The organism is Achromobacter piechaudii NBRC 102461 (assembly GCF_001571245.1).
Classification (GTDB): Bacteria; Pseudomonadota; Gammaproteobacteria; order Burkholderiales; family Burkholderiaceae_B; genus Achromobacter; species Achromobacter piechaudii.
Genome location: NZ_BCTK01000008.1, coordinates 283373 through 340683 on the forward strand (window position 1 = coordinate 283373; position 57311 = coordinate 340683).

Here is a 57311-nt window from a genome sequence, read left to right on the forward strand (position 1 = left end):
AGCCAAAAAGGCGGGTTACGGGGAGTTTTCCAGGGCTTTTGATGTATTTGGACGCGCGCCTGGCGCGTCCGGGTCAGGGACGGGCAGCGCCGAGCACGGGTGCAGGACGGGTGCCAGCGCGCGCCTTGGCCGCCGCGCGCGTCTTGCCGGCGCGAGGAGGCGGACGGCAGATCGCGCAGACGAAGTCCGAGTGCGGATCGTGCGCATGCGCAATGAAATGGCCGCCGCATTGACGGCAGGCGGACAGCTGGAGCATGCCGCTGTCAAAGAAACGCACAAGCATCCAGGCGCGGGTGAAACTCAACACCGGCTCTGAGCTTTCGGCCGTATCAAGGCCGGCGTTTTCAAGATAAAGGCGATAGGCGTCGATGATGGCGCGTATGCCCTTGCTGCTGGTGCGCGCATTCAGGAACGAATAAACGTTGTAGAACAGCGACGAGTGGATGTTCGGCAACCAGGTCATGAACCAGTCAACCGAGAACGGCAGCATGCCCTTGGGTGGCGAGCAGCCGCGGATTTCGCGGTACAAGCGTGCCAGGCGGTCGTGGCTGAGGCTGGTTTCAGCTTCCAGAACTTGCAGCCGCGCTCCCAGGGTAATCATGGAGCTGGCAAGCAGGATGTCGTCCGCTTCCTGAGATACGCTTTTGGAGGCCATTACACGGGTCCGAGTGGGATGTTGGAGTGGCCGTCAGGCCAATTCTTCTACAGGTTGCTTGGCCAGCAAGATTGTTGCGTGTGCTTGTTGCAGCGCACCACCCAGGACGTCGTGGGTCAGCGCGGACAGCAGACTGTAATCATCAAAACGGAAACGGCACAGCAGCGAGCTGGAGCTGGCCAGCTTGACCAGCTGGGCCGGCGACAGACGCATCAGGATGTCGGCAACTTCATTGCTGAACCCCAGGCGGAACATTGACGCTGCATAGTCATCACGCAACATACGTTGCGCAAGTAACAGGTATGACAGATTCACTTCACGGATATCTGCCAGCAATGAATTTTCGACTTGTTGCACGCCCTACTCCCTATCCCAATCCCACCCACGGGGGCTTTATGACCAAAAGCACCGACGCCTTGAGTGGCGCCTGATTGCTGCTGCATCCTGTTTTAATGCGAAATGTATCATTTGTTCGCAATTTAAGTAAAATTTACCACAGGTGATGTCATTTTCTATGACTTATATGACAAATCTTTGTTGATATTGCGCAACCTGTGAGTTTAGATACACATTGACATAGAAACTCGTGACGAATTTACGTCAATTTGGCAAATAAGCATTCAAAACATTGCGTACTTCCGCGAATGAAATGTTGTGCAGTGCCGACAATGACACCTTGCCGATCACTAAATCCTGGTCGCTTTAGCGCAGCCGCGCGTTTGTCGACAATGTCGCAAATTGACAACGTCTGACGATGCGTCACGATGGACACCGCCTGACATTCCCGCAATGCCCCACGCAGATGACAGCTTGGTCGAATATGCCCCGCTAGTGCGGAAGCTGGCCCTGCAATTGCTCGCCCGGCTACCCGCCAGCGTTGAGCTTGACGACCTGATACAGGCCGGCATGATCGGTCTGCTCGACGCCGTACGGCGTTATCAGGAAACGGCAGACGCCCAATTCGAGACCTACGCCACGACACGGATTCGTGGCGCGATGCTGGACGAGCTTCGCGGCCAGGACTGGCTGCCCCGCAGCGTCCGGACGAAAGCGCGCAAGATCGAGCAGGCCATCCAGCAGCTTGAACAGCGCCTGATGCGCGCGCCCACCGAAGCCGAGATCGCTGCCCAGCTTGAAATGCCGATCGGCGAGTACCAATCGTTGTTGCACGACGCCCAGGGCGTGCAGATCGTGCACTACGAAGACTTCACCACCGAACCCGATTCCGCCTCCGGCCAATCCGACTGGACCGCCACGCTGAACCACGGCTCGGCCGGCGGCAATCCGCTGGACGCGCTGCTTGCCGGCGATTTCCGCCAGGCGCTGGTGCACGCGATCGACGCCCTGCCCGACCGCGAAAAGCTGCTGCTGTCGCTGTGTTACGAGCAGGGACTGAATCTGAAGGAAATCGGCGCGATCATGAATGTGACCGAGGCGCGTGTGTGCCAGCTCAGGTCGCAGGCGACGGCGCGCATCCGCGCCAAGCTCAAGGAGCTGGCCTGGCAGGAGCTGCCGCAGGAAGGGCAGATCGCGCAGATTATTTAGACCTATATATAGGAAGCCTCCAGAAGAGGTATCGAACACATGAAGATCGGGCGCCTGCGGGCGCCCGATCTCTTTTTGCAAAGGCCACCTCCATCAAAGGATGCTCGACCTCGCATCCTTCTTTCGGCGGATACAACAATAAATTCGACTTTCGAGAATTAGGGCTAAAGATTGATTTGCGACTGCCGTAATCCTGACAACGGAGAAATTCGAAGACGCAAGAACGCGAATTCTCCCGTTAACACGATGGGCGGCCCAGCTGCCCGGTTTGAAGAAGCCTTTCTCTCTTGGGAGCCTAAACATGGCTGCAGTTATCAACACCAACTACTTGTCCCTCGTTGCTCAGAACAACCTGAACAAGTCGCAATCTTCCCTGGGTACCGCCATCGAACGCCTGTCGTCGGGCCTGCGCATCAACAGCGCCAAGGACGACGCCGCCGGTATGGCCATTGCCAACCGTTTCACCGCGAACGTCAAGGGCCTGACCCAAGCTGCTCGTAACGCCAACGACGGCATCTCGCTGGCTCAAACGACGGAAGGCGCCGCCTCCGAAGTCAACACCCACCTGCAACGCGTTCGCGAACTGTCGGTGCAAGCTTCGAACGGCAGCTACTCGCAAGAACAGCTGAACTCGATGCAAGACGAAATCAACCAACGTCTGTCGGACATCGACCGCATCTCGCAACAAACCGACTTCAACGGCGTGAAGGTTCTGTCGGATTCGGCCAAGCCCCTGACGCTGCAAGTTGGCGCCAACGACGGCGAAACGATCACCCTGAACCTGTCGGAAATCAGCGTCAAGACGCTGGGTCTGGACGGCTTCAACGTCAACGGCTCGGGCGTGACCCAGAACCGTTCGGCTACCGTGTCGGATCTGCAAGCTGCCAGCGGCACTACCACCGCCGCCAACGAATGGAAGGTCACCACGACGCACGAAGCCGTGACCGCTGAACAAGCATTCGGCAAGCTGGAAAACGGCAACAAGGTCACCATCAGCAACGGTTCCGCCGCTGACGTCACCTACACCTACGACGCCACCAACAAGAACTTCACGTTCACGAACTCGGCTGTTGGCACCGCTGCCGTCGGCACGCTGGCCTCCTCGCTGCAACCGGCTACCGGCACCGTGTCCGGCACCTACAACAACGTTGGCTCCAACTCGACCAAGTTCGACGTTGACGCCACCGGCAAGGTCACCATCGGCGGCCAAGACGCATACCTGGATTCGTCGGGCAACCTGACGACCAACAGCGCTGGTTCGGGCACGACCGCCGCCACGCTGGATGGCGTGATGAAGGCTGCTGCTTCCGTTTCGACCGCCGGCGCCGCCAGCGTTTCGATCGGTGGCAAGACCTACACCAGCACCGCGACCGCCAACAACCTGGAATTCACCGACACCATCAGCAGCGATGCTCTGCTGGCCAACGTGAAGGCCAACGCTACGGCAAACGACGTTACCGTCACCCTGGGCCAAGGCATCACCACCGCCACCCTGAGCTTCACCTCGGGCAAGTCGACCGACACGTACGTCGACGAAAAGGGCACGTTCAACACGACCGCCAACTACGACACCACCTACCTGGTTGACCCCAACACGGGCAAGGTCACGGTCAAGAGCGGCACGGGCACGGGCGACTACGCTGCCAAGGTCGGCGCTGAAGCCAAGGTCAACAGCGCAGGCAACCTGACGACTGAAGACACCAGCAAGGGCACGAAGACGTCCGATCCGATGAAGACGCTGGACGCCGCCTTCACCAAGCTGGACAAGCTGACCGGCGAACTGGGTGCTGTGCAGAACCGTCTGGAATCGACGATCGCCAACCTGAACAACGTGGTCAACAACCTGTCCAACGCCCGTTCGCGTATTCAAGACGCCGACTACGCCACGGAAGTGTCGAACATGTCCAAGGCTCAGATCCTGCAACAAGCTGGTACCTCGGTTCTGGCGCAAGCCAACCAAGTGCCGCAAACCGTTCTGTCCCTGCTGCGTTAATTCAAAGCAAGGGCTACGGTCGGCAGGGGGAAGCTTCGGTTTCCCCCGGCAGGCAGCCAGGAACGGCCCTTCGCGCCAGACCTGGCAACCCTCAAAACCCGCCTCACGGCGGGTTTTTTCATTTTGCGGCGTCGGCCTCGCCTTTTTCCAAACTGGCGGCGAATTCAGACGCTGATTCCCCGAATGGAGTGCGCTCGCGCTTTCTAGAATTCCAGCATCCCCTCCCAGGCTCACGCAAACCGCTTTCACTCATGTCAAATCCGGCCTATATCCAGCAACAGTCACTCGCCGACCCGGGTTGCCTGTCGCCAAGCCATTCACCGCTGCATCTGCGAGCCACCGCCCACCTCTACGGCGTGGCCTCTGCGGCGCTGAACAGCGCAAAGGTCCTGATGTTGGGATGCGGAGCGGCACAGGGGCTGCTACCGTTTGCCATGGCCAATCCGCACGCGCATGTCGTTGGTGTGGACGTTTCCGAAGCGCTTGTGCAGCGCGGTCAAGAGCACGCACGCCGGCTCAAACTGCACAACGTACAACTGCATTGCAGGGATTACGCGACCCTGGACGATGACCTGGGCGAGTTCGATTACATCATCGCCAGCGGCCTGTTCAGTTACCTGCCGGCGCCGGCCGCCCAAGCCGTGCTGGAACGTTGCGCCCGCCGCCTGTCGCCCCTGGGCCTGCTGTACGTTGACTACCATGTCTACCCGGGGGCCAAGGCCCAGGAAGTCATACGCGACGCTATTGTTCTGCACGCGCACGCCGCGCAGACCGAAGCGCAAGTCATCGCAAGCGCGCAAGCGGCCATGACCCTGTTCAAGGAAGGGCTCGCACCCGTGAACCCCATGGGTGTCGCCTTGTCCGCCACGCTACGACAGTTCGAGTCGCAGTTTTCAGCCACCCAAGACCAGGGCGCGGGCAATCTGCTCGCCGCCAGCGCCTGCTATTTCATCGAATTCGCGGGCCGCGCCGCCGAAGCGGGCTTGAACTATGTCGGCGACAGTCTCGCAATCTCCGAGCTGCCGCTGAACTTCGGCCAAGGCGTATCGCTGTCCAACAGCCTGCTGACCATGGGCCAGCCGGCCACCGTCAAACAGCAGTACCTGGACTTTGCAACTGGCCGTGCCTTTCGCCAGAGCCTCTGGATATCGGCCGCGCACCCCGCCGACCAGCCGCCCCGGCTGGACCTGGCGCGGATGAAGGACCTGCGCTGGGCGTGCGGATTGCAACGCCTGGCAGGCCTGTCCGCCGAAAATAGCGTCACCTATGTCAACCATCTGGGCCAGGGCCTGACCACCAGGGACACGGCGGTTGAAGCCATCGTCGACACCCTTGCCCATGTCTGGCCCGCCTCCCTGCCCTATACGACGCTGCTTGCCAGCATCATGCATCGCTTGGGCCTGGACGATCCTGCCGCCAGAAAGCAGCTTGATAACGCGCTGAAGACGCTGCTTGAAAGCAAGGTTGCCCATTACTGCCTCGACGACGGCCCCTACGATACTGCCCATGACGTCGCTGGCGCCGGGGCGGTTCGAATCATTTCTGGCGATGCAACCGACACCTCCCCGCGCTTCAATCTCTGGCACGAGCCCGTCAAGCTACGTTTGACGCCGACCCAGCAGGAACTATGCATGGCGTTGGCCGAGGGCATGAGCCTGGCCGCATTGACCGACATCGCGGCACAGGCTGCCGCCCCGCAAGCGCGAGGGCTGCAAACCGGCTCGTCAGAGGTCTCGGAACTGCTTTACCTGTTGCGTCGCTATGCCTTGGTCCGTACCTGCCCGGACACCTGGTGCAAGCTGTTCGAGTCCGGCCTGAAAGCCAGCGCAGGCATGGCCCCCTTCTGCGGGCTGTACGCCAGCGCGCTGGCACGGATCAGCCTGGAAGCCGGCATCCTGAGCAGCAACGACAGCGACGCCAAACTTGCGCCCGCTCTGCTTGCGCAGGCCAACAAGATGCAGGACCTGATTCGTCAGAACGCCTATCAACAGGCCGAGCCGATTGCGCGCAAGCTGGCGAACATTGCACCTGGATTCGCCGACGCCTGGGAAGTGCTCACGGCCTGCCTGTTCAATACCAACCAGCTGGATCAAGCACTGCTGGCCGCTTTGAAGATGGTGCAGGCCGCGCCCGCAGACTTCCGTTCCTACGTCCTGCTCGGAATCAGCCTGGCCCGCCTGGACCGATCGTCGGAGGCCATCAACGTCTGCCGCCGCTCGGTCGAGCTTGCGCCGCGCAATGCGCACACCTATTCCGGATTGGGCGATGCGCTGAATGTCGAGCGGCGCTATGCCGAAGCGCGCTCCGCCTACGAACAGGCCTTGCAGTGGGATCCCAAACATCGCAAATCGCTATTGAATCTTTGCAAGGTCCTCATCGATGGCGGCGATATCGTCGCAGCCGAGCAAGCTGCCCAAGTCGCTGTCAACGCCTACCCCGATGCCGGCAGCGCGCACAGCAACCTCTTGTTCGCCATCAACTATTCGCCGGACAAGTCTGCAAGCGACGTTTACCTTGCATACCAGAATAGCAACCGCCTGCTGTTTGCTCCCCTTCGCAGCAAGTGGCGCCCGCACGCCAACTCGCGGCAGGCCAATCGTCGATTGAAGATCGGCTACGTGTCGCCCGACTTCAAGAAGCACTCTGGCAATAACTTTGTCGAGCCGCTTTTCGCGCATCACGACAGGCAGGCGTTCGACATCACGGCCTACGCCGAGTTGGCCAGTGAAGACGAAGTCACCGCGCGGTTCAAGGGCTACTTCGATCATTGGGTACCGACGTCGCGGCTGACGGACGCCGATCTGGCCGAGAAGATCCGCGCTGACGGCATCGATATCCTGATTGACCTGGCGGGACACACCCAGGGCAATCGGCTTGCCGTCTTTGCACGCAAACCGGCTCCCGTGTCGATTACGTGGATGGGGTATGGGTATACGACCGGCCTGTCTGCGATCGACTATATCGTCCTGGATGGCGCCATGGCGCCTGCGGGCAGCGAAGCGCTGTTCTCGGAAAAAATCCTGCGCCTGAGCACGGCCTGCGCTTACCGCCCCGGTACGTCCATGGGCGAGGTAAGCGAACTACCCGCCCTCACCAACGAGGGCATCACATTCGGCACGCTGTCGCGCGCCATCCGCATCAACCACCGCACCATCCGTACCTGGGCGGCCATCCTGCGCCGCCTGCCAAATTCCCGTTTGGTCATCAACAGCGGCAGCTATCGGGATGCGGCCATGTGCGACGGGCTGGCGGCGCGCTTTGAAGCCCTGGGCGTCAGCCGCAACCGATTGAGCATCGGATTCAACAGCCCTCCGTGGGACCTGCTGCGCGGCATCGATATCGGCCTGGACTGCTTCCCCCATAACTCCGGCACGACCCTGATGGAATTCATTCACATGGGCGTCCCGTATATCACCCTTGCGGACCGTCCCAGCGTCGGCCGATTGGGCAGTTCGATTCTGAAGTCTGTGGGCCACGCAGATCTCATCTGCGCCGATGAAGCTGAATACATCGAAAAGGCCGTCGCACTGGCCAGCGATGTGCCAGCGCTTGCCAAGCTGCGCAAGCGTCTGCGCCAGGATCTGCAAAACAGCGTGCTCATGGACGAAGCAGGCTTCGCCCGCGAGTTCGAAACTGAAATCAAGAAAATCTTCGTTCAATGGTGTGAGAGTCAAGCATGAAAGCCATCATCCTCGCCGGCGGTCTCGGTACCCGGATTTCGGAAGAAACCCAAGCGCGTCCCAAGCCCATGATCGAAATCGGCGGCCGGCCGATCCTTTGGCACATCATGAAGACGTACTCGGCGCATGGCGTGAACGACTTCGTCATTTGCTGCGGCTACAAGGGCTACATGATCAAGGAGTACTTCGCCAACTACTTCCTGCATATGTCGGACGTGACTTTCGACATGGCGGACAATCGGATGGAAGTGCACCAGCGCAAAGCCGAACCTTGGCGCGTGACCCTGGTTGATACCGGCGAAACCACCATGACCGGCGGCCGCTTGAAGCGCGTTGAAGATTATGTGAAGGACGAGGAAGCGTTTTGCTTCACCTATGGTGACGGCGTTTCCGATGTGAATATCAGTGCGCTGATCTCCTTTCACCGCGAGCACGGAAAGGCCGCTACCGTGACCGCGGTGCAGCCCCCTGGGCGCTACGGCGCCCTGCGCCGTGAAGGTAACCAGGTCACCGGCTTCACGGAAAAGCCGCGCGGCGATGGCGGCCTGATCAATGGCGGCTTCTTTGTGCTGTCGCCCAGCGTCCTCTCGCTGATCGAAAGCGATGACATGCCGTGGGAAGGCGTTCCGCTGGAGACACTCAGCCGGCAAGGCCAGCTTCAGGCCTTCGAACACCTGGGCTTCTGGCAGCCGATGGACACCTTGCGCGACAAGAATCAACTCGAACACCTGTGGGCCCAAGGAAATCCGCCGTGGAAAACGTGGGCATAAGGCAATTCGAGGGCGCTTACGCTGGCGTGCGCGCCGTCGTTACCGGCCACACCGGATTCAAAGGCAGCTGGTTGGCAGCCTGGTTGGGCTCGTTGGGCGCACGCGTCACCGGCCTGTCCCTGCCGCCGTCCATGGAGCCGAATCATTGGGACCTGCTGGCCCAGGACATCGATGACGTGCGCGGCGACGTGCGCGATGCGGGCCAGGTGGCGGCGGCATTCGCCCGGACGCAGCCGGAAATCGTCTTTCATCTGGCAGCGCAGACGTTGGTGCGCGAGTCCTATTCCGATCCGCTCAACAGCTGGTCCACCAACGTCATGGGGACGGCGAACGTGCTGCAAGCCTGCCGGCTCACGCCCAGCGTACGCGCGGTCGTCGTTGTGACCACGGACAAGGTGTATGCCAATCGCGAATGGCATTGGGGCTATCGCGAGAATGACGCGTTGGGCGGACATGATCCTTACAGCGCATCCAAGGCCGCCTGCGAAATACTGGTCGACAGCTATCGGAAATCGTTTTGGGGTCGCGACAAGCCAGTACTCGTCGCATCGGCGCGCGCCGGTAATGTCATCGGCGGCGGCGATTGGGCTGCGGACCGTCTGGTGCCGGATCTGGTCAGGGCGGTGTATGAACATCGCACGCTCGAAATCCGGTCGCCGGCGGCCACGCGCCCCTGGCAACACGTACTGGACTGCCTGTCCGGCTACCTGATGCTGGGCCAGAAATTGCTGGCGGGCGATTCCACGTACGCCGACAGCTGGAACTTTGGTCCGGTCGCCGAAGACAATCGCACCGTGGCGCAATTGCTGGGCTTGCTGAACCAGCACTGGTCGGATCTGGCCTGGACCGCGACGCCATCCGCCGGCCCGCACGAGGCGGGCCTGTTGCTGCTGGACTGCGCCAAGGCGCGCCAGGTCCTGGGATGGCGCCCCGTTCTGCAACTGGACGACGCGCTGGCGATGACCGCGAACTGGTATCGCCATCATCATCGGACAGGGCAGACCCTCTCCCTGGCGCAATTGCGGCAGTACGTCGAAAAGGCGGCGCAAACGGGCTCGCGGTGGGCGTCGGCATGAACGTGGCCGGCACCCCCATCGCTGGCGCGTACGTCGTTCACACGCACGCCGTGGCGGACTCGCGCGGCGCCTTCGCTCGCCTGTTTTGCGCAAAATCCCTGGCCGAGGTCGTCGGACCACGGCAAATCCTGCAGATCAACCAGTCGCGCACAACGCGCGCCGGCGCCGTGCGCGGCATGCATTTTCAATACGCTCCTCATGCAGAAATGAAGCTCGTGCGCTGCATTCGAGGCCGTGTCTGGGATGTGATGGTCGATCTGCGCGCCGGATCCTCCTCATTCCTGCGCTGGCACGCGGAGGAGCTCGATCCGACCTCGGCGAAGATGCTGGTGATCCCGGAAGGTTGTGCCCATGGCTTTCAGGCATTGGAACCTGATAGCGAACTGCTCTATCTGCATACCGAGTTCTACACGCCCGCATCGGAAGCCGGCCTGCGCCACGACGATCCAAAACTGGCGATTGCCTGGCCCATGCCGCCCGTCGAACTTTCCCCTCGGGACAGGGCTCATCCCCTGATTCCCGATGATTTCGCAGGAATTCACCTATGAAGTGCCGCCATTGCGCCACGCCTTTATTGCAATCACTGGTCAGCTTGGGCGCCGCCCCCCCGTCCAACGCCTACCTCACGGAGCAGGAACTCCAGCAACCGGAAGCCTACTATCCGTTGAACGTGCGCGTATGCCACACCTGCTGGCTGGTGCAGACCGAAGACTACACCCAGGCCGACGCCTTGTTCACAAAGGACTACGCCTACTTCTCATCCACTTCGGCAAGCTGGCTGGCGCACGCCGCCCGCTACAGCGAGATGGTGATCGAGCGCTATGGGCTCGGTGCGGACAGTCTGGTCATCGAGGTGGCGTCCAATGACGGCTATCTGTTGAAAAACTTCGTCGCGGCGGGCATTGCATGCCTTGGCATCGAACCGACCGCCAGCACGGCGCAAGCCGCGCAGGCCGCCGGCATTCCGGTGCTGCGCGAGTTCTTCGGCGAGACCCTGGGCAAGCAGCTCAGAGACAAGGGACAACAGGCAGATCTGATTGCGGGCAATAACGTCTATGCGCATGTCCCCGACATCAACGACTTCACCCTTGGCCTGAAGGCGGCCTTGAAGCCGCGCGGAACGATCACGCTGGAATTTCCGCACCTGCTGCGCCTGCTGGCCCATACGCAGTTCGACACGATCTACCACGAGCATTACTCGTACCTGTCGCTGTACACGGTGGCCCGTATCTTCGCCGCGTGCGGACTGCGTGTAACGGACGTCCAGGAACTGCCCACCCACGGTGGCAGCCTGCGTGTTTTTGGATGCCACGCGGATGATCCGCGCGGCGATCTCCCCTCCGTCGCAAGTGTTCTTCAAGCCGAAAAGCAGGCTGGCATGCAGGACCCCGAGGCGTACGAGAGCTTTCAGCAGCGCGTCGATGGCATAAAGGATAATTTTGTCGAGTTCCTGATCCAGCAGAAGCGGATGGGAAAATCCGTGGCCGCCTACGGTGCTGCCGCCAAGGGCAATACGTTGCTGAACTACGCGGGTATCAAGCCCGATCTGCTGCCGCTGGTCTGCGATGCCGCCGCCTACAAGCAGGGAAAATTCCTGCCGGGCAGCAGGATTCCGATCTATTCCCCGGAAAAGCTCAAGGAAGTCCGCCCGGACTACGTCGTGGTGTTCCCTTGGAACATTGTCGAAGAAGTCATGAGCCAGAACCAACACATCCGCGATTGGGGCGGAAAATTCGTCACGGCCGTTCCTACATTGGAAATCCGATGAGCGCGCGCATTCACTACACAAAGCCCTCGATCACCGATCTCGAAGTGGAGTACGCGACCGACGCGGCTCGCCATGGCTGGGGGGAGCGCTGCTACGAATACCTGGGCCGCTTCGAACGGCAATTCAAAGCCCACATCGGTACGCAATTCGCCATCGCGACTTCCAGCTGCACCGGCGCACTGCATATCGGCATGGCGGCATTGGGTATCGGCCCGGGTGATGAAGTCATCATGGCTGACACGAATTGGATCGCCAGCGCCGCGCCGATCGTCCACCTTGGCGCCAAGCCTGTTTTCGTGGACATTCTTCCCGGCTCCTGGTGCCTGGATCCGGCCCAGGTGCAAGCGGCGATCACCCCCCGCACCAAAGCCATCCTGGCCGTGCACCTCTACGGCAATCTCTGCGATATGGACGCGCTGCTGGCCATCGGCGCACGCCATGGCATACCGGTGATCGAAGACGCCGCAGAAGCCATCGGCTCGTCCTGCCACGGCAGGCGGGCTGGCAGCATGGGCATCTTCGGGGCGTTTTCATTCCATGGAACGAAGACCATGACGACGGGCGAAGGCGGCATGTTCGTCACCAATGACCCAGCGCTTTATGAAAGGGCCATCACCTTGTCCAACCACGGCCGCCATGCCGCGCAGGCCAAGCAATTCTGGCCCGACCTGCTCGGCTTCAAATACAAGATGTCGAACATACAGGCTGCAATCGGCTGCGCCCAGCTGGAACGGATCGACGAACTTATCGACGGCAAGCGCCGGGTATTCGAAGCGTATCAGGCCGGCCTGGAAGATCTGCCCGGCATATCGTTGAATCCGGAACCCGCGGGCATGCAGAACGGCTATTGGATGCCAACCATCGTCTTTGATCGCGCGCTGGGCATTCGGCGGGAAGACCTGCAAGCCGCTTTGAATCCGGAAGGCATAGACGCCCGCGTCTTCTTCCATCCGCTGTCCAGCCTGCCCATGTTCGAGGCCCAGGCAAAGAATGTCCATGCGTATGACATTCCTGACCGCGCCATCAATCTGCCCAGCTATCACGACATGACGAATGCGGATCTGGACCGCGTCATCACGGCAGTTCGCCAGTTGTATGGGTCCCGTGGCTCATGATTGGCGCTCAGACCCATCGACGTCTGTGCATCGTCGTGTCCCAGCCCATGTTTTTTCCCTGGGTGGGATTGCTAGAGCAGATCAAGCAAGCAGACGTTTTCGTCCACTACGACGACGTGCAGTTCGCACGCGGCTTTTTCAATCGCGTACAGATCAAGACGCGCTCGGGAATCAGCTGGCTGACCGCTCCATTGGCGGGCCAGCGGCGCGGCCAGTTGATCAACGAAGTCGAGATCGACTATCGCTCCGACTGGAGACGCAGCCATATCAGCCAATTGAACCAGGCTTATATGGACGCGCCATTCAGGGCGGACATGCTTGCCGTGGTCGACTCCGTCTATGCAGTCCAGCATCACACATTGGCGCATCTGGCCCAGGCCTCGATTGACGCGCTGGTGGCGTACTTTCCTGCCATCGGCAGCGGCACGACCTTTTTGACGGCATCGGCGCTGAATGTCCCCGGTGCCAGTACGCAACGGCTCATCGACCTATGCCGTGCTTTGCAAGGCGCCACCTACCTGACGGGCCACGGCGCACGCCACTACCTGGATCACGCCGCCTTTGAAGCCAATGGCATCGACGTGAGCTACATGGGCTACGGCTGCACCGAGTACCCACAATTGCACGGCGAATTCACGCCCTATGTCAGCACATTGGACCTGATTGCCAACCGCGGCCCCCAAGGCATTGCCGATATCGGCGGGCAGCCCGTGCCCTGGCGCACCTTTCTTGCCCAATCTGCCGCAGCAGAGACGAATCCATGAGAAAAGATCTGAACGCCGTTTCGTCGGAGTATCGTCCCAACGGGGCGACCGAGATAGAAAACAATTTGATGTTGAACTGGTATCCGCATCGGATCATCAAGCGGTTCAACCATGCCGGTTCCTTGCTGGAACTGGGTTTGGGCCACGGATACACGTCCCGCATCTTTGCACAGGCCTGCGAGCGGCACGTGATCGTCGATGGCGCCAGTGACGTCATCGATCAATTCCTTCAGAACACCCCGGGCTTCGCAGGCGAGATCGTCCAGGCCTATTTTGAAGACTACACGCCCGCCGAGCCGTTCGACATCATCGTGATGGGCTTCATTCTGGAGCACGTGGACGAACCCGATTTGATCCTGGCTCGGTATCGTCAATACCTCAAGCCGGGCGGAAAGCTATATATAGCCGTGCCCAACGGCAAGTCGATGAATCGTCGGCTAGGGCTTGAGCTGGGTTTGATCGACGACATATACAGCCTGAACGCCAATGACATTGCGCTCGGCCATCAGCGCCAGTATTGCCGCGACACGCTGACTGCCGCCGTCATGCGGGCCGGCTACCGCATCACCCATGAAGAAGGCATCTACCTGAAGCCCTTGCCCCTGGCCGTGCTCAAGACACTGGACGATTTCGACGCGAATCTCCAGGCCATGTTGCAGGTAGGCATCGACTTCCCCGATCTTTGCGTGGCCCTGCTGATGGAACTGGAACTGCAATGACGCGTACAGCTCGTTCCGATGAAACCGAACGCCAGGAGATCGTGATTGCGGTCACGGGCGTGGGCGCGATCATTGGCCAGGGAATCATCAAAAGCCTGCGTCAGAGCAAATATCGGGTACGAATCATCGGCGTTGACCGCAACGACAATTCGCCAGGGCCACATCTATGCGATGCCTTTGAAAAAAAGCCCGATGCGCCTGAAGGCAGCCAGCAATACCTGGACTACTGGGCGCGCATCGTCCGTGCCCACAACATCCATCTGATCTTGCCTGGCCTGGAAATCGACATGGCGTTTTTCAGCCGCCACCGCGATTTCTTTTCCGGGCTGAACGTCCGGCTGGCCGTGAATTCAGCTTCGCTGGTCGATGTCACCGCAGACAAGTGGAATTTCGGATTGGCGCTGAACGCGATGGGATACCCGGCGATCCCGTCGGCGCGTCCGGCTTCGTGGACAGAGGCCGTCAACACGCTGGGCGCCGCGCCACTGCTGCTCAAGCCGCTGCACGGAAACGGCTCGCGCGGCATCGTCCTGCTTGAAGATGAAACGGATTTCAACTACTGGCGAGGCAAGTCCGGCAGCCCGTGGATGCTGCAACGAATCGTTGGCACGGCGGACGAAGAGTACACGGTCGGCGTATTTGGACTGGGCGAAGGCCGTCACGTGGGGCCGCTGACGTTCCGACGCCGGCTGTCTGCGGCCGGCAACACGCTGGTCGCTGAAGTGGTGCGCGATCACGCAGTCATCGACAAGGCGACCGATCTTCTTTGCCGTCATTTCTGCCCGCTGGGGCCCACGAACTTTCAATTCAGGGTGGAAGGCGAGCGCGCCTATCTCCTTGAAATCAATCCGCGCTTCTCTAGCAGCAACTCGCTACGAACCGCCTTCGGCTTTAACGAAGCCGAAATGGCGATCGACTATTTCTTACTTGGCGTCGAACCCGCCGAGCCCTGCATCCGGGCCGGCAAAGCCTGGCGCTACACCGAAGATTTCGTGACTCATGCTGGCCATACTTTCTGACATCCACGGAAATTTTCCCGCGCTCCAAGCGGTGGTCGCTGACGCCAAGGCGCGCGGGTGCACGGGCTTCCTGTCGCTGGGAGACGTGGCGGGTTACTACGCGCAGCCGGGCGAATGCATCGATCTGCTGCAAGAATTGCAAGCCCCAAATGTGCTGGGCAATCATGACAGCTACATCACGCTGGATCAGAACTGTCCGCGTTCGCGGGTCGTCACCGAGATCATCAATTACCAGAAGCGCATTTTGAGCGCGAAGCAGGTGGGGTGGTTGAGAGCGTCGCACGATTTCATCCGCCAGCCCGGGCGGCTGTTTGTGCATGGCGGTCCCGAAGATCCGCGTGACCAGTATCTCTACAAGATCTCCCGCGACAAGATTCCCGCAGACGTGCAGCTACTGTTTTCGGGCCATACCCACGTGCAGGTGCTGGCCGACTTCGGGTCTCAACGCTATTGCAATCCCGGTTCGGTCGGTCAGCCACGCGATGGCGACTGCCGCGCTGCTTACGCGACGCTGGACGGCGACAAGGTTCAACTGCATCGGGTCACCTATGACATTGATCGCACGGCCAGCGCAATGAAAGCCGCGGGCTTCGAGCCATTTTGTTATGAAAATCTCTACAAAGGGGCGCAGATCGGCGGACGGGTCGACAGCGTCACTCTCATCGAAACTTCCGAGAATCAAGACCATGGATGCAATTGCTCAATTCCAAAATGAAGTGCAGGAAAACATCAAACGCCTGGGCGAAGACCAGGCGTTGGCCGCCGATGCGCTCGCCTGGATGATACGTGCGGGCACAACGGGTGCTTACACCTACAACTTCCAATGGCTGGGACGCCCGATCATCCAGTACCCGCAAGACATTCATGCCATGCAGGAACTGATCTGGAAGACGCGCCCCGACGTCATCGTCGAGACCGGCATTGCCCATGGCGGCTCGCTGGTGATGAGCGCCTCGATGCTTGCCATGCTGGATTACTGCGACGCTCAGGCGAGCCAGATGCCGTTGATGCCCGGGGTGTCGAACCGCCGCGTCATTGGCGTGGATATCGATATCCGCGCCCACAACCGTCAAGCCATCGAAGCGCATCCGATGAGCCCGCTGATCAAGATGGTCCAGGGATCGAGTATCGATCCCGACATCGTTCAGCAAGTGCACGATCTGGTGGGTGATGCCAAACGCGTGCTGGTGTGCCTGGACTCCAACCACACCCATGACCACGTGCTGGCCGAGTTGGAGGCCTATGCGCCGATGGTGACGCCGGGAAGCTATTGCGTGGTGTTCGATACGGTGATCGAAGACATGCCGCCCGAGCTTTGCGCACATCGTCCCTGGGGTCAGGGCAACAGCCCGAAATCGGCGGTCCGCGCCTGGTTGCCGCAGCATCCCGAGTTCGAGCAGGATCTGAGCATCCAGCACAAACTACAGATCACCGTGGCGCAAGATGGCTTCCTGAAGCGTGTCGGCTGATCGGGCAACGCCCTGAGCAGCACGAGCTGCGCAGGGGCGGCGAAGCCGGGGTGGACCGCGTAGGCGCCCCGGCCTTCTCATCCGCCGGCGGGACGGCGAACGAGAGATGCGCGTGCCGGCCTGACGCTCGCGAAGCCTCGCCAAGCCCCCCTTTTCCCGTTCTATTCGCGTTTTGAGGCGCTCCCGGCTTACGTCATAATTGCGGTCGCACGTCTTTGTATCCATATTTTTCAGCCCCATGACCGCCACGCCCCCCGATCCCCACGCTAGGCAGCAAGACAGCACGACGGATCACGACGATCAGGCCTCGGTCGACGCGCAGACCTTGCGGCTGCGCGAAGAAAACCGCGCCCTGCGCGAATTGCTGGCGGCCCAGGTGCATCTATCGCCTCGGCCCGAGCCCGGCTGCGTGAAGCGCATCGGCTGGTGGCTGATCTCGGCGCCCGGCGCGGCGCTGGTGGGCTGGCGCCATTTGCTGGGCCGCGACGACGCGCCACGCATCACCGGACGGCGCGTCGGTTCCGCCACGTTGACGGTGCTGTACACACTGGCGATCTATGGAGCGTTGGTGCTGCTGGTGGTGTCGTGGAACGCACCGAACAACGGCATCGCCGGCCCCACGGCGGCAAGTCCCGTGCGCGTGCCGCTGCTGCCGCCCAACACACCGCCGTTGGACGAAGAACCCAGCGATTGGGACGTGGATCCGACTGCGCCGGCTGCGCAAAGTGCGGCGACGAATCCCGCGACGGGGTCTATGGAAGATCCTGCGTCGCAATCGACGCCCGAGTCCGAGGACACATCCGGAACAAGCACATCGCCTGCCCCCGCGCCTGCCCCCACTTCAGCCGTTGACGCGACCAGGCAGCAAGCCGCGCCAGCGGCCAGTGAATCGCCCGCCGTGCTTTCCGATTCGACGGTCGCCGCACGCCCCGCTACCGGCCCACACTCCACGCTGCGCATCACCGAGATCCCCGCGCATGATCCCTTGGCCTGGGTTCAGTCCTTGCAGACCGAATTGGACCGCTGCGCGGCATTGGGTTTCTTCGACCGCCCCGACTGCGCATGGGCGGCGCGTGATCAGTTCTGCGAACCGAACAACGGCTGGGGCGTCGTGAAGGAATGCCCGGCGCGGCCTTGACGTCATCAACGATGTCATACCGCCGCCACACGTAGCCTCGACAATCCTTTGCATCAAACTGAAAATGTACGCAATAATGCGAACACTTTGGGCTCACGCCCGGCCTACGCCGACAAGGACACAAGAACCATGGATTCCATCAATAACACCGTCAACACCGCACTGGCTTTGAAGGACGCGAACGTGGTTCAGGAAGTGCAGGCCACCGTGCTGAAGAAGGCATTGAACGCGCAAGCCGACACCGTCGCCACTCTGATGCAGTCCGTGGCCCCGATGGCGATAGACAGCACGCTGGGTTCGCGCATCAATACCCAAGCCTGACGCTGGACACGCCGCTGCCGCGCGGCGCAGAACAAAAAAAGCGCCGGTCCCTTAACAGGGCCGGCGCTTTTTGCATGGCGGGTCTGCCCGCCGCAGTCAGCGTGTGCGTGGCTGCGGCGGCACGGTGAAGGCGGCAGCGCCGCCCTCTGCCATCACTTCTTCTTCATCGGCGGCAAGTCGGTGCAGACGCCTTCGGCAACTTCCGCTGCCATCCCCACCGATTCACCCAGCGTCGGGTGCGGGTGGATGGTCTTGGCGATGTCGACGACGTCGGCGCCCATTTCCACGGCCAGGGCCAGTTCGCTGATCAGGTCGCCAGCGTGGGTGCCCACGATGCTGCCGCCCAGGATGCGATGCGTTTCGGCATCGAAAATCAGCTTGGTGAAGCCTTCGTCGCGGCCGTTGGCGATGGCGCGGCCGGAAGCCGCCCACGGGAACACGCCCTTCTCGATCTTGATGCCTTGCTTCTTGGCTTCGTCTTCGGTCAGGCCCACCCATGCCACTTCCGGATCGGTGTAGGCCACCGACGGAATGACGCGCGCGTCAAAGAACGACTTCTGGCCGGCAGCGGCTTCCGCTGCAACGTGGCCTTCGTGCACCGCCTTGTGCGCCAGCATCGGCTGGCCGACGATGTCGCCGATGGCGTAGATGTGCGGCACGTTGGTGCGCATCTGGCGATCGACCTCGATGAAGCCACGGTCGGTCACGGCGATGCCTGCCTTGTCGGCGCCGATCTTCTTGCCATTGGGGCTGCGGCCCACGGCTTGCAGAACCAGGTCGTAGCGCTGCGGTTCCTTGGGCGCGCCCTCGCCTTCGAAGGTGACGTAGATGCCGTCCTTCTTGGCTTCGGCGCCCACGGTCTTGGTCTTCAACATGATGTTGTCGAAGCGGTAGGCATTTTTCTTTTGCCAGACCTTGACCAGATCGCGGTCTGCGCCTTGCATCAGGCCATCCAGCATTTCCACGACGTCCAGGCGCGCGCCCAGCGTCGAGTACACCGTGCCCATTTCCAGGCCGATGATGCCGCCGCCGATGATGAGCATCTTCTTGGGCACTTCACGCAGCAGCAACGCGCCGGTGGAGTCCACAACGCGTTCGTCGGCGGGCATGAACGGCAGCTTCACCGACTGGCTGCCGGCGGCGATGATGGCTTGCTTGAAACGCAGCGTCTGCGTCTTGCCATCGGCCGCCTTGACGGTCAGGTGGTTCGCGTCGGCGAATTCGCCTACACCGTGCACCACCGTGACCTTGCGAGCCTTTGCCATGCCGGCCAGGCCACCGGTCAGCTTGGCGACCACGCTGTCCTTGTAGCCGCGCAGCTTGTCCAGATCGATCTTGGGCTCGCCGAAGCTGATGCCATGGGCAGCCAGCGCGCGCGCCTCGTCGATGACGGCGGCGTTGTGCAAGAGCGCCTTGGACGGAATGCAGCCCACGTTCAGGCAGACGCCGCCCAGGGTTTCATAGCGTTCGACGAGGACCACGGACAGGCCCAGGTCGGCTGCGCGGAAGGCGGCGGAATAGCCGCCAGGGCCCGCGCCCAGCACCAGCATGTCGTATTCGCCATCGGCCGAGCCCTTGAAGCTGGCGGCAGCAGGAGCCGGTGCGGCGGCCTTGGCGGCCGGCGCAGCGGCTTCCGCCTGCTTGGGAGCTTCAGCAGCCTTGGGCGCGTCCTTGGCGGCGGGCGCGGCGTCGGTCGACGCCGCTTCCACTTCCAGCACGACCGCGCCTTCCGCGACCTTGTCACCGACCTTCACGGCGATCGACTTGACCACGCCGCCTTGCGAGGCGGGGATTTCCATCGAGGCCTTGTCGGATTCCACGGTGATCAGGCTTTGTTCGGCCTTGATCGTGTCGCCCACGGCGACCAGCACTTCGATGACTTCCACTTCCTTGAAGTCGCCGATGTCCGGCACTTTGATTTGAACGGTATTGCTCATAGGGCTCCCCGTTTACAGCGCGATGCGGCGGAAGTCGGCCAGCAAGGCGCCCAGATAGGCGTTGAAGCGGGCAGCCGAGGCGCCGTCGATGACGCGGTGGTCGTAGGACAGCGACAGCGGCACGATCAGGCGCGGCACGAACTGCTTGCCGTCCCAGACGGGCTTGTGCGCGGAACGCGACACGCCCAGGATGGCCACTTCGGGCGCGTTGATGATCGGCGTGAACGAGGTGCCACCGATGCCGCCCAGCGACGAGATCGAGAAGCAGCCGCCCTGCATGTCGGCGGGCGAGATCTTGCCTTCGCGCGCCTTCTTGGACAGCTCGGTCATTTCCTGCGCGATTTGCAGGATGCCCTTCTTGTCGGCGTCGCGGATCACCGGCACCACCAGCCCGTTGGGCGTGTCGGCGGCGAAACCGATGTGGTAGTACTGCTTGAGCACCAGGTTGTCGCCGTCCAGCGAGGCGTTGAACTCGGGGAACTTCTTCAGGGCCGCAACCACGGCCTTGATCAAGAAGGCCAGCATCGTGACCTTCACGCCCGACTTCTCGTTTTCCTTGTTCAGCGTGACGCGCAGCGCTTCCAGGTCGGTGATGTCCGCTTCGTCGTTGTTGGTGACGTGCGGGATCATGACCCAGTTGCGGTGCAGGTTCGCGCCGGAAATCTTCTTGATGCGCGACAGCGGCTTGGCTTCGATCGGGCCGAACTTGGTGAAGTCGACCTTGGGCCACGGCAACAGGCCCAGCGCGGCGCCATCGGCCGAACCGCCGGCGGCAGCCGTGGCGGGACCGGCAGCCAGCGCCTGCTTGACGAAACCACGCACGTCGTCGGCGGTGATGCGTTCCTTGGGACCCGAACCCTTGACCTTGCTCAGGTTCACGCCCAGCTCGCGCGCGAACTTGCGCACCGACGGCGAGGCGTGCGGCAGTTGGCCGGGTTTGAGGTTGGGATCTTCCAGCGCGGCGGCCGGCGCGGGGCGCGAAGCAGAGGCCGGGGCTTCGGCCTTGCTTTCAGCCTTGGCTTCGGGTTTGGCTTCGGCCTGGGCCTGCGGCTTGGCGTCGGCCTGCGCAGCGGTGGGCGCGGCGCCAGCGCCGCCTTCCACCACCACCACGACCGAGCCCTTGGTGACCTTGTCGCCAACCTTGACCTTCACTTCCTTGACCACGCCGCCTTGCGAGGCCGGGATTTCCATCGAGGCCTTGTCGGACTCGACGGTGATCAGGCTTTGCTCGGCCTTGATGGTGTCGCCCACGGCAACCATGACTTCGATGACTTCCACTTCCTTGAAGTCGCCGATGTCCGGCACTTCGATCTCGACCGGGCCGCTGGCGGCAGCGGGCGCGGGCGCGGCGGCCTCAGCCTTGGCGGCGGGTGCGGCAGCAGCAGCCTGCTTGGGCGCTTCCTTGGCGGCGGCCTTGGGTTCTTCCTTGGCGGGCGCGGCGGCATCGCTGCCGGCCTCTTCCACTTCCAGAACCACGGCGCCTTCGGCGACCTTGTCGCCGACCTTCACGCTGATGGACTTCACCACGCCGCCTTGCGAGGCGGGGATTTCCATCGAGGCCTTGTCGGACTCAACCGTGATCAGGCTTTGTTCGGCCTTGATGGTGTCACCCACCGCAACCAACACCTCGATGACTTCCACTTCCTTGAAGTCGCCAATGTCGGGAACCTTGATTTGCACGATGTTGCTCATGTCTCTTTACCCTCAGGCGTATTGCGGGTTGGCTTTGTTCGGATTGATGCCGTACTTCTTGATGGCCTCGGCCACCTTCGCAACCGGCACCTTGCCTTCGTCGGCCAACGCGCGCAGCGCGGCGACCACGACGAAGTGGCGATCCACTTCGAAGTGCTCGCGCAGCTTGGAGCGGAAATCCGAGCGGCCGAAACCGTCGGTGCCCAGCACCTTGTATTCGCGGCCCTTGGGCACGAACGGGCGGATCTGGTCGGCGAACAGCTTCATGTAGTCGGTCGATGCGATGATCGGGCCTTCCGTCTTGGCCAACTGCTCGGTGACGTAAGCCACCTGCGGCTTCTTTTCGTCGGGGTGCAGCATGTTGTGGCGTTCGACGTCCAGGCCGTTGCGGCGCAGTTCGGTGAAGCTGGTGACGCTCCACAGATCCGAGGCCACGCCCCAATCGGCTTCCAGCAGTTCCTGCGCCGCCATGACTTCGCGCAGGATCGTGCCCGAGCCCATCAGCTGCACGCGGTTCTTGCCCTTGCCGTGCGACTTGAGCTTGTACATGCCCTTGATGATGCCTTCCTCGTCGCCCTGGGTCAGACCGGGCTGCGGGTAGTTTTCATTCATCACCGTCAGGTAGTAATAGACGTTTTCCTGGTCTTCCACCATGCGCTTCAAGCCATGCTGGATGATCACGGCCAGCTCATGGCCGAACGTCGGGTCATAGGACACGCAGTTCGGGATGGTCGAGGCCAGGATGTGGCTGTGGCCGTCTTCGTGCTGCAAGCCTTCGCCGTTCAGCGTCGTGCGTCCGGCGGTGCCGCCGAGCAGGAAGCCACGGGCCTGCATGTCGCCCGCTGCCCAGGCCAGATCGCCAATGCGCTGGAACCCGAACATCGAGTAGTAGATGAAGAACGGGATCATGATGCGGTTGTTCGAGGAGTACGACGTGGCCGCCGCGATCCACGAGCTCATTGCGCCCGCTTCGTTGATGCCTTCCTGCAGCAGTTGGCCGTCGGCCGACTCCTTGTAGTACATCACCTGGTCCTTATCGACCGGGGTGTACTTCTGGCCTTCCGGCGCATAGATGCCGATCTGGCGGAACAGGCCTTCCATACCGAAGGTACGCGATTCGTCGGCCAGGATCGGCACGACGCGCGGGCCCAGATCCTTGTCGCGCAGCACCTGGTTCAGGATGCGCACGAAGGCTTGGGTGGTGGAAATTTCACGGCCTTCGGCGGTGGGTTCCAGCACGGCCTTGAAGGCGTCCAGCGCGGGGGCCTTCAGCTTCTCGTCGGCCTTGGCGCGACGGCGCGGCAGATAGCCGCCCAGCGCGGCGCGGCGCTCGTGCAGGTACTTCATTTCCGGCGAATCTTCGGCCGGCTTGAAGTACGGCAGGCTTTCCAGCTGGTCGTCCGGAATCGGGATGCCGAAGCGATCGCGGAATTCGCGGATGGATTCCAGTTCCAGCTTCTTTTGCTGGTGGGTCGGGTTCTTGGCCTGGCCCACGTGGCCCATGCCGTAGCCCTTGATGGTCTTGGCCAGGATGACGGTGGGTTGGCCGGTGTGGCTGGTGGCGGCGTCGAACGCAGCGTACACCTTGTGCGGATCGTGGCCGCCACGGTTCAGGCGCCAGATGTCTTCGTCGCTCATGCGCGAGACGGCTTCCAGCAGCTTGGGGTGCTTGCCAAAGAAATGTTCACGGACGAACTTGCCGTCGTTGGCCTTGTACGCCTGGTACTCGCCGTCAACGGTGTCTTCCATGATCTGGCGCAGGATGCCTTCCTTGTCGTGCGCAAGCAGCGGATCCCAGTAACCGCCCCAGATCAGCTTGATGACGTTCCAGCCCGAACCACGGAAGTCGCCTTCCAGTTCCTGGATGATCTTGCCGTTGCCGCGCACCGGACCGTCCAGGCGTTGCAGGTTGCAGTTCACCACGAAGATCAGGTTGTCGAGCTTTTCACGCGCCGCCAGGGCGATGGCGCCCAGCGATTCCGGTTCGTCCATTTCGCCGTCGCCGCAGAACACCCAGACCTTGCGCTTGCTGGTGTCGGCGATGCCGCGGGCGTGCAGGTACTTCAGGAAGCGGGCTTGATAGATGGCCATCAGCGGGCCCAGGCCCATCGACACCGTCGGGAATTGCCAGAAATCCGGCATCAGCTTCGGGTGGGGATAGGAGGACAGGCCCTTGCCGTCCACTTCCTGGCGGAAGTGGTTCAGCTGGTCTTCGGTCAGGCGGCCTTCAAGATAGGCGCGGCCGTACATACCGGGCGAGGTGTGACCCTGGAAGTAGACCAGGTCGCCGCCGTGGTTTTCGTCTTCGGCGTGCCAGAAGTGATTCTGGCCGCAGCCGATCATGGTGGCCAGCGAGGCGAACGACGCGATGTGGCCGCCCAGGTCGCCGCCGTCCGGCGGGTTGTGCTTGTTGGCCTTGACGACCATGGCCATGGCGTTCCAGCGCACGTACGAGCGGATACGCGTTTCCAGTTCCAGGTTGCCCGGATGCGCCGGCTCCAGGCCGGGAGGAATCGTGTTGACGTAAGCGGTATTCGGCGAGAACGGGATGTGGGCGCCGGAGCGACGGGCTTCGTCGATCAGGCGTTCCAGCAGGTAGTGCGCGCGCTGCGGCCCTTCGCGATCAAGGACTGCCGCCAGGGCTTCGAGCCACTCCTGGGTTTCAAGGGTGTCTTCGTCGTTGGCAGCCTGCGGGGCGCCAGCCTGGGCGAAAGAGGACATCGTGTGTCTCCTGTTGGGGTTCGTCGTGACCACACCCGCTTGATTGTTCAACTCGCGGACTCTGCATGGTAGCCGGGATCATCCGGGCTACCATGACAGGCATGGGTCGGGGTGTTTTTCTAGAGACCTGCTTTGGGTCGGTTCCCTATCAGCCGGCATTCTAAGAAAGAAGATTAACCGGTCGCAAGCAAAATTTCATGTTGCGGTACGGCATTTCATAATGCGAAATATTGACCGCAAGCTGAATACCGTGTTCGATCCTCGCCGCTAGTGTTATTAATGGCAAAAACAGCACCCACCCGCCAGCGAGTCCCGCCCGCCGCGCTGGGAATTTTTCACCTTACGCCAAAAGCATGGCCTGATTCCCGGCATTTCCCGGCCAACACGCACTAAAATGCGCGGTCTATCTGGCCCGAATTCCATGTCCAGCGCGCCCAAGTCCAATATTCCTACGCCGTTCCACGATCACGCCCGCACCCGCCGCCGCGGCGTGTATTGGGTCACGCCCGCGATGGTGCTGATCCTGTACATCTGTGTGATGGGGGTGTTCTTCTGGCTGCAACGCATTCATGACGATAGCGTCATGTTTGTGACGATCGACCAGGAAATGCGTCAGCAACGCCTGATATGGGTGGTGCTTGCCCTGTCCTGCGTGATCGTCATCAGCCTGTTGATGCTGTGGCGCTATACGCGCTTTCGCTCCACCGCCGAAGCCGCACTGATCGCCGAAACCGGTTTTCGCCGCGCCATGGAAAACTCCATGTCCACGGGCATGCGCGTGCTGGATATGGAAGGCCGCATCGCCTACGTGAACCCGGCGTTCTGCCGCATGATCGGCTGGAACGAGGCCGACCTCATCGGCCGCAGCCCGCCCTTCCCCTATTGGGTGCCCGGCCGCCATGAACAGCACCAGCACACGCTGGACGTGCTGATGTCGGGCAAGACGCCCAGCAGCGGCCTGGAAGTCGAAGCGCAACGCCGCGATGGTTCGCGTTTCACCGCGCGCATGTACGTGTCGCCGCTGCTGGACCCGAACGGCAACCAGATCGGGTGGATGACCTCCATGACCGACATCACCGAACCCAAGCGCATCCGCGAAGCGCTGACGGCCGCGCACGAACGTTTCATGACGGTGCTGGAAGGCCTGGACGACGCCATTTCGGTCACGGCCGATACGCACGACGGGCTGGAACTGCTGTTCGCCAACCGCACCTACCGCCGCGTGTTCGGCGCGCAGACGGGCGGCCACGACGAATTGCTGGCCGGCCGCCGTGGCCGCTTCACCGACGAATCCGTGGAAGTGTTCGCCCCGTCAGTGCAGCGCTGGTTTGAAGTGCACCACCGCATGCTGGCCTGGACCGACGGTCGCCGCGTGCGCATGCAGGTGGCGCGCGACATCACCGAACGCCGTGGGCACGAGGAAGCGTCCCGCGTGCAGCAGGAAAAGATCCAGCTGACCAGCCGCCTGACCACGATGGGCGAAATGGCCTCGTCGCTGGCGCACGAACTGAACCAGCCGCTGACCGCCATCGCCAACTACAGCATGGGCGCCGTCGCCCTGGTCAAGGCCGGCCACACCAGCCCGAACATGCTCCTGCCCGCGCTGGAAAAGGCCGCTTCGCAGGCCGAGCGCGCCGGCAAGATCATCAGCCGCATCCGCGAATTCGTGAAGCGCAGCGAGCCGCGCCGCCAGCGCGTGGCCATCGGCCGCATCGTCGACAACGCCATCGGCTTTGCCGAAATCGACGCGCGCAAGCGCCGCATCCGCATCGACAGCTTCGTGCCCTCGAACGCGCCCGATGTACTGGCCGACCCGATCCTGATCGAACAGGTGCTGTTGAACCTGCTCAAGAACGGGCTGGAAGCCATGGAGAACAGCGAATCGGACGAATTGAAGGTGGCCGTGATCCTGCACGAGCAGCACATCGAAGTGGCCGTGGTCGACCGCGGCCATGGCCTGGCCGAACCCGAACGCCTGTTCGAACCCTTCTTCAGCACCAAGACCCAGGGCCTGGGCATGGGGCTGAACATCTGCCGTACCATTATCGAGTCGCACCACGGCCGCCTCTGGGCGGACCCCAACCCCGCTGGCGGGACTATTTTCCGCTTTACCCTGCCCTGCGCTGCGTCCCAGCCGCAGGCCCAGAATGATCAGTCCGAGGAGTTGCACGCATGAACACGCCCCACCTGTCGAGCACGGTATTCATTGTTGACGACGACGAAGCGGTCCGCGATTCGCTGCGCTGGCTGTTGGAAGCCAATGGCTATCGCGTTCGCGCCTATGCCAGCGGCGAATCCTTCCTGGAAGACTACGACGCCAGCCAGATCGGCGTGCTGATCGCCGACGTGCGCATGCCCGGCATGAGTGGCCTGGAACTCCAGGAGCAGCTGATCGCCCGCAACGCACCGCTGCCCATCGTATTCATCACCGGCCACGGCGACGTGCCGATGGCGGTATCCACGATGAAAAAGGGCGCGGTCGATTTCCTGGAAAAGCCCTTCAACGAATCGGACCTGCGCGAGATCGTCGCGCGCATGCTGGAGCAGGCCACGCAACGCGTGTCCAAGCACCAGGCCCAGAAGGATCACGAAGCCATGCTGGCGCGCCTGACCGCGCGCGAGCAGCAGGTGCTGGAGCGCATCGTCGCCGGCCGCTTGAACAAGCAGATCGCCGACGACCTGGGCATCAGCATCAAGACCGTCGAGGCGCACCGCGCCAACATTATGGAAAAACTGGAAGTGACTACCGTTGCTGATTTGATGAAAGTGGCCTTGGCCAAACCCGAGGCGCATGCATGACCGCAAGAATTATTGACGGCGCGGCTCTGTCGCTGCGCATTCGTGAAGAAGTCGCCCAGCGCGTCGCCGCCCTGGCGGCCAAGGGCACGCGCCCCGGCCTTGCCGTGGTGCTCGTGGGCGCGGACCCCGCCTCCCAGGTGTATGTGCGCAACAAGGTTGCCGCCTGCGAAAAAGCCGGCCTGCATTCCGTCAAGGAACAGTACCCGGCCGAGATGACCGAGGCCGAATTGCTGGCCCGCATCGCCGTCCTGAATCAGGACCCGACCATCCACGGCATCCTGGTGCAGCTGCCGCTGCCCAAGCACATGGATTCGCACAAGGTCATCGAAGCCATCGCCGCCGAGAAGGACGTGGACGGCTTCCATATCAGCAACGCCGGCCTGCTCATGACGGGCCAGCCGCTGTTCCGCCCCTGCACGCCCTACGGCGTGATGAAGATGCTGGAATCGGAAGGCGTGACGCTGCGCGGCGCTGAAGCCGTGATCGTGGGCGCCAGCAACATCGTCGGCAAGCCGATGGCCATGTTGCTGCTGCAAGCGGGCGCCACCATCACCATCTGCAATTCCAAGACGCGCGACCTGGCGGCCCAGACCCGCCGCGCAGACGTCCTGGTGGTCGCCACCGGCAAGCCCGGCATGATCGACGGTTCGATGATCAAGCCCGGCGCCGTCGTCATCGACGTGGGCATCAACCGCGGCGAAGACGGCAAGCTGTGCGGCGACGTGGACTTCGCCTCCGCCAAGGAAGTGGCCGGCGCCATCACGCCCGTGCCCGGCGGCGTGGGCCCCATGACCATCGCCATGTTGCTGGTCAACACGGTCGAAGCCGCGGAACGCGCCGCAGGCTGACGCGCTGCGGGGCCGCGCGCCCCGAGAACGGCCAACAAGGGCAATGCGCCGCTCCCGGCGGCGCGTTGCCCTTGCCGCATGCGGGCTTGACTGCCCCTTGCTTTCGGGGGGATCGTCCCTATCTGATCCCTATGTCTTTCGCGGCGTCGCTGTCCTGGCCCGCCCCCGCCCCAACACACCCCGGTAACACCATGACCCAGAACCCCCTGCTTGCCCCCGTTTCCGATCTGGTCGACTACGCGGCCGTCAAGCCCGAGCACATCGTGCCGGCCGTGGAAGAACTGCTGGGCATCGCCCGCAAGGCGGTCGACCACGCCGCCGACGCCGCGCTGGCGCCCACCTGGGAAGCCGTGGTGGAACCGCTGGACACCGCCTCCGAACGCCTGTGGCGCGCATGGTCGGTCGCCGGGCACCTGAACGCCGTCGTCAACACGCCCGAATTGCGCGAAGCCTACAACGCCGCGCTGCCGCTCATCACCGAATTTTCCACCTGGGTCGGGTTGCACGAAGGTCTGTACCAGCAGTACCAGCGCCTGGCCGCCGCCCCCGACTTTGCCTCGTGGTCGCCCGTGCGCCGCCGCATCGTCGAGATGGCGCTGCGCGACTTCCGCTTGAGCGGCGTCGAACTGCAAGGCGCCGACCGCGAGCGCTATGCCCAGATCTCCGACCGCGAAGCGCAGGCATCGCAGAAGTTTTCCGAAAACGTGCTGGACGCCATCGATGCCTGGTCCTTGCTGGTGGACGATGAAGCGCGCCTTGCCGGCATCCCCGCCGACGTGCTGTCCGCCGCCCGCGCCGCCGCCGAAGAAGACGGCAAGGCAGGCTGGAAGCTGACGCTGAAAATGCCCTGCTACCTGCCCGTCATGCAGTACGCGCAAGACCGTTCGCTGCGCGAAGCGCTGTACCGGGGCTACGGCACCGTCGCCTCGGAACAGGGCGACGCCAAGTTCGACAACTCCGGGCTCATCGAAGAACTGCTGTCGCTGCGCGCCGAAGAATCCGGCCTGCTCGGCCTGGGCACTTACGCCTCGCTGCGCTTGCAGACCCGCATGGCCCGCGACGCCAGCGAAGTCACCGTCTTCCTGCGTGACCTGGCCGCCCGCGCCAAGCCCTTCGCGCAGCGCGACCTGGCTGAACTCACCGCCTACGCCACGGGCGAATTGGGCCTGACCGAGCTGCAACCCTGGGACGTTGCCTACGCTTCCGAGCGCCTGCGCGAATCGCGCTACGCCTATTCCGAAGACGAAGTGAAGCAGTACTTCACCGAACCGCGCGTGCTGGCGGGCCTGTTCGACGTCATCGAAAAGCTGTTCGACGTGCGCCTGACCGAAACCCCTGTTTCCACCTGGCACAGCGATGCGCGCGGCGTACGCGTCGAGCGCCCGGACGGCGGCTTGATCGGCTACCTCTACCTGGACCTGTACGCCCGCTCGGGCAAGCAAAGCGGCGCCTGGGTCGATAGCGAACGCGCCCGCCGCGTCGTCGCCGGCCACGTGCAGACGCCGGTGGTCTACCTGACCTGCAACTTCTCGCGCCCCAATGGCGATCGCGCCGCCGTGCTCACGCATGACGACGTCATCACCCTGTTCCATGAAACCGGCCATGCGCTGCACGCGCTGCTGTCCGAAGTGGACGAGCCTGGCGCGGCCGCGTTTGCCAGCGTCGAGTGGGACGCCATCGAATTGCCGTCGCAGTTCATGGAGAACTTCTGCTGGGAATGGGCGGTGGTGCAAAAGCTGTCGGCGCATGTGGACACCGGCGAACCGCTGCCGCGCGCGCTCTACGACCGCCTGGTCGCCGCGCGCAATTTCCAGAGCGGCATGCAGGCCGTGCGCCAGATCGAATTCGCGCTGTTCGACATGCTGATGCACGACCGCGCCAAGGGTGCGTCCATCACCGAAGTGCTAGCGCTGTTGCAGGAAGTGCGCCAGGAAGTGGCCGTGCTGTTCCCGCCGTCGTGGCACCGCCTGCCGCACGCGTTCTCGCATCTGTTCGCGGGCGGATACGGCGCGGGCTACTACAGCTACAAGTGGGCGGAAGTGTTGTCCGCCGACGCGTATGAAGCCTTCGAGGAAGCCGCCGCCAAACAGCCGGACAACGCGCTGGGCACGCTGGATGCCGAAACCGGCGCGCGTTTCCGCCGCGAAGTGCTGGCGGTGGGTGGTTCGCGGCCGGCGGCGGAATCGTTTGCCGCCTTCCGTGGCCGCGCGCCCCGCATCGACGCCCTGCTGCGCCATAGCGGCATGAGCGGCAACTGACTGCGCGGTTTTATGTCTGCGACGCCGCCGGTTCGTCCGGCCGGCGCGCCGACACCACCAGCCAGCGGCCATGCACTGACTGATCCGACCCGGCCTGCTTCCAGAAGCGCAGCACGTCGCCGTTTTCAGCGCGTTTGACCCTGCGCCGGTAATACAGGCGCGACGGCACGGCCAGCAGCCGTTCGATCAGCCGCTTGGGCTTGGGCTCTTCGACCTCGTGCAGCGTAATGTCCGTAAAGCCGTAGTGCGACAGCAGCAGGTGCAGTTGCGGAAAGCTGAACGGGAAATAGGTGATGTAGTCTTCGCCGCGCTGCCGGCCCACCATGGGGCGAAAGCCCGAATGAAACCCCCGCATCAGGAACTGCCAGCGTGAGCGCAGATACCAGGTGTTGGGTGTGGTGATGATCAGGGTTCCGCCCGGCCGCAGCGCGCGGTAAAGACTTTCCGCCAGCACGCCGGGGTTGGTCATCAGATGGATGGCTTCGCAGCACACGGCCGCGTCATAGGCGCCATCGACATTTAACGGTGTGTCCAGGTCGTGCTCGGTGACCGACCCGTAGCCCGCCTGCGCCGGGGGGAATTCCCACAGGCCCACGCCGTCCACGGCGATTTTGCGGGTGCTGGTGGCCGACAGCATGTCGCCAAGCCAGCCGGTGCCGCAGGGCGCGTCCAGAACGCGGTCCGCATGGCGGCTGCGCAGCACCTCGACCACTACCGGGTAATACGGGAACAACGGATAACGAATTGCCGTGCCTGATGCCATATCCAATTTCAGGACCTTCCTGTAGCTGCATTGCTGACCAGGTCCTGAATATAGACCGCGCGCCCGGCCGTGGGAATGCCTTTGCGACATCTTCAACAAACTCCCCACAAAGCTTCACAAATCGGTCCAGGCAGTCCTCCGCATCGCGCCGCCCGGCCCAATGTTTGCGCCAGGACAAGAAGCCGGCATGCCTCCTGCGCCAGCCTGGCGCCCCCGTGCAGGTAGAATCAATGGGTTTGACCGGGTCTATTCCTGGACGCATTTCCTTAACTCTTTCGGCCTCTCCTGGACTCATGCGACACCTACTTACCGGCCGCGCCTGGCGCGGCCTGCTGCTGGCCCTTTGCGTGTTTCTGGCCGCATGCGGCGATCGGAACGTCGACTGGACGCTCTACAACGTCAAGGGCCATTTGCCCGACCTGAAATTCTCGCTGCCCGGCGCAGGCGGCAAGACCATCAGCAGCGACGATCTCAAGGGCAAGACGGTTTTGCTGTTCTTCGGCTACGCCAGTTGCCCCGACATCTGCCCCACCACCATGGCGCAGTTGACGGCAGTGCTGCAAAACCTGGGCGACAAGGCCAAGAACGTGCGCATCGTGTTCGTCAGCGTGGATCCCCACCGCGACACGCCCGACATCCTGCAAGCCTATGTCAATGCCTTCAACAACAACGCCATCGGCGTGACGGGCGATGAAAAGCAGGTCGCCGACCTGGCCCGCCGCTACCGCGTGGCCTACCAGATCGAAAAGCCCCGGGCGGGCGACGACGCCGACATGTACGAAGTAACGCACAGCCGGGGCGTGTACATTTTCGACAAGGATGGCCGCGCGCGGCTGCTGGCGTCGGACACGGACAGCGTCGAGGCGCTGACCCACGACGTCGCCCAACTCATCGACATCACGTCCTGAAATACCCCGAACAGGCCGCAGCATGCGGCCTGTTGCATGGTGACCCCACATACCAGTTGTTACAGCCGCGCCCCAAAAAGCGTGAGTATCATCAGTGCACATCGCCCCCTTTTTTCCATAGCAAGGAGTACGCGCATGAGCATTATCATCATGATCATCGTCGGGTTCATCGTGGGTTTGATCGCCCGCGCCATCATGCCCGGAGACCAGAACATGGGGATCATCATGACCACCATCCTGGGTATCGTCGGCGCGGTGGTCGCCGGTTTCCTGGGTCAGACGATGGGCTGGTATGCAGAGGGAGAACCGGCGGGCTGGATCGCTTCGGTGATCGGCGCCATCATCGTCCTGTTCGTGGTTGGCCTAATCGCCCGCAAGCGCACGTGACGCCTTGCCAGACAAGCTTCAATGAAAAACGGGCCGATCTTTCGATCGGCCCGTTTTTTTTGCCCTGCCGCAACGCAGGGCCAAGAGCGGCGGACAAGCGGCATGCTTGCCCTGCCCGCGCTCGCAATCTTACGATCCTGCACCCGGCGCGGCCTGCGCCGTGACCGTGCGTTCGGTCCAGCCGCCGCCCAGCACCTTGTACAAGGTAACCAAGTTGGACAGCCGGGCCAGGCGCGTATCCACCAGCGCCTGTTGCGACGTATACAAAGAACGCTGCGAATCCAGCACGCTCAGGTAGTCGTCGATGCCCTGGCGGAAACGCTGGTCGGACGCGTCGTAGGCGCGCTGGTTGGCATTGACCAGCAAACGCTGCGCTTCGATCTGGTCGTCCAGCGTGCCACGCCCGGCCAGGGCGTCGGCCACTTCCCGAAAGCCCGTCTGGATGGACTTTTCGTACTGCGCAACCTGAATGTTCTTCTGCACCTTGGCCAGATCCAGATTGGCTTGCAGCGACCCACCCGCAAAGATCGGCACCGTAATACGGGGCACGAAGCTCCATGCCCCCGAACCGCCTTCGAACAGACCGCCCAGGCTGGCGCTGGCCGTGCCGGCCTGGCCCGTCAGCGTGATAGTCGGGAAGAACGCGGCGCGTGCCGCGCCGATGTTGGCGTTGGCGCCCTTGAGCTGATGCTCGGCCGCGCGGATGTCCGGGCGGCGCGCCAGCAGATCGGACGGCAAGCCGGCCGGCAAGGTGGTGGGCAACATGCCGTCATCCAGCTTCACGGCCTGATCCAGCGCCGCGACGATTTCCGGCGACATGGGCTGGCCCACCAGCAAAGTCAACGCATTGCGGTCCTGCGCGGCCTGACGCGTGTACTGCGACAGGTTGCGCTGGGCCGTGCGCAGCGACACTTCCGCCTGGCTCAGGTCCAGCGAGGTGGACAGGCCCTGGTCATAGCTTTGCTGCGTAAGCTTGAACGAATCTTCCTGGCTCTTGAGCGTCTCACGCGTGAGACCCAACAGTTCCTGGTCGGCGCGCAGCGTCAGATAGGCGTTAGCCACTTCAGCGATCAGCGCCAGCTGCGTGGCCGTGCGCGTTTCGTCCAGCGCCAGATACGACTCAAGCGCCTGGTCGCTCAGGCTGCGGATGCGGCCGAACAGGTCCAGCTCCCAGGCGGACAGGGCGGCGCCCACCTGGTAGTTGTGGCTGGTCGTGGCGCGGCCGCTGGCCGACAGGTCGGCAGGCGTGCGCTGCGCGCTTTCCTGCGCGGCCACGCCCACGCTGGGCAGCAGGTCTGCGCGCTGGATGCGGTACTGCGCGCGCGCCGCTTCCACGTTCAACGCCGCCACCCGCAGGTCGCGGTTGTTCGCCAGGGACAGCTCGATCAGCCGTTGCAGCAGCGGGTCGCTGAAGAAATCGCGCCAGCCGACGTCGGCGGTGGACATGCCCTGCGCCAACTGCGATCCGTCCGCCTTGTAGGCCGCGCCCGTCGGATAGGCGGCGCTGACCGGCGCATCGGGCCGTTCGTAGGTCGGAGCCAGCGAGCAGCCCGCCAGGGCCGCCGCCAGGGAAACAGACAATAAAGTTCTCATCTGAAGTTTCATTACGGTTGTCCTTCGGAGGACACTTCCTGCGAGCAGTTGGCGCTGGTGTCGTGCTTGTCTTTGTTTTCGCTCATGCGCTTGACCTTGAACACGCGCAGCATGATGACGAAGAAGGCCGGAACAAAGAAGATGGCCAGGAACGTGCCGGTCAACATGCCGCCGATCACGCCCGTGCCGATGGCGTTCTGGCTGCCCGACCCGGCGCCCGACGAAATCGCCAGCGGCGTCACGCCCAGGATGAACGCCAGCGACGTCATCAGGATGGGACGCAAGCGTTGGCGGGCAGCGTGGATGGCCGATTCGGTCAGGCTTGCGCCGGACTCGAAGTGCTCCTTGGCGAACTCCACGATCAGGATGGCGTTCTTGGCCGCCAGCCCCACCGTCGTCAACAGCCCCACCTGGAAGTACACGTCGTTGGACAGGCCGCGCGCCAGCGTCGCCAGCAGTACGCCGATAATGCCCAGCGGCACCACCAGCATCACCGCCGTCGGGATGGACCAGCTTTCGTACAACGCGGCCAGGCACAGGAACACGACGATCAGCGATATCGCGTAGAGCGCCGGAGCCTGCGAGCCCGACAGCCGTTCTTCAAACGACAGCCCGGTCCATTCAAAGCCCACGCCCACCGGCAGCTTGGCCGCCAGCCGTTCCATCTCCTGCATGGCTGCGCCCGAGCTATAGCCCGGCGCCGCCTGGCCCTGGATGTTGTAGGACGGCACGCCGTTGTAGCGGTTCAGCTTTTGCGGGCCGAAGCTCCACGTCGCTTTCGAGAATGCCGAGAACGGCACCATGTCGCCCGCGTTGTTGCGCACGTACCATTTGTTCAGGTCTTCCGGCAGCATGCGCGAGGACGCCTCGCCCTGCGCGAACACCTTCTTCACGCGGCCACGGTCGATGAAGTCGTTGACGTACGACGAGCCCCACGCGGTGGCCAGGGTGCTGTTGATGTCCGACACGGCAACACCCAGCGCCCGCGCCTTCTCGCGGTCGATATCCAGCTGGTACTGCGGCGCGTCTTCGATGCCGTTGGGACGCACGCCCACCAGCACCGGGCTCTTGGCGGCTTCGCCCAGCAGCTGATTGCGCGCGGCAAGCAGCTTTTCATGGCCCACGCCGGCGCGGTCCATCAGCTGGAAGTCAAAGCCGGTGACGTTGCCCAGCTCCATCACGGACGGCGGCGGCACCACGAACATCTGCGCGCGGCGTTCGGTCTTGGCGAAGTGCGCGTTGGCGCGCGCCGCCACGGCGCCGGCCTTCAGGCTGGCGTCGCCGCGTTCTTCCCAGTCGCGCAGCTTGATGAACAGGATGGACGCGTTCTGGCCACGGCCGCCGAAGTTGAAGCCGTTGACGGCGAACACCGACGTCACGGCATCCTTTTCCTCGGTCAGCAGGTACTTGGTGGCGTCGTCGATGACGGCCTTGGTGGCCTCGGCGGTGGCGCCGGCAGGCGTCTGGATCTGGGCGAACAAAATGCCCTGATCCTCGGCCGGCAGGAACGCCGTGGGAATGCGCGTGAACAGCCAGCCCATGGCAATGACCAGCGCCAGGTACACGATCATCAGGCGCTTGGTGCGGTTCAGCCCGCGCGCCACCGTGTTGGCGTAACCGTTGCTGCTGCGCTCGAACGTACGGTTGAACCAGCCGAAGAAGCCGCGCTTGGAGCCGTGATGGCCCTTCGGAATGGGCTTGAGCAGGGTTGCGCACAAGGCCGGCGTAAAGACGATGGCGACCAGCACCGACAGCACCATCGAGGACACGATCGTGATGGAGAACTGGCGGTAGATGACGCCCGTGGAGCCGCCGAAGAAGGCCATCGGGATGAACACGGCGGCCAGCACCATGGCGATACCGATCAGCGCGCCCGTGATCTGGCCCATGGACTTGCGGGTGGCCTGCTTGGGCGTCAAGCCCTCTTCGGCCATCACGCGTTCCACGTTTTCCACCACCACGATGGCGTCATCCACCAGCAGGCCGATGGCCAGCACCATGCCGAACATCGTCAGCGTATTGATGGAATAGCCGAACGCGGCCAGCACGCCGAAGGTGCCCAGCAACACGACCGGCACGGCCAGCGTGGGAATGATGGTGGCGCGGAAGTTCTGCAGGAACAGGTACATCACCAGGAAGACCAGGATGATGGCTTCCACCAGCGTCTTGAACACTTCATGGATCGACAGGCTGACGAACGGCGTCGTGTCGTAGGGATACACGACGTCCATGCCCGGCGGGAAGTAAGGCTTGAGGTTGTTGATGGTGTCGCGCACGGCCTGCGCCGTGTCCAGCGCGTTGGCGCCCGGCGCCAGCTTGATCGCCAGGCCCGAAGCGGGCTTGCCGTTGTAGAAGCTGTCGATGGCGTAGGTCTGCCCGCCCAGCTCGATACGCGACACGTCGCCCAGGCGCACCTGCGAACCATCGGCATTGACCTTGAGCAGGATGCGGCTGAAGTCTTCCGGCTTTTCCAGACGCGACGGCCCGATGATGGTGGCGTTCAGCTGCTGGCCGCGCACGGACGGCAGGCCGCCCAGCTGGCCCGACGACACCTGCACGTTCTGTTCCTTGATCGCCGCGACCACGTCCACCGTGGTCAGCCCGTAGTTCACGAGCTTTGCGGGATCCAGCCAGATGCGCATGGCGTACTGCGAACCGAACAGCTGGAAATCGCCCACGCCCTGCGTGCGGCTGATGGGATCCTGCACGTAGGACGCGACGTAATCGGCCAGGTCGTCCTTGGTCATCGTGCCGTCGGTGGACACGAAGCCCGCGACGATCAGGAAGTTCTTCGTGGCCTTGGTGACGCGGATGCCCTGCTGCTGCACTTCCTGCGGCAACAGCGGCTGCGCCAGTGCCAGCTTGTTCTGCACCTGCACCTGCGCCGTGTCCGGGTTGGTGCCCTGCTTGAAGGTCAGCGTGATGGACATGCTGCCGTCGGAATTGCTTTCCGACGAGATGTATTGCAGGCCGTCCAGGCCGTTCATCTGCTGCTCGATCACCTGCACGACGGTGTCCTGCACGGTCTGCGCGGAGGCGCCCGGGTAGGTCACCGCGATGCCGATGGCGGGCGGCGCGATGTTGGGATATTGCGAGACCGGCAATTGCAGGATGGACAGCGCACCGGCCATCATCAGCACGATCGCGATCACCCACGCGAAAACCGGCCTATCGATAAAAAACTTTGCCATGCAAGGCTCCCTGATTACTGCTTGGCCGGGGCGGCATTGGCCGCCTGCGGCTGCTGCGCGGTGGCGCCTGCTTCGGTGGCGACGACTTCGACGCCCGGGCGCACCATTTGCAAGCCTTCCACGATGACCTTGTCGCCCGCGGCCAGGCCGTCGGTGACGAGCCACTTGTCGCCAATGGCGCGGTCGGTCTTCAGTTCACGCAGTTCGACCTGGTTCTTGGCGTTGACCACCAGCGCGGTCGGCAGGCCGCGCTGATTGCGCGTCACGCCGCGTTGCGGCACCAGCAGGCCATCGGCGGCCACGCCGTCGGCCAGTCGCGCACGCACGAACATGCCCGGCAGGAGACGGCGGTCGGGGTTGGGGAACACGGCGCGCAGCGTGATCGAGCCAGTGCCCTGATCCACCGTCACTTCCGAAAACTGCAACTTGCCCGTCTGCTTGTATTGCGAGCCGTCTTCCAGCGTCAGCGACACCAGCGCTGCCTGCTCGCCTTCCGCTTTCTTCAACTGGCCGCTGGCCAGCGCGTCCTGCAAGCGCAGCAACTGCACGCTGGACTGGGTCACGTCGACGTAAATGGGGTCGATCTGCTGCACCGAGGCCAGGGCGGCCGCCTGGTTGGCGGTCACGAGCGCGCCTTCGGTCACCGAGGAACGGCCGATGATGCCGTCGATCGGCGACAGCACCTTGGTGTAGACGAGGTTGATGCGCGCGGTGTCCAGCGCGGCCTTGGCTGACAGCACATCGGCGGCAGCCTGATCGCGCGACGCCACGGCGTTGTCGTAGGTCTGCTGGCTGACGGCGCGGGTTGCGACCAGCGGCTTGTAGCGCTCGGCCAGCAGCGCGGCGGTCTTTTGCTGCGCTTGCGCACGGGCCAGCGCAGCCTTCTGGCTGTCGTAGCTGGCTTGATACAGGGCCGGGTCGATCTGATAGAGCTGCTGACCGGCCTTGACCTCGCCGCCTTCCGTGAACAATCGCTTCTGCACGATGCCGTTCACCTGGGGCCGCACTTCGGCCACGCGGAACGCGGACGTGCGGCCCGGCAATTCGGTGGTCAGGGATACGGGTTGCGTCGTCAGCGTCACGACGGTGACTTGCGGTTTGCCCGCTTGCGGCGCGTCTTGCTTCTTGCCGCAGGCGGCCAGGGTGAGAGCCGATGCCGTCAGCGTGACCACTGCCGCGCTGCGCCACATAGCGCTTTTCTTATTCATAGATATTCCCGATTTCCGACAAAAAAGGAGCCCGCCTCGCGCCCTTGCAGGGAGAGGCCTTGTGCATCAACTGGGTGGATGGGCATTGAAAACGCAAGAGGGGCTTTAGTGCATTGCTGCATTGCAGAACCCGCATTCTGAGTTATCCCGCCCCAGAAACAAAGGGGCGCTTAAAGAAAACATCATTCCATTTATGGGACAATTTTCCACTGGGACTTTGTGAAAGAATCTCGCCATGAAACGCTTACAAGGCATGGAACTCTTCGTCGAAGTGGCCAAGACACGCAGTTTTAGCCGCGCTGCAGCAACACTGGGCGTGCCGAAATCGACGTTGTCTCGCCAGGTGGCCGAATTGGAAAAATCGGTCGGCCTGCGCCTGTTGAGCCGCACCACCCGCAAGGTGGAACTGACCGACGCCGGCCGGCTGTACTTCGAACGCTGCCAACGCATCGTCGCCGAAGCGCAGATTGCCCATGAAGAACTGCAAAAGCTGGTCGACACGCCGGCCGGGCCGCTGCGGGTGAACATGCCGGCGGATTTCGGCACCGACTTCCTGGCTGAATCGTTCATGGAGTTCTCCCGCCGCTATCCCGACGTCACATTCTTCCTGGACCTGGCAAACCCGGACCACGCCTCGCGCGTGTTCCAGACCTGCGATATCTCGATCGAAATCGGCGACCTGCCCGACTCGACGCAAATCGCCCGGCTGCTGGGCATGCTGCCCGCTCACCTCTACGCCTCGCACGATTACCTGGACAAGCACGGAGAACCCAAACATCCCAGTGACTTGACCCGCCACGAGTGCATTGAGTTCCGCGCGGAAGGCGCGGGCCGCGTGACCCGCTGGCCACTGAGCAACGGCGACCAGCACATCGAATTCACGCCGGGCAACCGGTTTTCGGTCAATGGCGTAGCCATGGCGCGGCGACTGGCCATGCTGGGCGCGGGCATTGCGGTGCTGGTGGGCGGCCAGACGGCGGAACAGCAATCAGGGCAGTTGCGCCGCGTGTTGCCCGACTGGCAACTGGGCCCCTTCCCTGTCTACGCCGTGACCGAAACGCGGCTGCTGCCGGCCAAGACCCGGATCTTCATCGAATTCCTGATGGAGCGCCTGGGCAGCAACGGGCAAGCGAAGGATACGCCCGCTTTCATGAAATAACGGCGCGTTCGAAACAGACTGAAAAATCTGCTGACGCCCGACTTCACTTGTCGGCGAAGTCGAACAGATAGCTGACTGATTGCTGAACGAAAAAGTCAGAACGCTTCGTCGTCGCGCAGGTAGCGCCACTGCCCCAGCGGCAGGTCGCCCAGCGACACGCGCCCGATGCGCACGCGCTTCAAGCCCACCACTTTCAGGCCGACCAGTTCGCACATGCGGCGGATCTGGCGCTTCTTGCCTTCGCGCAGCACAAAGCGCAGTTGATCGTGGTTCTGCCAGCGCACCTGCGCGGGCTTGAGCGCCTTGCCGTCGAGCGACAGGCCGTGATTCAGCAATTGCAGGCCACGGTCGGACAGTTCGCCCTGCACCCGCACCAGGTATTCCTTGTCGACGCTGGAGTCTTCGCCGATCAGATGCTTGGCGATGCGGCCGTCCTGCGTCAGCACCAGCAGGCCTTGCGAATCGATGTCCAGACGGCCGGCCACTGCCAGGCCTTCCAAGTGCGCGCGCTCGAAGCGCTGCGGATGGCGGTCGTTGGCAAAGCGTGAGCGCGCATCGATCAGCGCGACGGCGGGCGTGTAGCCCTTTTCCGCCTGGCCCGACACATAACCCACCGGCTTGTTGATCAGGATGGTGACGCGCGAGGTCTGGCGCGCCTGCGCGGCGCGCTCAAGCGTGATGACCTGGTCGGGAAACGCCTTGGCGCCCAGTTCGGACACCACGACGCCGTCCACGCGGACCCAGCCGCGTTCGATATAGCTGTCGGCCTCGCGGCGCGAGCAGAGTCCGCGCTCGGACATGAGCTTGGAGATACGTACTTTTTCCATGGGCGGTATTGTATGCGTTGGCAGGCGCCCCGCCGGGCTTGGCATAATACGCAGCCATGATGAAACCCGCAGCCCATCACCCCCCGCTTGCTCCTGGCTGGCTGGCCGCCGCGCCGCCCGTCCTTTCCTCCACCGTGCGCCACTGGCTGTTCCGCCCGGGCGCGCTGACCGCCGGCTTGCGCCAGGTGGGCCAGGTGCGCCTCCGCGTACTGGCCGAATACGCCGATGGCGCGCCGCGCGATGAAGCCCTGGCCATGGGCATCGCGCCCGGTACGCCCGTATGGATCCGCGAAGTGCTGATGTCGGTCGATGGCGTGGACAGCGTGCCCGCCCGCAGCCTGACGCCGCTGCGCGCCTCGCACGGCGCATGGCAAGGCATGCGCCGGCTGCTGACCCGGCCGCTGGCCGACATGCTGTATCACGACAGCACCGTCATCCGCTCGCCGTTCGCCTGCCGCAGGCTGGCATCGCCAGTGCCGTTTCACGCGACGGCAAGCGGCGTGCTGCCTGCCGGCGAGCGCATGCAGGAAGCGCACCGCATCTGGGCGCGCCGGTCCGTGTTCTGGCGCCAAGGCCAGCCGCTGCTGGTGGCCGAATGCTTCCTGCCCGGTTTCTGGGACGTGGTCGCCGGACAGCCTGCGCCGCCACTGGTGCCGCATCAGCGCACGGCGCGATAAAGCGCCAGGACGCCAGGGCGTTGAAGCGCTAAGGCGTTAGGGCGTTAAGACGTTGAAGCGCTAAGACGCTAAGGCGCTAAGGCGCTAAGACATTGAAGCGTATGCGCCCCGCGCGCGCTCACCCTTCGTAGCGCCGCCCCAGCTCCAGCAACGCCGGCGTCCCGATCACGTCATTCAGTCCGTCAAAATCCAGCATGCGGTCTTTCCACGGCGCGGTCGTGCCGTGCTCGCGCAGGCTGCCGTAATAGCCCTGCAAGGTATGCGCCACGGCGCGAGCCGTGCCCCCGGGAAAGATCACGATGCGAAAGCCCAGCGCCGTCAGCGCGTCGGCGCTTTGCACCGGCGTCTTGCCGCCTTCGACCATATTGGCCAGCAGCGGCACGCGCGCGGCGAAGCGTGCGCAGGCCACCTGCATCTGTTCGGGCGTGCGCAGCGCTTCGATGAACAACGCGTCCGCGCCCGCTTCCAGATAGGCTTCCGCGCGGTCCAGCGCCGCCTCCAGGCCTTCGACGGCCACCGCGTCGGTGCGCGCAAGGATCAACGTCGACGACGAGACGCGCGCGTCCACCGCCGCCCGCAGCTTCCCGCTCATCTCGGCGGCAGGCACTACCGTCTTGCCGTCCAGATGCCCGCAACGCTTGGGAAAGGTCTGGTCTTCCAACTGGATCATCGCCGCGCCCGCGCGTTCGAATCCGCGCACCGTGCGCTGCGTGTTCAAGGCGTTGCCAAAGCCCGTGTCGGCATCCACGATGACCGGCGTGGCGACGCGTTCGGTGATGCGGGCCAAGCTGTCCTCGACCTCCGAGTACGTGGTCAGGCCGATGTCTGAGCGTCCCAGCCGCGTATAGGCAATCGACGCGCCCGACAGGTACAGCGCATCGAAGCCCGCCTGCTCGGCGATCAGCGCCGACAAGGGGTCGTACACGCCCGGCGCCAGCACCGCGCCCGTGGACAGCCTGGTTTTGAGATCTTGCGTCATCAGAATTCCCTGGAAAGCGTCTGGCCCAGCGTGGCGGCGGCGGTCGCGGCGGCGATGTAGCCCCCGGCCACGGCACTGAGCAGCCCGTTGCCGGACAGATAGCCCGACACCTCGTTGCCCGACACGCCGCGCGCGGCCCCGCCGGCGGCCAACAGATTGGGCAGGGCCTGGCCATCACGGTCGAGCACGCGGCATTGCGCATCGATGTCCAGCCCGCCCTGCGTGTGAAACAGCGCGCCGGTCACCTTGACGGCGTGATACGGCGCTTGCAGACCGCGTTCGAAACGACGGCCATGTATGTCGTCGGCGTCCGGGCTGACAGCTTGCAGCGTCTGGCGCAGGGTGTCCGCTGCGCAGCCGATCAGCGCCGCCAGTTCGGGCAGGCCCGCGCAGGTCTTGAGCGCATGGCCCTCCTCGGCCGCCACAAAATCGGGAAAGCCGCGCGCCAGCGCCAGGGTGCGGTCGTCGAACACATTCCACGCCACGCCGCCCGGCTGCGCCAGCACGTGCACCGCCGCTTCCGAGTACCCGTGCGTCTCGTCATGAAAGCGCAGGCCATCGGCGTTGATCTGCACGCCGCCATCCATCATGACCGCCCAGGAGATCAGCGCGCCCTGCGGGGTAGCCCAGGAACCGTGCCCCTGGTAGCCGCCCAGATCGGCCAGACGCGCGCCCAGCTGCATGCCCCACCCGATGGCGCTGCCATCGTTGCCGACGTGGCCGCCGTACACGGCGTCGCGCATTGCCGGCAAATGTTCGGCCACCATGGCGGCGTTGCCGCCAAAGCCATTGCACGCCAGGATCAGCACGTCGCAGCCGATCACTTCGACCGAACCGTCGGGGCGTTCGCAGCCCACGGCGGTGATGCGTCCGTCTTCGCCCACCCATAATTCGCGGGCCAGCGCGCGCGTCAACAACATCGCACCCGCGCTCGTCGCGGCGCGTTCCAGCGCGGCCACCAGCGCCTGGCCCGTGCGTTCGGGCAAGGCATGCATGCGGCGCGCGTGATGGCCGGGGTAGAGAAAGCCGTCCAGCACCTCGAAGGCCAGGCCGTGGCGCGCCAACAGATCCATCGCCGGCGCTGCCGCGCCCGTGTACGCCGCCACCAGATGGGGCGCCGCCGTGCCGTGGGCCTTGGCCTGGATGTCGGCGGCAAAGCGCGCCGCGTCATCGTCGATGCCGGCCGTGCGCTGCACGGCCGAGCCCGCCGCCGGGATGAACCCGGAGGACAGCGCCGTCGAGCCGCTGGGCGTGGCGTCGCGTTCGATCAATACGGTGTCGATACCGGCGCTGGCCAGCCGCAGCGCGGCGGTCAACCCACACGCGCCCGCGCCGATGATCAGCACCGGCACGTGCATGGCGTCGGCGTCCGGCGCGCCGTGCTTGATGAGCGGCGCGCTCACGGCGCCAGCCTGCCCAGGAAGTCCTGGCAGCTGATGACGTCCGCCACCGTGCGCAGGTCGGCCAGCGCGGCCTCGTGCATGGCCGGCGTGGGCGCGGCGCAGCCGTCGGCCAGCACCGTCACGTGATAGTCGCGCATGTGCGCGTCGCGCGCCGTGCTGGCCACGCCGCCGTTGGTGACGATGCCGGCGATCACCACGCTGGACACACCCGCGCGGCGCAACACCCAATCAAGCTGCGTGTTGAAGAACGCGGAATACGCCACCTTCCACACCGACACGTCCACCAGTCCGTCCAGCTCGGCCACATTGGCCTGGCCCGGCGAACCTGCGGCGAAATCGCCCTTGCGCAGAAACGGACGCAGCTGCTTCAGATGCGGCGAGATCATCGGTTCGCCATGCGCGTCGGGCCATAGCGTGAACAGGCTGGCCGCCACGAAGCCGCCGTGCGACTTGAGCGCGCGCGCCACCGGCGCCACGCGGGCCGGCAAGGCGCGGGCCTCGCGGCTGACCGCGGCGCCCCGGTCATAGGCGCCGCCGGGCGACAGGAAATCGTTTTGCAGATCAATGACAAGCAAGGCCGTCGTGCGCGGGTCCAGGGGTTGCATGGTGGTCTCCTAGGCGTCCTGCCGGCTGATCAACAGATTGCCCAGCGTGTCGACGCGGCCGGCAAAGCCGGGCTCGATCCAGATGGTGGTGTCGGGCTGTTCAAGAATGGCGGGGCCCGCGACTTCGGCCCCCACGGGCAGGTCCAGCCGCGCAAAGCGCACAGCTTCGCGCCATTGCCCCGCATGGAACACCTGCTGCGTGCCCAGCGCGGCCGGCATGTCGCGCGAGGTGGGCGCCAGCAGCGACAGGTCGAACTTCGGCCGCTGGCCGATACGCGCATAGCGCAGGTTCAGGATGCGCACGGCAATCCCCGACAGGCTGCGGCCGAACGCCGCGCAATAGGCGCGTTCGAACGCGGCGGCGATGCCCGGGCGCGTCAGCGCGTCGCGCGCGACTTCCACGCGCACCGTATGGCTCTGGCCCACGTACAGCATGTCCAGCTCGATGCTTTCGCGGATTCCCTCGAAGGCCACGCCCGCCGAGTCCAGGCGCTCCTGGCAGGCCGCCGCCAGGCCGTCGATGCGCGCCAGCAGATCCTCGGTATCCAGGCCGTCCAGCGGCGTATTCAGCGTCTGCACGCCGTCGTGGCGCATGTCGGCCATGACGCAGCCCAGCGCCGACGTCACGCCCGGGTAACGCGGCACGATGCCGTGCGCCGCATCCACTTCGTTCATCATGGCGCACACGTGCAGCGCGCCGCCGCCGCCGAACGGCATGTAGGCGAACTTGCGCGGATCGTGTCCGCGTTCGATGGAGACGACACGGATCGCGCCCGCCATCTTGGCGTTGGCCACGGTCAGGATCGCCTCGGCCGCCGCGTGTACGTCCAGGCCGAGCGGCTTGGCGACGTGTTCGTCGATGGCCGCGCGCGCCAGCGCCACGTCCATGCTGGCCAGCAGGCCGCCGCCCAACGGACGGTCGGCGGCGATGCGGCCCAGCAGCACATTGGCGTCCGTGACTGTGGGGCGGCTGTTGCCGCGTCCGTAGCAGGCGGGGCCGGGGATGCTGCCGGCGGACTCGGGGCCCACCTGCAACAGGCCGCCCGCGTCCACGCTGGCGATCGAGCCGCCGCCCGCGCCGATGGTTTCGATCTGGATCATCGGCGCGCGCACCACCATGCCGAAGTCGATCACGGTCTGCGCCGATAGCGAAGCTTCGCCGCCCGCCACCAGCGACACGTCGAACGAGGTGCCGCCCATGTCACCCGTGACGACGTTGGGAAAGCCCGATGCGCGCGCAATCGCGGCGCAAGCGATCACGCCCGCTGCGGGCCCCGACAGCGCGGTGCGCACCGGCACGTCGCACGCCGTCTGGCGCGACATCACGCCGCCGTTGCTCTGCACTACCAGCAGTTCGCCGTCAAAGCCATGTTCGCGCAGGTCGGTATCCAGCCGCGTCAGGTAGCTGCCCACCACCGGTTGCAGCGCGGCGTTCAGCACCGCCGTCGAGCAGCGTTCGAATTCGCGGATCTCGGGCAGCACTTCGGTCGCCGCCGTGACGTTGCCGTTGGGCCAGAGGGCGCGCACGCGCGCCGCCGCCTGCGCCTCATTGACCGGGTTGGCGTAAGCGTTGACGAAGAACACGCAGACCGCCTCGCAGCCGCGCTCAAGCAGCTCGCGAGCGGCCGCTTCGACTTCGTCCAGGTTCACGGGCGTGTGCACGGCGCCATCGGCCAGCACGCGTTCGCTGACCTCCAGGCGCAGGTCGCGCGGCACGATGGGCTCGTAGTGGCCGCGCAGGCCCCAGGTCTGCGGCCGGTCGCGCCGCCGCATCTCCAGCACATCGCGAAAGCCCGCCGTGGTGATGATGCCGGTGCGCGCCACCTTGCGCTCCAGCAAGGCGTTGGTGCCCACGGTCGTGCCGTGCACGATGGTGGCAATGGCGTCCGCGCCATCGGCCACGCGCGCGATGCCGTTCATGAAGCCGCGCGCCTCTTCGCCGCGCGTCGAGGGCACCTTGACCACGCGCGCCGTCCCGCCCGCTTCGTCCAGCACGAAGAGGTCGGTGAATGTGCCGCCCACGTCCACGCCTACGACCAGCCCCGCCTTACCGTCGCGCGCGGGCTTGTCCGCCTGGGTCTTGTCCCGTTGTGCCGCGTTCATGCCAACTGCTCCTTCGTGTTGTTGCCCGCCACGCCGGCCGCGCCGACATAGCCCATCTTGCGATCATGTTCGCGCGCGGCCGGATCGCGGCTGGCGGCGTCGCCATAGCCGCCTCCGCCCGGCGTCTCCAGCCGCACGCGGTCACCGCGTTGCAGCGCAATGCCCAGCATCTTCGAGCTCATTGGCGGCGTGCGCCATTGCCCGTCCTGCTGATAGCGAAAAACGTTCAGCGCCGCCTCGCCGCCGCCCGCGATGCCCTTGGGCGCGCTGCGGCCGCGCTCGCCGAAGATGAAGGCTTCGGCGCTGTCTTCCAGCAATTCGATTTCATAGATGGCGCCGAGGCCGCCGCGATGCGCGCCGTCTCCCGCCGAATCCGGCCGCAGCGCCCACTGCGTGAAACGCACGGGATACGCGGCCTCCAGGATTTCCAGCGGCGGAATCGTGGCGGTGGAGATCGGCGCGTTGCCGTGGCTCAGGCCATCGCCGTCGGCATGCCCGCCGTGGCCGCCGCCAAAAAAGCTGAACATCACCCAGCGCTGGCCCCGGCGCGCCGCGTCGCTGCGATAGCCCGCGATGGACAGCGCGTTGATGGTGCCGTAGGCCTGCGCCATGGCGCGCTCGGGCGCGGCTTTCGCCATCGCGCAGAAGATCACGTCGATCATGCGCAATATGGTTTCCGTATAGCCGCCCACGGGGCGCGGACGGTCGGCCGAGATGACCAGGCCATCCGGCAGCACCACGTCCACCGCGTCCAGCACGCCAGCGTTGGCCGGCACGTCGGGGAACAGGTGCTTGAGCGCCACGTAGCAGGCCGCAATTGCGGTGGCGCGCGAGATATTGACCGGGCCAGCGCAAGCGGGCGAGGTGCCGTTGAAGTCCAGCGTCAGCCGGTCGCCCTGGATACTCAGCTTGAGCGCGATGCGCAGCGCCACGTCGCGCACGCCATCGTTGTCGAGCATGTCCTCGAACGAATAATCCCCGTCCGGCAGGCGCGCGATGTGATCGCGCATCAGGCGCCGCGCGCGCTCGCGCAAGGTGCCCAGGGATTCCAGCACGGTGGCGTCGCCGTACTCGTCCAGCAGCCCGTCCAGACGGCCCGCGCCCAGTTCCAGCGCGGCCAACTGGCCGTTCAGATCGCCCCACAGGCTGTCCGGCAAGCGCGTGTTGGCCTTCAGGATGGCCAGCACGTCCAGGTCCAGCACGCCGGCCCGCACGATGCGCACGGGCGGAATCTGCACGGCCTCCTGCCAGCATTCGGTGGCAGCGGGGTTGTAGTTGCCGGGCACCGCGCCGCCCACGTCGTGCCAATGCGCGGCCGAGGCCAGGAAGCAGAACAGCCGGCCATCGCGGAACACCGGTCGCACCAGCTTGAAGTCGTTCGCGTGCGTGCCGCCTTCGTAGGGGTCGTTGAAGAGCCAGACGTCGCCGTCCACCATGCCGCCGCGCTCGGCCGCCGCCTTGGCCGCGGCCTTGACCGCGAAGGCCATCGCGCCCACGAAGACGGGCAGACCGGACTTGCCCTGGATCAGCGTGGCGCCGGTGGCCGCGTCGTACATGCCGTGGCAGGCGTCGTGGGCCTCGGCAATGATGGGGTTGAACGCGCTGCGGTACAGCGTCGCGTCCATCTCATCGGCAATCTGTTCCAGACGGCCCTTCAGGACCGCCAGGGTGACGGGATCAAGCATCGTGTTCTTCCTAGGAGGTTTGACGCTGTTTCAGCAGATTCAGCAGTCCGCCGGCCCGCACCATGTCCATCAGGAAGGCGGGTACGGGTTCGCAGAGCAATTCGAAAGGGGCCGCGCCAGCCGCGCGGCCGATCCGCCCGGCCGCGGGGTCCAGCGTGATGCGTTCGGCTTCGGCCAGCGCGTCCGATTGTGGGCAGGTCAGCAGCAACAGGCCCACGTTGAAGGCGTTGCGAAAGTACAGGCCGTTGAACGAAGGCGCGATCACGGCGGCCACGCCCAGGCGCACCAGGGCGGCGGCGGCCTGCTCGCGCGATGAGCCGATGCCGAAGTTCGGCCCGGCCACCAGCACGTCGCCCGGCTGCACCTGGCCGGCAAATTCCGGCCGCACGCGTTGCAGGCAGTGGCGCGCAATCTCGTCGATGCCGAACTTCATGTATGCGCCCGGCGCGAGCGCATCGGTGTCGATGTCGGCCCCCACGCGCCAGACGCGGTGGGTGGCGGTGTGGTCCGTCATGCCATGAACTCCCGGGGGTCGGCGATGCGCCCCGCCACGGCCGAGGCCGCCACGGTGTAGGGCGAAGCCAGATAGACCTGCGCCGTCTCGGAGCCCATGCGGCCCTTGAAGTTGCGCGCGGTGGTCGAGATGACGCTGGCGCCGTCGGGAATGGAACCGCCATAGCCGGCGCACGCGCCGCAGGACGTCGCCAGCACCTCGGCGCCCGCCTCGCGCAGCGCCTGCATCACGCCTTCCTGCTCGGCTTGCTGCTGGTCCTGGCGGCTGGCCGGCGCCACCATCAGGCGCATGCCGGCGGCAAGGCGGCGGCCGCGCAGCACGCTGGCGGCGGCGCGCAGGTCATCGAGCTTGGCGCCCGTGCACGCGCCGATATATGCCACTTGCAAGGGCACGTCGGCGTACTGGTCCACGGCGCGCGAGTTGGCCGGACTATGGGGCGCGGCCACCTGCGGAGCCAGCGCCGCCGCGTCAAAGTCGTGCCATTCGGCCTGGGCGCCGGCATCGCTCTGCCAGCGGGCCAGATCCAGTTCCTGCGTGACGCCGGCCTCGCGCAGATACTCGGCCGTTGTGTCATCGGGCGCGATCAGGCCCACCTGCGAGCCCAGTTCGGCGCTCATGTTCGACAGCGTCATGCGTTCCTGCATGGACAACGCGCTGACGGCCTCGCCGCAGAATTGCACCGCCTGATAGCGCCCGCCATTCATGCCATGGCGGCCGATCATGTGCAGCATCATGTCCTTGGCGGTCACGCCCGCGCTCAAGCGGCCGTTCCACCGCATCATCAGCGTGGCGGGCACCTTCACCCAGATCTGGCCCGTGACCGCCACGCCCAGCATCTCGGTGCTGCCGATTCCGAACATATACGCGCCGAACGCGCCGCCCGTGGGCGAATGCGAATCGCCGCCCACGCAGAACATGCCCGGGCGGATATGGCCGTGCTGCGGCACGACCACGTGGCAGATACCGACCGAGTCGTACACGTTGGGCAGTTGCTGCTGGGCCGCCCAATCGCGCGCGATGCGCACGATGCGGCGCGATTCGTCGTCGGATTCCGGCACATAGTGGTCGATGACCAGCACGATCCGCGACGGGTCCCAGAGCGTTGCGCCCAGCTCTTGCAGCATGGGTTGCAGACGCCGGGGGCCGCTGGAATCGTGGAACATGGCCAGGTCCACCGTACAGGTGACGATTTCCCCTTCGTCGACAAAGGCCCGGCCACAGGCGGCGGCGATCAGCTTCTGGGCCAGGGTCTGCGGGCGAGGCGTTTGAGCATCAGGCATCGCTACATCCCCAGATAGGCGCGGCGCACGTCGTCGCTGGCCATCAGTTCGCGGCACGATCCGCTATAGCGCATCGCCCCGTTTTCCAATACATAGGCGCGCTGCCCGGTTTCCAGCGACTGGCCCACGTTCTGCTCGACCAGCAGAATCGCCAGCCCGTCGGCGTGCAGGCGCTGGATCAGGCCGAACAATTCCTCGACCATCAAGGGCGACAGGCCCAGCGACGGCTCGTCCAGGATCAACAGCCTGGGCTCGGCCATCAGGCCCCGGCCGATCGCCAGCATCTGCTGCTCGCCGCCCGACATCGTGCCGGCCAGCTGCGTCAGCCGTTCGCGCAGGCGCGGGAAGGTGTCCAGCACCTTGTCCAGATTGGCCGCGCGATGCTCGCGCGCCCGGGTGAACGAGCCCAGTTCCAGGTTTTCGCGCACGCTCAGATTGGGGAAGATGCGGCGGCCTTCGGGCACCTGGATCAGCCCAGCCTTGACCACCTCGCGGTAATGGCGGCCCGTCAGGTCGTGGCCGTCGAAGCGCACCGATCCGCCCCAGGGCCGGAACAGTCCGCTGACCGTGTTGTTCAGCGTGGATTTGCCCGCGCCGTTGCTGCCCAGCAGCACCACGATCTCGCCCTCGCCCACCGTCAGGTCCACGCCACGCAGCACCTCCATGCGCCCGTAACCCGCCTTCAAGTTGCTCACTTCCAGCAGCGCGCTCATGCCGGCGCTCCTTGCGCGGCCAGGCGCGCCGCCGCGCCATGTCCCAAATAGGCTTCCACCACCGTCGGGTCGCGCGTGACTTCGCCCGGCGTGCCCGCCGCGATCAGGCGGCCTTGCGCCAGCACCCATACGTGTTCGGCCAGACTCATCACCGCGCGCATGACGTGTTCGATCATCAGGACGGTCACGCCGTCGTCCACCAGCTTCTTCACGACCGGAATCATCTCGTCGATCTCACTTGGGTTCAGGCCCGCCAGCACCTCGTCCAGCAGCAAGAGGCGCGGACGCGTGGCCAGCGCGCGCGCCAGTTCCAGGCGCTTGCGTCCCGCCACGGTCAGATCGGCGGCCGGACGGTCCAGCGCCGCGTGCAGGTTGACGCGCGCGGCGACGGCTTCGGCCTCGGCCAGCGCGGCGCGCCGGTCACGCAAGCGCAGATGCGCCCCCACGGCGATGTTCTGCCGCACCGTCTGCGCGCCGAAAGGCTGCACGATCTGGAAGGTGCGGGTCAGGCCCAGCCGCGCGGATTCGTGCGGCGCGCGGCCGGTGATGTCGTGCCCATCAAAGTGCACCGAACCGGCGCCGGGTTTCAAAAAGCCGGACAGCAAGGCGAACAGCGTGGTCTTGCCCGCGCCGTTCGGTCCCACCAGCGCGGTGAGCGAGCCGCGCGGCACGGCCAGGTTCACGTCCTGGACCGCCTTGAGTCCACCGAACGAAATCGACAGGTTGCGAGCTTGCAGCAGGATCTCAGACACGGGCGCGCTCCTTGCCGAACAGGCGGCCCAGCGATTGGCCGCTGCCGCTGATGCCGCGCGGCAGGAACATCACGATCAGGATCAGCACCACGCCATAGATCACCATGCTGATGCCGGGCAGTTCGCCGAACAGGTTGCGGGTCAGGTCCGCCAGCCCGTGCAGCGCGACCGCGCCCAGCACCGGCCCCCACAAGGTGCCCATGCCGCCCACGATCGCGCCTACCAGCGCCTCGACCGACACGGCGGACCCGAAGGCGATGCCCGGGTCGATGTACTGGAACACCTGCACATAGAACGCGCCGGCCGCGCTCATGAACGCCGCCGACAGCGCGATGCCGCCCAGTTTGACGCGCAGCGGATTCACGCCGATGGCGCGCGCGGCGTCTTCGTTGTCGCGCACCGCTTGCAGATACGCGCCAAAGCGCGAATGGCGCAGCCAGGCGGTGGCTGCAAGCGCCAGCACCACGAAGGCCAGCAGCAGATAGATATAGCCACGGCGCGAGCCGAACTGCATATTGGCCGCGCCCTCTTGCAGCGGCACCATCAGCCCCACTCCGCCCCCGGTGAACGAGGCCGACAGCGCCAGGATGCGGAACACCTCGGCAAAGGCCAGCGTCACCAGCGCAAAGTACGAACCCTTCAGGCCGTAGCGGAACGTCAGGCCGCCCACGCCCAGGCCGGTGGCCGCGCCCAGCGCGATGGCCATTGGCAGCACCAGCCACGGATTGATGCCGAAGTTCAGTTGGCCCAGCGCCTGGGCGTAGGCCCCGACGCCGAAGAACAAGGCGTGGCCGAACGAGAGCTGGCCGCCATAGCCGCCCAGGATGTTCCAGGCCTGCGACAGCAGCGCCGCGTACAGCGACATCATCACGAAGGTCAACAGCACGCCCGATTGGGCAACCGTGGCCAAGGCGGCCAGCGCCACCCCGAATAGCGCGATTGCGCAAAGATCCCGATTCATGCTCACCCCCTCGCCCCGAACAGCCCCTGCGGGCGAAACAGCAGCACCGCGATGAAGATCGCGAAAATGCCCATCTGACCCAACGAATCGCCCAGGAACAGGCCACCGATGGACTCCACCACGCCGATCAGCAAGCCGCCCACCAGCGCGCCCACGAAGCTGCCCATGCCGCCCAGCACCACGATGGTGAAGGCCACCAGCACGAAGCCGCTGCCCACCTGCGGGTTGACGTAATAGGCGGGCAGCAAGAAGCAGGCGGCCGCGCCCAGGCAGGCCATGCCGATGCCGAAGGACAGCGCATAGACCTTTTCCACGTCGATGCCCATCAGCTTGGCGCCCTGCTTTTCGCGCGCCACGGCGCGGATCGCGCGGCCCAGGTCGGTACTGCGGATGATCCAGAACAGCACCGCCGCCACCGCCAGCGCGCCACAGAACGCGATGACCTTGGGCAGCGCGATCATGGCCGGGCCGATTTCCACGGTGGACAGCGTGTAGGCCGTATCGATGCTGCGCGTGTCCGACTTGAACCACACCAGCGCCAGATTCTCCAGCACGATGGCCAGGCCCAGCGTCACCAGCAGAATGTTCTCGTCCTTGCCGTGGCTGGCGCGGTTGATGACGAAGCGCTGGAGCGCATAGCCCAGCGCGAACATGCCCGCCACCACCAGGGGCAGCGCCGCATACGGGTCGATGCCCAGCCGTTCTTTGAGCAGATAGACGGCGTACAGCGCCACCATGAGCGCCGCGCCGTGGGCGAAGTTGATGATGTGCAGCACCCCGTAGATCAGGGTCAGCCCCAGGGCGATCAGCGCGTACACCGCGCCGGTCGTCAGGCCGTTGAGCACCGAGGAAAAGAGGATGGCCAGGTCAAGCATGCTTGTGTTCAGCCCTTCAACGGGAAGATGGCGTCGGCCTGGCGGTATTCGGCCGGGATGATCACCTTGATGTCGCCGCCGATCACCTGCGTCAGCAGCGGCTGCGCGCCCGTGTTCTGGCCATTGACGAACTTGGTCGGGCCATAGGGCATGAGGTTGTCCTGGAAGGTGCTGGCGGCCAGCGCCTCGGTGATGGCGGCGCGGTCGGCGGACTTGGCGCGTTCGATGGCGTCGGCCAGCAGTTGCACCGCCACGTAGGTCATGAACACTTCGTAGCTGAAGTACGCGCCCTTTTCCTCGACGCGCGCCTTCAAGGGCGCAACGCGCGGATCCTTCGGGTTGAACCAGTGGTTGCAATCGATGATGCCGTTCGCGATGTCCGGAAATTCCTTCAGGAACTTGTAGCTGGACGCCGCCCCGCCCAGCACCGAATAGATGGCCTTGGGCTGCACCTTCTGCTGCTTCATGGCGCGCAGCAGCAGCGCGTATTCGTTGTAGTAGTTGGCCGGGATGACGATGTCCGGATTCACCGAGCGCATGCGCAGCACGATGTTGTTGAAGTCGCGCGTCGGGTTCGGGTGCTTGACCACTTCCTTGACCTCGAAGCCATGCTCGGGCAACGACTTGGACAGCAGCGCCGCCGTGCCCGTGCCGAACAGCGAGTCTTCGTGCACGATCATCACGGTCTTGGCCGGCTTGCCGGCGGCCTCGTTCAGCGCGACCAGGTCGGTGATGGCGCGTTCGCTACAGGCGCGGTAGCCGGGCCCGAAGCGGAACGTGTTCTTCAGGCCGCGCTCGACGATCTGGTCGGCCACGCCCACGTCCACGACGTGCGGCAGGTTGTACTTGGCGGCGGTCTGCGTGGTGGCCAGGCAGATGGCCGACGCGTAAGCGCCCACGATGGCGGACACCCCGGCCTCGTTCATCTTTTCCACTTCGGCCGACCCGGCTTCGGGACGCGACTGCGCATCGCCCAGCACGGCCGACAAGGGCGCGCCACCCAGCGACTTGATGCCGCCTGCCTTGTTGATGTCTTCGATGGCCAGCAACGCGCCCAGGCGGCATTGCTGCCCCGAATAGGCCAGCGCGCCCGTCACCGGGTGCAGCACGCCGATCTTCACGGGCGTGGCGCCTTGGGCGCGCGCCACCCACGGGGCGCAGGCAAGGGCCGCGACGGCGGCGGATTGGTTGAGAAAAGTGCGGCGCGAATTCATGGGAGATCTCCGAAGGGGTTCAATGAAATTGGGCCGACAGCTCTTCGCTGACCCAGACCTTGGCGTCGATGCTGCCGACGCGCGACAGCTGCAATTGGTATTGATAACGGTCGGGCCGGTACAGGCCCTGCAACAACTGGACGGGGCGGTCGTTGACGTCGCGCACGACGCGGGTGACGGCCAAGAGCGCCGAGCCCACCGACACGTCCAGATGCCGCGCCACCTGCGCATCGGCCAGGCGCGCGGATATCGTCTGCGTAGCGCCGCCGAACTCGACCCCGGCCGCTTCCAGCAGCATCAGCAAAGGTTCGCGCTCCAGGTCTGCGCGTGTGAAATCGGCCACGGCCTGCGGCACGTAGGTGGTGATGTGGGAAAGCGGACCGGCGTCGGTGCTGCGCACGCGCAGGCTCTTGTGCACGGGCGTGCCCGGGGCAATGCCCAGCGACTCGGCCACGGCGGGCGACGCGGACACCAGCGTGCTGTCCAGCACCTGCACCGAGGTGCGCAGGCCCATGTTGACGATGTTCTCAAGCAGGCCGGTCAGGTGCGCCTTCTGCGACGCGTTGGCGGCCGGCTTGGCGTGGGCATCGGGTTTCGCATGCTGCGGCCACGTGCCCAGGCCCGGACGCCGCGAGACGAGCCCGTCGGCCACCAGCATCTCCATCGCCTTGCGGATGGTGATGCGCGCCACGTCGAACTGGTCGGCCAGCGCGTGCTCGCCCGGCACGCCGTCCTGATCGAACCGCCCCTCTTGCAGTTGCTCGCGCAACACAAGATAGATCTGGTGGTACTTCGGCAGAGGTAGTGAGGTTCCCATGCCGGGAACTCTAGGGGTGTCCTAATGTACGGTCAATGGAACAAATGGCTCTGCGGGTTGTTCCATCGGGAAAACACTGACCGGGCGGTATCATCCTTTCCCTATGCGCACCCACCCGTCCCCCACCGCCCCCACGTCCAGCAGCTGGCTTTGGCGCTTCGGCCTGTTCGCCATGGCCGCGTTGATCGCGCTCTACGCCAGCGCCGTGCGGGCCGAGCCATTCGACCGCCAGCTTGAGAACCAGCGCTATCAGCAATGGCTGCAAGCCTTTCGGCAAGACCTGCAAGCGTTGCGGCAGTCCCCCGATGCGGCCAATGCCGACATCGACAAGCTGTTCGCCAAGACGCTGGTGCCGGGTTCGCGCGCAACGCAGCTGGTCCGGTCGCTGGCCAAGGCGCCGGGCGGAAGCACGCATGGCGAAATCCACTTCGTGGGCATCCAGCGCGTGTTCATGGCCGCGTTGTCGCAATCGGTGGTGGCGGGCGATGGCGGCGTGTATCCCGACACCCACGACACCTACAAGTCGCAGGCTTTGCGCGTGCGCTACATGCATGTGGACGGCGGCGGGCGGCTGGAGCGCTACTTCAACAACCCGGAAATCTTCAACCCCTACCGGCTGCCGGACCCGGGCGTGTACGAGCGCGACGCCTACCCCTTCCTGTTGTTTGAAGACGGCCCTGGCGGCCTGCGCCTGGGCGGCGTGTCCAAGGAATTCTGGGACCTGGTGAAGTTCATGGACTCGCTGCAATATGCATAAGCCGCCGCGCGTCCTGATGGGGCTATGCGCCGCCGCACCGCTTCTGCTTGCACCGCAGGCCCACGCCGCCTGCGGCCCGGCCGAGACCGACTTCTCGGTGGTGTCGCCGCTGCCCGCCGTGCCGATCACCGTCGCGCTGGACGAAGACCGCGTGCTGCTGGGCAAACGCGGGGAACGCGTGCCGACCGATTCCAAGCTGGCGCGGATCGACGACAGCGGCGACCTGCTGCCGCGCACCTGGGCCGACAAGGTCGATTGGTCCGCCTACCGCGCCGCAGACAACGCCGCCCCCGCCGCGCCGACCCGGCTGTACTTCGACGCGGACGGACGCTTGTGCCGCGTGGAAAGCTATCGCCCGATACGCGGCCAGGCTGTGCTGGATGGCGGCTACACGCTGGCCTACGACACGGCCGGCAATCTGACGGCATACACCCAATACAGCCTGGCCAGCGCCTCCAGCGCGCAAGCCTACTCCGCCAATCGCCGCGCCTGCCTGCAACGCGACGCCCAAGGCCAGCTGCACACCTTCATCGACGACGGCTGCGGCGAAACCAACAACGTCGGCGCGCGCCGCCACTACGTGCGCGACGCGTCCGGCCGCTTGCTGCGCGTGATCGACCTGGTATCGCCCGGACAGCCCGTTGCGGTCCAGAGCATCGACGCGCAAGGCAAACCGGGGCCGCGTTATGTACGCCGAAGCCCCAGCTACTTCGCGCCGAACGTCGGCACCGCGCTGACCGCGTATCCCGCCCCGCCGCACGAACAGCGCGACCGCCTCTTTCCCCTGCAACGGGAAAGGCTGGCCGCGCTGCCTGTCGAAGTCCACGAAAACCCCTGGCGCGTCGTCAGGATCAAAGACGATCTGCCCCAGGACGCCGACTACGACATGACGTCCTGGGACCCCGACACGCAGATCGTGCTGGCCGAAGGCGCACAAAGCACGCCCAACGGCGCGGTCCTGAGCCCGGCGCAACAGCAAGCGGTGTGGCAGGCCATGGCCGAGCACCCATGGCGCGTCTATTTCTATCCGGACCCGGCAAGCCGCGCGATGCTGCTGCCCGCCATGGCGCCAGAGACATGGCAAGCATGCAGCGACCCGGCCAACACCGCCCCGAACGCCTGCGCGGACTGAGCGCCCCCAGGCCGCCGCCGTCCGGTGGCCTGGAACCGGGACCATCAAGGGAAGAAATATGACCCTATCGTTGCACCGCTTTGCCGACATCCCGACAGAGGATTGGACCGGCTTGCTGAACCACCCCGACGTGGTTCGCCACATGCCGCTTGACGGCGGCAATTGGACGCCGTGCGCCGTGGCCGAGTGGGCCAGGGCCAAGGATGCGCAGTGGCTGACGAACGGCTATGGCCCCTGGGCAATCCGGATCGATGGCAGGTTCGCGGGCTGGGGCGGTTTTCAAAAAGAAGGGAACGAAGCCGACCTGGCGCTGGTTCTGCTGCCGCAGTTCTGGGGGCATGGGGCGTCGATCTTTCGCCACGTCATGTCGCGGCGCGACGAGCTCGGCATCGGGCCGGTCAGCATCCTGCTGCCGCCCAGCCGGACACGCTCCCGGGGCCTTGAGCGGCTGGGCTTCCAATTCGCGGGCGACGTCGACTACGACGGCCAGCGTTTCATGAAGTTCCAGTTCCTGGACGCAG

At 64.5% G+C, this 57311-nt stretch carries 49 protein-coding genes (1 of these 49 cut by a window edge); 26 read left to right on the top strand and 23 right to left on the bottom strand.

The genetic code is table 11. From position 1 onward, the window contains the following. Window positions 1-73: 73 nt before the first annotated feature. Together flhC and flhD are read right to left on the bottom strand one after the other, a co-directional pair. Entirely contained in the window at window positions 74-655 is a 582-nt protein-coding gene (gene flhC / locus API01S_RS21135) for a flagellar transcriptional regulator FlhC (RefSeq protein ID WP_006219026.1), read from the bottom strand. 33 nt (window positions 656-688) lie between these two features. Next, window positions 689-1012: a flagellar transcriptional regulator FlhD gene (flhD, locus tag API01S_RS21140; protein WP_006219025.1), complete on the bottom strand. Its 324-nt coding sequence runs from the start codon at window positions 1010-1012 to the stop codon at window positions 689-691. A 432-nt stretch (window positions 1013-1444) separates the two neighbouring features. On the opposite strand from flhD, the gene API01S_RS21145 reads away from it, so the two are divergent. The 15 genes from API01S_RS21145 (at window position 1445) to API01S_RS21215 (ending at window position 18032) form a co-directional block, all read left to right on the top strand. After that, window positions 1445-2200, top strand: a complete 756-nt coding sequence (locus tag API01S_RS21145; RefSeq protein WP_006219024.1) for an RNA polymerase sigma factor FliA — start codon at window positions 1445-1447, stop codon at window positions 2198-2200. A gap of 301 nt (window positions 2201-2501) precedes the next feature. Further along, window positions 2502-4193 (top strand): flagellin N-terminal helical domain-containing protein, encoded by a 1692-nt coding sequence (locus API01S_RS21150; protein ID WP_050729046.1) that lies wholly within the window; start codon window positions 2502-2504, stop codon window positions 4191-4193. Window positions 4194-4444: 251 nt separating this feature from the next. Beyond that, a complete protein-coding gene (locus API01S_RS21155; RefSeq protein WP_061306066.1) occupies window positions 4445-7873 on the top strand; it encodes a bifunctional class I SAM-dependent methyltransferase/glycosyltransferase in 3429 nt (1142 codons plus the stop codon). Beyond that, on the top strand, window positions 7870-8643 hold the full coding sequence (gene rfbF, locus API01S_RS21160) for a glucose-1-phosphate cytidylyltransferase (protein WP_050729048.1): 774 nt from the start codon (window positions 7870-7872) through the stop codon (window positions 8641-8643). The genes API01S_RS21155 and rfbF overlap by 4 nt, the downstream gene beginning before the upstream one ends. Further along, window positions 8634-9719: a CDP-glucose 4,6-dehydratase gene (gene rfbG, locus API01S_RS21165; protein ID WP_156329886.1), complete on the top strand. Its 1086-nt coding sequence runs from the start codon at window positions 8634-8636 to the stop codon at window positions 9717-9719. Before rfbF ends, rfbG begins: the two co-directional genes overlap by 10 nt. Further along, window positions 9716-10267 (top strand): dTDP-4-dehydrorhamnose 3,5-epimerase family protein, encoded by a 552-nt coding sequence (locus API01S_RS21170; RefSeq protein WP_050729292.1) that lies wholly within the window; start codon window positions 9716-9718, stop codon window positions 10265-10267. Before rfbG ends, API01S_RS21170 begins: the two co-directional genes overlap by 4 nt. After that, entirely contained in the window at window positions 10264-11487 is a 1224-nt protein-coding gene (locus tag API01S_RS21175; protein WP_050729050.1) for a class I SAM-dependent methyltransferase, read from the top strand. The genes API01S_RS21170 and API01S_RS21175 overlap by 4 nt, the downstream gene beginning before the upstream one ends. Continuing rightward, complete coding sequence (locus API01S_RS21180; RefSeq protein WP_050729051.1) at window positions 11484-12602, top strand: DegT/DnrJ/EryC1/StrS family aminotransferase; 1119 nt, start codon at window positions 11484-11486, stop codon at window positions 12600-12602. Before API01S_RS21175 ends, API01S_RS21180 begins: the two co-directional genes overlap by 4 nt. 47 nt (window positions 12603-12649) lie before the next feature. After that, window positions 12650-13366 carry a WbqC family protein gene (locus API01S_RS21185; RefSeq protein ID WP_082306037.1) on the top strand — a complete coding sequence of 239 codons (717 nt, stop codon included), beginning with the start codon at window positions 12650-12652 and terminating at the stop codon, window positions 13364-13366. Then, window positions 13363-14085 carry a class I SAM-dependent methyltransferase gene (locus API01S_RS21190; protein WP_050729053.1) on the top strand — a complete coding sequence of 241 codons (723 nt, stop codon included), beginning with the start codon at window positions 13363-13365 and terminating at the stop codon, window positions 14083-14085. Before API01S_RS21185 ends, API01S_RS21190 begins: the two co-directional genes overlap by 4 nt. 59 nt (window positions 14086-14144) lie before the next feature. Further along, window positions 14145-15104 (top strand): ATP-grasp domain-containing protein, encoded by a 960-nt coding sequence (locus API01S_RS21195; protein WP_167351725.1) that lies wholly within the window; start codon window positions 14145-14147, stop codon window positions 15102-15104. Beyond that, window positions 15085-15819, top strand: a complete 735-nt coding sequence (locus API01S_RS21200) for a metallophosphoesterase family protein (protein WP_050729055.1) — start codon at window positions 15085-15087, stop codon at window positions 15817-15819. Before API01S_RS21195 ends, API01S_RS21200 begins: the two co-directional genes overlap by 20 nt. Then, entirely contained in the window at window positions 15791-16573 is a 783-nt protein-coding gene (locus tag API01S_RS21205) for a cephalosporin hydroxylase family protein (protein ID WP_050729056.1), read from the top strand. Before API01S_RS21200 ends, API01S_RS21205 begins: the two co-directional genes overlap by 29 nt. Window positions 16574-16811: 238 nt before the next feature. After that, the gene (locus tag API01S_RS21210; RefSeq protein WP_050729057.1) at window positions 16812-17711 is read left to right on the top strand and encodes a hypothetical protein; all 900 of its coding nucleotides are present in this window, start codon (window positions 16812-16814) and stop codon (window positions 17709-17711) included. A gap of 129 nt (window positions 17712-17840) precedes the next feature. Further along, on the top strand, window positions 17841-18032 hold the full coding sequence (locus tag API01S_RS21215; protein WP_046806427.1) for a putative motility protein: 192 nt from the start codon (window positions 17841-17843) through the stop codon (window positions 18030-18032). Between the two features lie 152 nt (window positions 18033-18184). On the opposite strand, the gene lpdA is transcribed toward API01S_RS21215, so the two are convergent. Genes lpdA through aceE form a run of 3 tightly spaced genes read right to left on the bottom strand, consistent with a single transcriptional unit; the run spans window position 18185 to window position 24382 of the window. Then, window positions 18185-19969 (bottom strand): dihydrolipoyl dehydrogenase, encoded by a 1785-nt coding sequence (gene lpdA / locus API01S_RS21220; protein WP_050729058.1) that lies wholly within the window; start codon window positions 19967-19969, stop codon window positions 18185-18187. A gap of 12 nt (window positions 19970-19981) precedes the next feature. Continuing rightward, entirely contained in the window at window positions 19982-21661 is a 1680-nt protein-coding gene (gene aceF / locus API01S_RS21225) for a dihydrolipoyllysine-residue acetyltransferase (protein WP_061306067.1), read from the bottom strand. 12 nt (window positions 21662-21673) lie between these two features. Beyond that, window positions 21674-24382, bottom strand: a complete 2709-nt coding sequence (gene aceE / locus API01S_RS21230; protein WP_006219005.1) for a pyruvate dehydrogenase (acetyl-transferring), homodimeric type — start codon at window positions 24380-24382, stop codon at window positions 21674-21676. A gap of 421 nt (window positions 24383-24803) precedes the next feature. On the opposite strand from aceE, the gene API01S_RS21235 reads away from it, so the two are divergent. From API01S_RS21235 to API01S_RS21250, 4 genes are all read left to right on the top strand, one after another. Further along, window positions 24804-26558, top strand: a complete 1755-nt coding sequence (locus tag API01S_RS21235) for a PAS domain-containing sensor histidine kinase (RefSeq protein WP_006219004.1) — start codon at window positions 24804-24806, stop codon at window positions 26556-26558. Continuing rightward, window positions 26555-27181, top strand: a complete 627-nt coding sequence (locus API01S_RS21240; protein WP_006219003.1) for a response regulator transcription factor — start codon at window positions 26555-26557, stop codon at window positions 27179-27181. The genes API01S_RS21235 and API01S_RS21240 overlap by 4 nt, the downstream gene beginning before the upstream one ends. Then, window positions 27178-28029, top strand: coding sequence for a bifunctional methylenetetrahydrofolate dehydrogenase/methenyltetrahydrofolate cyclohydrolase FolD (gene folD, locus API01S_RS21245; RefSeq protein ID WP_050448987.1), 852 nt, complete (start codon window positions 27178-27180; stop codon window positions 28027-28029). The genes API01S_RS21240 and folD overlap by 4 nt, the downstream gene beginning before the upstream one ends. A gap of 191 nt (window positions 28030-28220) precedes the next feature. Beyond that, window positions 28221-30287 (top strand): M3 family metallopeptidase, encoded by a 2067-nt coding sequence (locus tag API01S_RS21250; RefSeq protein ID WP_061306068.1) that lies wholly within the window; start codon window positions 28221-28223, stop codon window positions 30285-30287. 10 nt (window positions 30288-30297) lie between these two features. Here the strand turns inward: API01S_RS21250 and API01S_RS21255 are convergent, their stop codons facing one another. Then, window positions 30298-31050, bottom strand: a complete 753-nt coding sequence (locus tag API01S_RS21255) for a class I SAM-dependent methyltransferase (protein WP_006219000.1) — start codon at window positions 31048-31050, stop codon at window positions 30298-30300. A gap of 293 nt (window positions 31051-31343) precedes the next feature. On the opposite strand from API01S_RS21255, the gene API01S_RS21260 reads away from it, so the two are divergent. Together API01S_RS21260 and API01S_RS21265 are read left to right on the top strand one after the other, a co-directional pair. Then, window positions 31344-31958, top strand: a complete 615-nt coding sequence (locus API01S_RS21260) for an SCO family protein (protein ID WP_006218999.1) — start codon at window positions 31344-31346, stop codon at window positions 31956-31958. 135 nt (window positions 31959-32093) lie between these two features. After that, a complete protein-coding gene (locus API01S_RS21265) occupies window positions 32094-32345 on the top strand; it encodes a GlsB/YeaQ/YmgE family stress response membrane protein (protein ID WP_006218998.1) in 252 nt (83 codons plus the stop codon). A 129-nt stretch (window positions 32346-32474) separates the two neighbouring features. Here the strand turns inward: API01S_RS21265 and adeC are convergent, their stop codons facing one another. From adeC to API01S_RS21280, 3 genes are read right to left on the bottom strand one after another with little or no spacing between them, the layout of a single operon-like run. Then, window positions 32475-33950 (bottom strand): AdeC/AdeK/OprM family multidrug efflux complex outer membrane factor, encoded by a 1476-nt coding sequence (gene adeC / locus API01S_RS21270; protein WP_061306069.1) that lies wholly within the window; start codon window positions 33948-33950, stop codon window positions 32475-32477. Then, on the bottom strand, window positions 33950-37129 hold the full coding sequence (locus API01S_RS21275; protein ID WP_061306070.1) for an efflux RND transporter permease subunit: 3180 nt from the start codon (window positions 37127-37129) through the stop codon (window positions 33950-33952). The genes adeC and API01S_RS21275 overlap by 1 nt, the downstream gene beginning before the upstream one ends. Window positions 37130-37143: 14 nt before the next feature. Next, window positions 37144-38319 carry an efflux RND transporter periplasmic adaptor subunit gene (locus tag API01S_RS21280; protein ID WP_006218994.1) on the bottom strand — a complete coding sequence of 392 codons (1176 nt, stop codon included), beginning with the start codon at window positions 38317-38319 and terminating at the stop codon, window positions 37144-37146. Between the two features lie 271 nt (window positions 38320-38590). Between API01S_RS21280 and API01S_RS21285 the strand changes: the two genes are divergently transcribed. Further along, window positions 38591-39496 (top strand): LysR family transcriptional regulator, encoded by a 906-nt coding sequence (locus API01S_RS21285; RefSeq protein ID WP_006218992.1) that lies wholly within the window; start codon window positions 38591-38593, stop codon window positions 39494-39496. Between the two features lie 95 nt (window positions 39497-39591). Here the strand turns inward: API01S_RS21285 and API01S_RS21290 are convergent, their stop codons facing one another. Next, on the bottom strand, window positions 39592-40323 hold the full coding sequence (locus API01S_RS21290) for a pseudouridine synthase (RefSeq protein WP_006218991.1): 732 nt from the start codon (window positions 40321-40323) through the stop codon (window positions 39592-39594). A 56-nt stretch (window positions 40324-40379) separates the two neighbouring features. Here API01S_RS21290 and API01S_RS21295 point away from each other — a divergent pair, with 56 nt between their 5' ends. Continuing rightward, on the top strand, window positions 40380-41000 hold the full coding sequence (locus tag API01S_RS21295; protein ID WP_061306071.1) for a chorismate--pyruvate lyase family protein: 621 nt from the start codon (window positions 40380-40382) through the stop codon (window positions 40998-41000). A gap of 118 nt (window positions 41001-41118) precedes the next feature. Here the strand turns inward: API01S_RS21295 and API01S_RS21300 are convergent, their stop codons facing one another. From API01S_RS21300 to API01S_RS21360, 13 genes are read right to left on the bottom strand one after another with little or no spacing between them, the layout of a single operon-like run. Next, window positions 41119-41979, bottom strand: a complete 861-nt coding sequence (locus API01S_RS21300) for an isocitrate lyase/PEP mutase family protein (RefSeq protein ID WP_061306072.1) — start codon at window positions 41977-41979, stop codon at window positions 41119-41121. Beyond that, on the bottom strand, window positions 41979-43382 hold the full coding sequence (locus tag API01S_RS21305) for an FAD-dependent oxidoreductase (RefSeq protein WP_061306073.1): 1404 nt from the start codon (window positions 43380-43382) through the stop codon (window positions 41979-41981). Before API01S_RS21305 ends, API01S_RS21300 begins: the two co-directional genes overlap by 1 nt. Next, complete coding sequence (locus API01S_RS21310) at window positions 43379-43987, bottom strand: cysteine hydrolase family protein (RefSeq protein WP_061306074.1); 609 nt, start codon at window positions 43985-43987, stop codon at window positions 43379-43381. The genes API01S_RS21305 and API01S_RS21310 overlap by 4 nt, the downstream gene beginning before the upstream one ends. A 9-nt stretch (window positions 43988-43996) precedes the next feature. Beyond that, entirely contained in the window at window positions 43997-46090 is a 2094-nt protein-coding gene (locus tag API01S_RS21315; RefSeq protein WP_061306075.1) for a hydantoinase/oxoprolinase family protein, read from the bottom strand. Then, window positions 46087-47775: a hydantoinase B/oxoprolinase family protein gene (locus API01S_RS21320; protein WP_061306076.1), complete on the bottom strand. Its 1689-nt coding sequence runs from the start codon at window positions 47773-47775 to the stop codon at window positions 46087-46089. The genes API01S_RS21315 and API01S_RS21320 overlap by 4 nt, the downstream gene beginning before the upstream one ends. Before the next feature lie 10 nt (window positions 47776-47785). Then, the gene (locus API01S_RS21325) at window positions 47786-48289 is read right to left on the bottom strand and encodes a LeuD/DmdB family oxidoreductase small subunit (protein WP_006218984.1); all 504 of its coding nucleotides are present in this window, start codon (window positions 48287-48289) and stop codon (window positions 47786-47788) included. Then, entirely contained in the window at window positions 48286-49569 is a 1284-nt protein-coding gene (locus tag API01S_RS21330; RefSeq protein ID WP_061306077.1) for a 3-isopropylmalate dehydratase large subunit, read from the bottom strand. The genes API01S_RS21325 and API01S_RS21330 overlap by 4 nt, the downstream gene beginning before the upstream one ends. A gap of 2 nt (window positions 49570-49571) precedes the next feature. Next, window positions 49572-50282 carry an ABC transporter ATP-binding protein gene (locus API01S_RS21335; RefSeq protein WP_061306078.1) on the bottom strand — a complete coding sequence of 237 codons (711 nt, stop codon included), beginning with the start codon at window positions 50280-50282 and terminating at the stop codon, window positions 49572-49574. Next, the gene (locus API01S_RS21340; protein WP_006218980.1) at window positions 50279-51034 is read right to left on the bottom strand and encodes an ABC transporter ATP-binding protein; all 756 of its coding nucleotides are present in this window, start codon (window positions 51032-51034) and stop codon (window positions 50279-50281) included. The genes API01S_RS21335 and API01S_RS21340 overlap by 4 nt, the downstream gene beginning before the upstream one ends. Continuing rightward, window positions 51027-51995 (bottom strand): branched-chain amino acid ABC transporter permease, encoded by a 969-nt coding sequence (locus tag API01S_RS21345; RefSeq protein ID WP_050729069.1) that lies wholly within the window; start codon window positions 51993-51995, stop codon window positions 51027-51029. The genes API01S_RS21340 and API01S_RS21345 overlap by 8 nt, the downstream gene beginning before the upstream one ends. A gap of 2 nt (window positions 51996-51997) precedes the next feature. Further along, window positions 51998-52870, bottom strand: coding sequence for a branched-chain amino acid ABC transporter permease (locus API01S_RS21350; RefSeq protein ID WP_061306079.1), 873 nt, complete (start codon window positions 52868-52870; stop codon window positions 51998-52000). Window positions 52871-52878: 8 nt separating this feature from the next. Further along, complete coding sequence (locus API01S_RS21355; protein ID WP_006218977.1) at window positions 52879-54084, bottom strand: ABC transporter substrate-binding protein; 1206 nt, start codon at window positions 54082-54084, stop codon at window positions 52879-52881. A 19-nt stretch (window positions 54085-54103) separates the two neighbouring features. Then, a complete protein-coding gene (locus API01S_RS21360) occupies window positions 54104-54901 on the bottom strand; it encodes a GntR family transcriptional regulator (protein WP_061306080.1) in 798 nt (265 codons plus the stop codon). A 103-nt stretch (window positions 54902-55004) separates the two neighbouring features. Between API01S_RS21360 and API01S_RS21365 the strand changes: the two genes are divergently transcribed. The 3 genes in view from API01S_RS21365 to API01S_RS21375 are tightly spaced (at most 58 nt apart) and all read left to right on the top strand, a layout consistent with a single transcriptional unit that may run on beyond the window. Then, complete coding sequence (locus API01S_RS21365) at window positions 55005-55658, top strand: hypothetical protein (RefSeq protein WP_061306081.1); 654 nt, start codon at window positions 55005-55007, stop codon at window positions 55656-55658. After that, window positions 55651-56790 carry a hypothetical protein gene (locus API01S_RS21370; RefSeq protein WP_254598580.1) on the top strand — a complete coding sequence of 380 codons (1140 nt, stop codon included), beginning with the start codon at window positions 55651-55653 and terminating at the stop codon, window positions 56788-56790. Before API01S_RS21365 ends, API01S_RS21370 begins: the two co-directional genes overlap by 8 nt. A 58-nt stretch (window positions 56791-56848) precedes the next feature. After that, window positions 56849-57311 carry the 5' portion of a GNAT family N-acetyltransferase gene (locus API01S_RS21375; protein ID WP_061306082.1) on the top strand. The gene runs 14 nt beyond the window's last position, so 463 of the gene's 477 nt are visible here — the first part of the coding sequence; the start codon lies at window positions 56849-56851; its stop codon lies off the right edge, out of view.

What these genes read in the sequence shown, in the direction of transcription:
- API01S_RS21210 (WP_050729057.1), top strand. Translation starts at nt 16,812, where the DNA reads ATGACCGCCACGCCCCCCGATCCCCACGCTAGGCAGCAAGACAGCACG.
- flhC (WP_006219026.1), bottom strand. Translation starts at nt 655, where the DNA reads ATGGCCTCCAAAAGCGTATCTCAGGAAGCGGACGACATCCTGCTTGCC.
- API01S_RS21280 (WP_006218994.1), bottom strand. Translation starts at nt 38,319, where the DNA reads ATGTGGCGCAGCGCGGCAGTGGTCACGCTGACGGCATCGGCTCTCACC.
- API01S_RS21300 (WP_061306072.1), bottom strand. Translation starts at nt 41,979, where the DNA reads ATGACGCAAGATCTCAAAACCAGGCTGTCCACGGGCGCGGTGCTGGCG.
- API01S_RS21320 (WP_061306076.1), bottom strand. Translation starts at nt 47,775, where the DNA reads ATGCTTGATCCCGTCACCCTGGCGGTCCTGAAGGGCCGTCTGGAACAG.
- rfbF (WP_050729048.1), top strand. Translation starts at nt 7,870, where the DNA reads ATGAAAGCCATCATCCTCGCCGGCGGTCTCGGTACCCGGATTTCGGAA.
- API01S_RS21365 (WP_061306081.1), top strand. Translation starts at nt 55,005, where the DNA reads ATGCGCACCCACCCGTCCCCCACCGCCCCCACGTCCAGCAGCTGGCTT.
- API01S_RS21315 (WP_061306075.1), bottom strand. Translation starts at nt 46,090, where the DNA reads ATGAACGCGGCACAACGGGACAAGACCCAGGCGGACAAGCCCGCGCGC.
- API01S_RS21170 (WP_050729292.1), top strand. Translation starts at nt 9,716, where the DNA reads ATGAACGTGGCCGGCACCCCCATCGCTGGCGCGTACGTCGTTCACACG.
- API01S_RS21180 (WP_050729051.1), top strand. Translation starts at nt 11,484, where the DNA reads ATGAGCGCGCGCATTCACTACACAAAGCCCTCGATCACCGATCTCGAA.
- API01S_RS21205 (WP_050729056.1), top strand. Translation starts at nt 15,791, where the DNA reads ATGGATGCAATTGCTCAATTCCAAAATGAAGTGCAGGAAAACATCAAA.
- API01S_RS21190 (WP_050729053.1), top strand. Translation starts at nt 13,363, where the DNA reads ATGAGAAAAGATCTGAACGCCGTTTCGTCGGAGTATCGTCCCAACGGG.
- API01S_RS21265 (WP_006218998.1), top strand. Translation starts at nt 32,094, where the DNA reads ATGAGCATTATCATCATGATCATCGTCGGGTTCATCGTGGGTTTGATC.
- API01S_RS21260 (WP_006218999.1), top strand. Translation starts at nt 31,344, where the DNA reads ATGCGACACCTACTTACCGGCCGCGCCTGGCGCGGCCTGCTGCTGGCC.
- API01S_RS21275 (WP_061306070.1), bottom strand. Translation starts at nt 37,129, where the DNA reads ATGGCAAAGTTTTTTATCGATAGGCCGGTTTTCGCGTGGGTGATCGCG.
- API01S_RS21295 (WP_061306071.1), top strand. Translation starts at nt 40,380, where the DNA reads ATGATGAAACCCGCAGCCCATCACCCCCCGCTTGCTCCTGGCTGGCTG.
- API01S_RS21310 (WP_061306074.1), bottom strand. Translation starts at nt 43,987, where the DNA reads ATGCAACCCCTGGACCCGCGCACGACGGCCTTGCTTGTCATTGATCTG.
- lpdA (WP_050729058.1), bottom strand. Translation starts at nt 19,969, where the DNA reads ATGAGCAATACCGTTCAAATCAAAGTGCCGGACATCGGCGACTTCAAG.
- API01S_RS21215 (WP_046806427.1), top strand. Translation starts at nt 17,841, where the DNA reads ATGGATTCCATCAATAACACCGTCAACACCGCACTGGCTTTGAAGGAC.
- API01S_RS21155 (WP_061306066.1), top strand. Translation starts at nt 4,445, where the DNA reads ATGTCAAATCCGGCCTATATCCAGCAACAGTCACTCGCCGACCCGGGT.
- adeC (WP_061306069.1), bottom strand. Translation starts at nt 33,950, where the DNA reads ATGAAACTTCAGATGAGAACTTTATTGTCTGTTTCCCTGGCGGCGGCC.
- API01S_RS21345 (WP_050729069.1), bottom strand. Translation starts at nt 51,995, where the DNA reads ATGAATCGGGATCTTTGCGCAATCGCGCTATTCGGGGTGGCGCTGGCC.
- API01S_RS21250 (WP_061306068.1), top strand. Translation starts at nt 28,221, where the DNA reads ATGACCCAGAACCCCCTGCTTGCCCCCGTTTCCGATCTGGTCGACTAC.
- API01S_RS21185 (WP_082306037.1), top strand. Translation starts at nt 12,650, where the DNA reads ATGTTTTTTCCCTGGGTGGGATTGCTAGAGCAGATCAAGCAAGCAGAC.
- API01S_RS21325 (WP_006218984.1), bottom strand. Translation starts at nt 48,289, where the DNA reads ATGACGGACCACACCGCCACCCACCGCGTCTGGCGCGTGGGGGCCGAC.
- API01S_RS21200 (WP_050729055.1), top strand. Translation starts at nt 15,085, where the DNA reads ATGCTGGCCATACTTTCTGACATCCACGGAAATTTTCCCGCGCTCCAA.
- folD (WP_050448987.1), top strand. Translation starts at nt 27,178, where the DNA reads ATGACCGCAAGAATTATTGACGGCGCGGCTCTGTCGCTGCGCATTCGT.
- API01S_RS21240 (WP_006219003.1), top strand. Translation starts at nt 26,555, where the DNA reads ATGAACACGCCCCACCTGTCGAGCACGGTATTCATTGTTGACGACGAC.
- API01S_RS21330 (WP_061306077.1), bottom strand. Translation starts at nt 49,569, where the DNA reads ATGCCTGATGCTCAAACGCCTCGCCCGCAGACCCTGGCCCAGAAGCTG.
- API01S_RS21355 (WP_006218977.1), bottom strand. Translation starts at nt 54,084, where the DNA reads ATGAATTCGCGCCGCACTTTTCTCAACCAATCCGCCGCCGTCGCGGCC.
- API01S_RS21285 (WP_006218992.1), top strand. Translation starts at nt 38,591, where the DNA reads ATGGAACTCTTCGTCGAAGTGGCCAAGACACGCAGTTTTAGCCGCGCT.
- API01S_RS21370 (WP_254598580.1), top strand. Translation starts at nt 55,651, where the DNA reads ATGCATAAGCCGCCGCGCGTCCTGATGGGGCTATGCGCCGCCGCACCG.
- API01S_RS21350 (WP_061306079.1), bottom strand. Translation starts at nt 52,870, where the DNA reads ATGCTTGACCTGGCCATCCTCTTTTCCTCGGTGCTCAACGGCCTGACG.
- API01S_RS21290 (WP_006218991.1), bottom strand. Translation starts at nt 40,323, where the DNA reads ATGGAAAAAGTACGTATCTCCAAGCTCATGTCCGAGCGCGGACTCTGC.
- API01S_RS21235 (WP_006219004.1), top strand. Translation starts at nt 24,804, where the DNA reads ATGTCCAGCGCGCCCAAGTCCAATATTCCTACGCCGTTCCACGATCAC.
- API01S_RS21335 (WP_061306078.1), bottom strand. Translation starts at nt 50,282, where the DNA reads ATGAGCGCGCTGCTGGAAGTGAGCAACTTGAAGGCGGGTTACGGGCGC.
- aceE (WP_006219005.1), bottom strand. Translation starts at nt 24,382, where the DNA reads ATGTCCTCTTTCGCCCAGGCTGGCGCCCCGCAGGCTGCCAACGACGAA.
- API01S_RS21360 (WP_061306080.1), bottom strand. Translation starts at nt 54,901, where the DNA reads ATGGGAACCTCACTACCTCTGCCGAAGTACCACCAGATCTATCTTGTG.
- API01S_RS21175 (WP_050729050.1), top strand. Translation starts at nt 10,264, where the DNA reads ATGAAGTGCCGCCATTGCGCCACGCCTTTATTGCAATCACTGGTCAGC.
- API01S_RS21150 (WP_050729046.1), top strand. Translation starts at nt 2,502, where the DNA reads ATGGCTGCAGTTATCAACACCAACTACTTGTCCCTCGTTGCTCAGAAC.
- API01S_RS21145 (WP_006219024.1), top strand. Translation starts at nt 1,445, where the DNA reads ATGCCCCACGCAGATGACAGCTTGGTCGAATATGCCCCGCTAGTGCGG.
- API01S_RS21255 (WP_006219000.1), bottom strand. Translation starts at nt 31,050, where the DNA reads ATGGCATCAGGCACGGCAATTCGTTATCCGTTGTTCCCGTATTACCCG.
- aceF (WP_061306067.1), bottom strand. Translation starts at nt 21,661, where the DNA reads ATGAGCAACATCGTGCAAATCAAGGTTCCCGACATTGGCGACTTCAAG.